This window comes from Tepidibacillus infernus, from assembly GCF_048898065.1.
GTDB lineage: Bacteria > Bacillota > Bacilli > Tepidibacillales > Tepidibacillaceae > Tepidibacillus_B > Tepidibacillus_B infernus.
Genome location: NZ_JBLWFI010000003.1, coordinates 1 through 57671, shown reverse-complemented (window position 1 = coordinate 57671; position 57671 = coordinate 1). Strand labels below are relative to the sequence as shown.

Below are 57671 nucleotides of genomic sequence, written 5' to 3'. Positions count from 1 at the left end.
ATTTAAGAAAATATGAAAAGAAAGCTTATCAACTGGGAGGTGGGGGATATAAAGCCCCTGCGCAAAAGGTTGACGATTTTCTTGATGGGGTTGCTTCAAATGACCTTGAGAATATCCCCTTTCGTCCTACATATCGACCAGGGATCACTCCTACAGATTTGCATTTAACATTACCTGATTTTGTTAGTGAGTCTTTAGAAAAGGCAATCGTTGAATTTGGCAAAAAGCTGAAAGGATATGATACGAGAAATGCCTTGTTAACAGGGATTGAAACAAGAACATCTGCACCTGTAAGGATACCTAGGAAAGAAGATTTTCAATCAGAAAATATTGAAGGACTTTATCCAGCTGGAGAAGGTGCAGGTTATGCTGGGGGAATTGTCAGTGCAGCAGTTGACGGGATTCGCGTTGCTGAACATTTGATACAAACTTATCAACGTCCAAGAGAAGAAGTAGAGGAGGAACTCTTTAAATGGGAAAATATTTCGGAACAGACGGAGTAAGGGGTGTGGCTAATCAGGAGTTAACGCCTGAGTTTGCTTTTAAATTAGGGCGTACAGGAGCATATGTCCTAACAAAAGAGACTAAACAACCTACAATTGTTGTGGGAAGGGATACAAGAATATCTGGAGAAATGTTAGAAAGTGCTTTGGTTTCTGGAATGCTCTCCATTGGAGCCAATGTGATCCGTCTTGGTGTGATTACTACCCCAGGGGTTGCTTATTTAACAAGGAAGCTAAAGGCGGATGCAGGCGTGATGATCTCTGCCTCCCATAACCCTGTAGAAGATAATGGCATTAAGTTTTTTGGAGCTGATGGTTTTAAGTTGTTAGATGAAACAGAGTTGGAAATTGAAGCATTGCTTGATCAAAAAATAGACCAATTACCAAGACCCATCGGTGGTGATATCGGCAAAGTTGTAACGAATATTGAAACGAAGAAGCAATATATGGAATATCTCAAAACAACGATCAACCACAGGTTTGATGGTCTTAAAATCGTACTAGATACAGCAAATGGCGCCTCTTATGAAATTGCCCCAACCCTTTTTCGAGAACTTGGAGCAGACGTCATTTCTTTATATTCTGAACCAAATGGGGTTAATATCAATAGACATTGTGGCTCCACTCATCCTGAATCCGTAGCAAAAGCAGTACTTGAACATCAGGCTGATCTAGGCCTTGCTTTCGATGGAGATGCAGACCGCTTAATTGCTGTTGATGAAAAAGGGAATATCATTGATGGCGATTTTATCATGATGATTTGTGGCCTTGCTTTCTCAGAAAATGGGAAATTAAAAGAAAAAACCGTCGTTAGTACAGTGATGAGTAACATTGGCTTTTATAAAGCGATTGAAAAGCATGGATTAAAAAGCATTCAAACCAAAGTTGGCGATCGCTATGTAATGGAAGAAATGAGAAAAGGCGGCTATAATCTTGGTGGTGAACAATCAGGCCATATTATCTTTTTAGACTATAATACAACAGGTGATGGTGTTTTAACTGCCTTACAATTAGTCAATGTGATGAAAGGGAGAGACTTACCGTTATCTCGATTAGCTGGTCAAATGAAGAAATACCCACAAATTCTTGAAAACGTTCGTGTGGCAGACAAAAGTAACTATGAAAATAACCCAGCCATTGTAGAAGTGATTAAGCATATAGAAGCAAAGCTAGGAAATGATGGTCGTGTCCTTGTCCGTCCTTCTGGTACCGAACCTTTGATTCGTGTGATGGCAGAAGGACCGGATGAAGAATTACTTAAAGCATATGTAAAGGAAATAATAGATGTAGTCAAAAAAGAATTATCATGATATGATAAAATATGTTTTGTGGGGAGCAAAATGCTCCCTACAAAAATATGATATATCAATCTTACTTTGTAAAGGAGGGTAGAGGTTTACAAGGAAATAAAAGCGCCTGAACTACTACTGAGTAAGTAGTTGACGAGGAGAAGGTTTATCGAGCTTTCGGCGGGTACCTTCCGGTAGACATGAATACCGTTAATATAAGTGTTGAAAAAGAAGGGGTGACCCTTCTGACAAAGCCTTATAGTCATGTTTATCTTGTAAGGAAAGACTTCTATAGAAGTGTGTTTTACAATCGTGTATATGTAGTAATACGAAGGAATTACAATGGAATGTCGGGGGCAAATCCCCTGATATCAGTGTGTTTTGCCTCCGAACAACGAAGGAGGACTACAACAATGTGTGGTATTGTAGGATATATTGGAAATAGAGATGCACAACCTATTTTAATAAATGGTTTAAAAAAATTAGAGTATCGTGGTTATGATTCCGCTGGAATTGCGGTCTATGAAAATGGCGTGATTGATCTAAAGAAAACGGTTGGACGTCTAAGCAATTTAGAAGAACAAATAGAAAAAAGTCCACTTCATGGCCACTTAGGTATTGGCCATACAAGATGGGCTACACATGGCCGTCCATCAGATCATAATTCCCATCCACATATGGATGAGAAGCATCAATTTGCGATTGTTCACAATGGAATCATTGAAAACTTCCAAGAAATCAAAGAAGAATTGATCAACAAGGGAGTTACCTTCATTTCGGAAACTGATACAGAAGTGATTGCCCATTTACTCGCAGATTTATATGATGGGGATTTAGTTACAACGGTACAAAAAGCAGTTGCTAAAATGGAAGGAGCCTATGCATTAGGCATTATCAATAAATATGAGCCAGACAAAATGGTTGCTGTTCGCCTTTCTAGTCCATTGATTGTAGGGCTAGGGGAAAATGAAAACTTTATTGCTTCAGATATTCCAGCTTTAATTGAGCATACACGTGATATTTATATTTTAAATGATGGCGAGATGGCTGTGATCACAAAGGATAAAGTTGAATTGATGACAACAAAAGGTGAAGTGATCGAACGCACACCATTCCGTGTTGAATGGGATATTGAAACAGCTGAAAAAGATGGTTTTGACCATTACATGTTAAAAGAAATCTATGAACAGCCACGTGCCTATCGTGAAACCTTGCAAAATCGCATTGATCATGAGAACAATAAAGTGGATTTAAGCAAAGAAATCAGTTTAACTCCTGAAGAAATCCGTTCTTTGGATAAAATCCATATTGTGGCTTGTGGTACAGCATACCATGCTGGATTAGTTGGTAAATATGTGATTGAAAACTTGGTACGAGTTCCTGTAGAAGTGGATGTGGCCTCTGAATATCGTTATCGCAATCCAATTATTACCGATAAGACATTAGTTATGGTCATCAGCCAATCTGGAGAAACTGCAGATACATTAGCAGCTTTAAGAGAAGCACAAAAACGAGATGCAAAGGTACTAGCGATTACCAACGTAAATGGTAGCTCTGTCGCTCGTGATGCTGATGAAGTACTACTTACCCATGCTGGTCCTGAGATTGCTGTGGCCTCAACTAAGGCTTATACTTCACAATTGATTGCAATTTATCTCTTGGGATTGTATCTTGCCCAAATTCGTGGTACACAAGAGGACACAGTGATTGCGAACTACCTTCAAGCGATCAAGGAACTCCCTGCTCAAGCGGATAAACTTTTAGAGTTCGCACCAACAATGAAACAATTTGCTGAGCGCTATGCTCATTATGAAGATCTGTTCTTCATTGGTAGAAGCCTTGACTATGCCGTATCTCTAGAAGGATCATTAAAGCTAAAAGAGATTTCCTATGTTCACTCTGAAGCATATCCTGCTGGAGAATTAAAGCATGGAACCCTTGCTTTGATTACCGATGGCGTTCCAGTCATCGCACTAGCTACCCAAGAAGATATCTATGACAAAATGGTAAGTAATATTAAAGAAGTAAAAGCACGTGATGCTTACGTCTTAGGAATTGGGTTAGAAGGAGATCAAGAACTTGCCAAATCCGTAGACGAAGTAATCGCTATTCCAAAAACATTACCATTATTAACACCCGCATTATCCGTCATTCCATTACAACTATTAGCTTACTACGCAGCCCTAGCTAGAGGTAACGACGTGGATAAACCACGCAACCTTGCTAAGAGCGTGACTGTGGAGTAAGGGAGTAGAAGATTAAACTGTTATTGTGTAAAAAGCAATCAAATTCATCTCAAAGCCTAAATAGTCGCACCAAAGCCTAAAAAGTCATGTTACGAGCCGAGCGAAATTCAGGGATCCACTCCCGTTTTTCCTCGGCTTTTTTCTCCGATTCACCAGGTTTGCAAAACGCGAAACTCCCTGATAAATTAGGCATTTCCCCGATTTTTTTACTCTAAGATCTTTTCCCAAGTCCCATTCTTTCCCTATATTTTCTCCTTGCCTGCCTCACGACTTTAATTGCTGTTTTTGCCCCGTTTTTTCACGTCCTCACTTCTGTTTTTCCATGAACCGTATCACGACTATAATTTCTATGGAATTTTTTTGGGAAATGGTGTAAAAAGGTTGAAAAGCCTTGTGGCTTTAAGAGCGAGAGGGGATTGGGGAAGGTGAGACGGGTGATACCACTTTATTTGCGAGGCACAGTAGCTCGTTCCTCTTCCAAAAAATCCCCTATGATTTTCCCATCCAATGATGTCAGCATGTGGCATATATTATATATGGTCTTTCCAAAGTATTACTCCTTTCTATAATGCTTAGGATTGATATAAAAAAAGCCCTGTTTAGCAGGGCAATTCTTATCATCAGCCATTATTTCAACTTGTTATATTCTTCATTTGATACTGGTTCCAACCATTCCGGTGTACCTGCAGTAATGGCAATGTGTTCAAACCAGCTATCTTTCGTTGCACCATGCCAGTGTTTCACACCATCGTGAGTAACAATAACATCGCCAGCTTTTAAAAATTGAGCAGGTTTTCCTTCTTCTTGGTACCAACCTTCTCCGCCAGTTACTAATAAAATTTGAAATCCATCACGATGAATATGCCAGTTATTTCTGCAACCTGGTTCAAAGGTCACATTCCCAACACCAACACTTACTTTAGGATCAGCAACTAATGTTTTAAGATAACTTTGTCCCACAAAAAATTGTGCATATGCTTCATTTTTTTCGCCCACTGGGAAAATAACGCCGTTTTTTACCTCTTCATGTCTTGACATATTTAATTCCTCCATATTTCCTGTTTATTTTAATTTCCCGCCAAATACCGGGAAGAAGCTATGCTCGCCATAATCCCGGATTCGCTCGACATTCTTCAAAGTCTCCATATCTTCATCGCTGATAACAAAATCAAGCTCTGCATTGTTTCTCATATGATCTGGATTTGCCGTCTTGGGAATGACGACAAGACCAAGCTGAAGATCATAACGCAGGCAAAGCTGAGCAACCGATACTCCATACTTATCAGCGATTGCCTTAATCTCTGCATTGTCAAGAATTGCACCATGTGCAATGGGGGAATAGGCCTCTACCAGGATATCATTCTTCTGGCAGAATTCAATCAGTTCGAAAGGAGTATTGCTCACGTGTGCCAATATCTGGTTTACCATAGGCTTGATCTCACAGCTAGCAATAATATTCTCGATATCATCCTCAAGGAAGTTAGAAAGACCGATCGCCTTTACCTTGCCTGCCTTATAAGCATCCTCCATTGCTTTCCATACTTCTTTGTTTTCCTCGAAGTAACGGTTTTCCCCACGGAACTTCTTCCAAGGCTGGGGGCTGTGGATAATCAGAAGATCAATGTACTCCAGTCCAATTTTTGCTAAAGACTCATCAATGGACTGCGTAACGGCATCGTAGTTCTTTAATTCTGCAGCAACCTTTGTCGTTATGAAAAGTTCTTCTCTTGCGACACCGCAGGAACGAATTCCTTTGCCTACACCAGCTTCATTCATATAAGCCTGAGCAGTATCAATATGGCGATATCCGATCGATACCGCATCACGAACTGCCTGTGCTGCCTGTGCATCGTCAAGCAGCCAGGTACCAAGACCTAATTTTGGAATTTCTACACCATTGGATAATTTGAAAGTTTCGTTAAACATGCTTTTGTCTCCTTAACATGGTTTCAAAAAATCAATATTGATTGATTTATCAACACTTGTTTATAATTATAAAAAGAAACAGGATGCTTTCAATGGTTAAATGAACGCAATTTGTTGACTATTCAACAAATCAATTAAAATTGTTGATTATCGATAGAAAGATTGGTGAATGAAATTGTCTAAAGTAGATCGAAGAATAGCCAAAAGCCAAGAAGCGATAAAAATGCCGTAATTGAACTGATGTCTGAAAAAAATTTTGACGACATTACGATTCAGGATATTGCCGACAGAGCAAATGTAAATCGAGGAACCATCTATCTCCATTACACGGATAAATATGATCTGCTGGATAAGATGATTGAAGAACACATCAACAATCTCCGAGAACTTTGCCGATCCGCTTCTGAAATGACGTTTCAAGAAGGAAATTACGTATGGTTCGAATACTTTGAACGTCATTATGTATTCTTTTCAACCATGTTGGCAAGTAAAGGGGCTCCTTCTTTTCGCAGTCGGTTTCTTGATTTAGTCATTGAGGAGTTTAAAGCTGAGGTGGATGTAACAAAAGGAAAAAAAGTCGGTTTTCATGAAGATGTGATTCTCCAATTTTTTGGTTCGGCGATCGTAGGTGCAGTGGAATGGTGGTTTAAAAATGGAATGCCTTTGCCGGCTCGTGTTATAGCAGAACAAACGGGGGCATTGTTAGATCGGAATTTGGAGTAAAAGAAATGATTGCCTTAGATTGCGAAAAGACTTCATTGGAGTTTTGAAGACCCTGCAAAGCTTCGGGAACGAAGGAGGAAATTAAAGAGAAATTGCGTGAGGTTCGAGATGCGATTGCCAGGAAAGTGAGTTCCTTCATTGATGAAATTTAATTCTGGAAAAGTTGTGGGGCTGTCCCAATAAGCAAAGACTAAGGGATCGCCCCTTTTCTTTTCGAGCTAACAATTGACCATGTACTATGGTACAGGGTTTATAATGAGAATGGGTGATCACATGATGTATCGAATTAGTCAATTGGCGAAAGCGTGCAATGTCAATAAAGAAACCATTCGTTATTACGAAAGGTTGGGGTTGATTCCCGAACCGACTCGTACGGATTCAGGATACCGTATGTATCCAGAGGATATGGTGCAACGGATCGGTTTTATTAAACGCATGCAAGACTTGGGGTTTACACTTCAAGAAATTGATAAGTTGTTGGGTGTTGTAGATCGGGATGAAGTCAAATGCAAGGACATGTACGATTTTACTGTTTTAAAACTTCGGGAGATTCAAAGTAAAATTCAAGATCTCCGAAAAATTGAACGAATGCTCATTAGCTTAAAGGAAAAGTGTCCTGAAAACAAAGAGATGTTTGAATGTCCGATCATTGAAACGTTAATGGAAAAATAGAGGTGATGATGATAAGAGAGACAATGAAAGGTGTCGGCTGGTTTTTTGTAGCTTTGGTAACCTGTCCTTGCCATTTGGTTTTACGGGAAAAAACCGACCATTGTTGTGATGTAAAGGGGAAAGATTCATAAAGGGGGACTTCGCTTGAAAAGGTATCGACTAATCGTTCGAGGCATGACGTGTACGGGATGCGAAGAACATATTGCCACCGCATTAGAGAACATAGGAGCAGTCAATATTGACGCAAGTTACCGACACGGGGAGGCAACATTTGAACTTCCAGATGACGTTGATGTAAGAAAAGCACAAGAAGCGATTCGTGAAGCAAAGTATCAGCCTGGAGAAGTACAAGAAATCCAGCCGCCGCGAAATGGGGTTGCAGGGGATGAAGGCGAATACGATTACCTGATTATTGGGTCAGGAGGGGCGGCTTTTGCTTCGGCGATTAAAGCGGTCGAATATGGTGCAAAAGTCGCCATGATTGAACGCGGAACCGTTGGCGGAACCTGTGTCAATATTGGCTGTGTCCCATCGAAAACACTTTTGAGGGCGGGGGAAATTCATCACCTGGCGAAAACAAATCCTTTTATCGGGATACATACATCTGCTGGTGATGTGGATTTGGCTTCGTTAATCAAGCACAAAAATGAACTTGTCAGCCAACTTCGTGAGCAAAAATATGTAGATCTCATTGATGACTATGGTTTTGACTTCATTCGTGGCGAGGCAAAGTTTATCGATGAGAAAACCGTAGAGGTCGGTGGTCGCCGACTAACCGCAAAACGCTTTCTGATTGCTACAGGAGCATCTCCTGACATACCTGATATTCCAGGGTTAAAGGATGTTGACTATGTAACAAGCACCACATTGCTTGAACGAAAGAGGCTTCCGAAGCGTCTTGTCGTGATTGGTGCAGGTTTTGTTGGACTGGAATTAGGAACGCTTTTTAACAACTTGGGAACGGAAGTAACCATTCTCCAAAGAGGAGATACCTTTTTACGCAAGTATGATCTCGAAATTGCAGATGTGGTCAAACAAGCATTAACAGAACAAGGCATCAACCTTGTGACAGGAGCGACATACGAACGTATTGAACAACATGGAGACATCAAACAAGTTTATGTTACGGTAAACGGAAAACAAAAGGTGATTGAAGCTGATGAATTACTTATTGCAACGGGGCGAAAGCCAAATACCGAAGCTCTCCATCTTGAAGCGGCTGGTATTCAGGTGGGTTCTCGTGGTGAAATTGTCGTTGATGAATATTTGCGTACAAGCCATCCAAGCGTTTATGCCGCAGGAGATGTTACGTTAGGTCCACAATTTGTTTATGTCGCCGCTTATGAAGGCGGGATTGCGGCAGATAACGCCATCGGAGGAGCTAACCGAAAGGCAAACCTTGAAGCTGTTCCAGGTGTAACCTTTACAAATCCTTCGATTGCAACCGTAGGTCTTACCGAAAAACAGGCAAAAGAAAAAGGGTTGGAGGTAAGAACATCGGTTCTGCCTTTAAGTGCTGTGCCAAGAGCCATCGTAAATCGGGAAACCACGGGTATTTTTAAACTGGTTGCTGATGCCAATACCTTTAAAGTTTTAGGGGTTCATGTGGTTGCTGAAAATGCTGGTGAAGTCATTTACGCAGGCACATTGGCCGTGAAATTTGGATTAACCAATGAAGATTTAAGAGACAGTCTTGCCCCGTATTTGACCATGGCGGAAGGGTTAAAATTGGCGGCGTTAACTTTTGATAAAGACGTATCTAAATTATCCTGCTGTGCAGGGTAAACTTTATAGAACCATATTAAGCGTGAATGTACAGGAGAAGTGATGCGTTGTGTTTAATAGGGTTTGTTTGATGAGAGAAATGTTAATGACAATGTGTGCAAGATTAGCGAAATAGATTCATGGGGCGGAGTGTAAGCTTCCGCCTCATTTTTGTTTTCTGCCTCCACAAGTCTACTTGCTAACAATGGTTTTCACTGATCTTTCCAGTCCAGCAATAGATCCAGCAAGTTCAGGACGATTTTCTGATCTTTGATGTTTCGTGTTTGTAAGCGGGTGATGATTTGGGATAGTGTGTATTCTTGAGAATCTGGATTAGGGTGGATCGACCGAAAGAGGTCTTCTAATGAAATCTCCAGAGCGTTGGCCACCTTTTCGATGCTTTCCAGTGTCGCATTTTTCTCGCCTCTTTCCAATTGTCCAATGTATGTAGTGTGGAGATTGGCTATATCTGCTAATTCTTCTTGGCTCAATCCCTTTTCTTTACGGAAATTTCGAATCCGCTCTCCGATAACTTTTGGCAAATCACTCATTTAACCACCTCTTATGTAACTTTAGCTTTAATCTTTAAGCTTCCCCAAGAGACAATAGATATTCAAAATCAATAATGATATACTATAAGTATTATTTTTCAAGAAGTGACGAGATGTTGTCTTATGCGCAAACCATGTATAAAAAATCGAATCTCGTTATGTTATAGAAATAAATACCCATGTTACTTGTTCTGAAGACCTCGAAAATGATGGGTGGTTTAAGGGAGAAGATAGGGAGTTTTTTAATGTATATCCTTCCACCATAGTTCATCCTTCTTTTCCTGATTTTTTGGGAAAACTCAAGAGTATTCGCTTCTCTAATCGAAACATTGTGTTTGAAATCAACGAAGCAGAAAAAATATCGGACATGGGTTTGTTCAAAAGAGCGGTTCATTATTTGAAAGATAAAGGGTATGCCATTGCACTTGATGATTACGGCAAAGGGGAATCATCTTCACGCAAAATTTAATTGTTTAGGAAAGGGGGCTGAAATTGTGAAAATTTGTCGAATACTTCCATTTAAGGCGAAAGCTACAATCACTGGACAAAAGGAAAAAAAACGAATGATGAACCGAAAGCTGATGTATGTATTTATCCTGGCGTCTTTAGCAATGGTGGTAGTTGTTAATTATTATTCGCCTTTAGAATCACTATGGATGCTTCTCTTGATACCTGCTATTGCAACAGTGGTCTTATTCCCAACGTGGAAAGCAACAATCACTGTTGGATTGTCAGGCTTCATTCTTATGGTTATTACGGAATTTGTGTTTCGTCAGGAACAAATTCAATATCAGGATGGGATTCATCTAATTATTACAGGAGCAGTGGAATGGGTCGTATTCACAATGATTTCTTCTTTTCGAATCAAGGTTGCAAGGTTGATAACGGAATTAGAACATCTTGCTTTGACTGACCCGCTCACTAAAATCTATAACCGCAGATACCTGGATTTGTATATGGAAAAAGCCATTCCTTTATCTCAAAGAAGAGAACATCCGATGACACTGATCATGTTTGATATTGACCATTTCAAAACCATCAACGATACATATGGTCACAACGCTGGGGATATGGCCTTGAAAAAAGTAACCAGAGTTATAGAGGGGATCATTCGTGATTCTGATGTATTCGTTAGAACAGGCGGAGAAGAGTTTATGATTGTTTTGCCGAATGCTTCTTTAGAACAAGGAATTAAATTCGCAGAGCGAATCCGAAAGACAGTGGAAGGAACCAAGTTTGTTTATAAAGGAAAACGGATATTGGTCACCATAAGTTTAGGGATAACAGAATATATCAAAGGGCAAGATCTGAGCCAGTTTATTGAGAAAGCAGATCAAGGATTGTATCGGGCAAAAGAAACGGGACGTAACAGAATTGTTGCTATATAACCATCAATATGTCATAAGTAAAATGGAAGTGTAAGTTATGCTTGACAGCATACACCAAGATTATATTTTTTTGCCAGGTACGCTTAAAATAATTAATCTTGTTTCTTCATTTCGATCATTAAAACATGTGAAGTTTCTTTTGTCTTTATTAAAATGTCTTCCTCTACAATTTCCAGTCCGTCCCGATTAGATAGTTCAACCATATTAATTGTAGAAATCCCTTCTATCTGAACTAAATAGGCCTGTCTTCCTTCCTTAACTGGAAAGCTAATCTCTTTTCCTTGTTCAAGTTCTAAGGAGTAAATATTCGCATCCTGATTTATTTTGATTGGCGCATTTCCTTCTTTACTTGAAACCATATGAAGCCATTTATTTTTTCGATCATCCCAATTAAATTTATAGTCTCCATAGTTAGGTGTATATCCTTGTTTATCTGGGAAAATCCAGATCTGCAAAAGTCTTAATATGTTTTTTCCGAAATTATGCTCACTATGATATACACCGGTCCCTGCACTCATGTATTGAACATGGCCACGACCTAACGTATTTTTATTACCCATATTATCTTCATGAGTAAGTTCTCCATCTACTACGTAGGATATGATCTCCATATCTCGATGAGGATGAAGATCAAATCCTGTATTAGGTTCAACTAAATCATCATTGATTACTCTTAAAACCCCAAAATTAATATTATCTGGATTGTAATACTCTGCAAAGGAAAAGTGGAATTTACTTTTTAGCCAGCCAAGATTGCTACTCCCCATATTTTCACTTTCTATTTTTCTGAACATGTTACACACCTTCTTTTGTTTATTTATAATGCATTTTTGAAATATACGAATATAATAACTTACTTTATGTAAGTAATATAATTTAAGTTACTTACTTTTGTCAAGTAAATATGACTTTCAGCATCTTTATAAACCTAGTATTACGATATACATGTAAGTAGTAATACGTAATACGCGATACTAGTAATACGATATAGAAGTACATCTACCTAATGACATTATGTGGTACATTATAGCTAAGGAACATATGATAAAGCAAAGAGGTTTACATTTCACTGAAAGGGAGAGTAAAAAGATGCGTAGTATCACCTACGGGGAAGTCTCCTTTGAAAGAATGTGCCAAATCATAAGCAACTATATTTCTAAGGATAAAGGTCAACAGTATAAAATTTCGGTTGGAACTGATTCACAAAATTTTGATTTGACAAAGACTGTGATTGTCGTTGCCGTGTGGAACGTTGGGAATGGTGGGATCTTTTTTTATGATATTAAAAGAGTACGTAAAATAACCAATATAAGGCAGAAAATATTTTATGAGACAAGTCTAAGCCTAGAAATGGCAAGTAAATTAGCCATGTATCTAGAACAAGAAGGTCACTTACATGATATTGGGATTCATGTGGATGCAGGAGAGGACGGCCCAACTTCAAAAATGATCCCCGAAATCGTTAGCTGGGTAAATGCTTGCGGTTTTCAATGTAAGACAAAACCGTATTCCTATGCAGCATCTTCGATCGCTAACAAACTTTCAAAATAGAGCCATTATTATGATATCTAACATAATGAGTTGATTGAGAATAGGTTATTAAACTTATTTTCCGAATACTCTTAACTGTAGAAATATAAAGTAAAAGGTTGTAAATAATCCTAAAAATCTTTATAATAATACATGTTTTGTCAAAAGGATCAGTTCAAATTGTGGCCGCAATTTTCAAACAAATTAGAATCCTTTTGGAATTAACATTTTATATATAGGAGAGAAGGCAGAATGGCGAAAAGCGACAGCAGTACAAAGGAATTTAAACCTTTTATTTCTGCAGATAGAGTATTACCTGAGTTTACCAAAACTTCATTTATTCTAGGTATTTTATTGGCTGTTATATTTGGGGCTGCAAATGCTTATCTAGGTCTAAAAGTCGGAATGACAATTAGTGCATCAATTCCTGCAGCTGTTATTTCTATGGGTATTATTCGTGGATTATTCAAAAAAGAATCTATTTTAGAAAACAACTTGGTACAAACGATTGGTTCTGCAGGAGAATCGGTTGCAGCTGGGGCAATCTTTACATTACCTGCCCTTTACATTTGGTCTACCGAGTGGAATATGGGGGCTCCAAGTTTATTTACAATTACGGTTATCGCCATTATTGGGGGAACATTAGGTGTTCTATTTATGATTCCGTTAAGAAAGGCGCTAATCGTAAAAGAACATGGTATTTTACCATATCCAGAGGGTACTGCATGTGCCGAAGTATTGTTAGCAGGTGAAGAAGGTGGCCAAAAAGCGAAGACAACTTTCTTAGGTTTAGGTATTGGAGCGATCTACAAATTTATTGCTGATGGGTTCAAGCTATTCCCTAGTGAAATCGAAACAGCCATTCCTGGTTATAAGGGAGCTGCTATTGGTGCCGATGTTCTACCAGCGCTTTTAGGTGTAGGCTTTATCATTGGGCCTCAGATCTCTGCATATATGTTAGCAGGTGCAGTAATTGGTTGGTTTGGACTTATTCCTTTAATCGACTATATTGGTAATATGGGTGAAATTATTATGTACCCAGCAACTGTTCCAATTAGTGAATTAGGATATTGGGGAATTTGGGATAGCTATATCCGTTATGTGGGTGCTGGAGCCGTTGCATTTGGTGGTATTTTTAGCTTAATTAAATCACTTCCATTGATCATTCAAACCTTTAAGGATGCGATGAAAGACTATTCTGGTGGTGTGGGTGAGCAAACGAATAAAAGAACAGATCAAGACCTTTCCTTGAAACTTGTTTTAATCGCGGTACTTGTAATTGTCCTTGCGATGATGATGTTACCCATCATTCCTGTAGGTTTTGTTGGAGCATTATTAATTGCGATTTTTGGTTTCTTCTTTGCAACAGTATCTTCAAGAATCGTTGGTCTTGTAGGGAGTTCATCTAACCCTGTTTCTGGTATGACCATCGCTACTCTAATCATCACAGCGATCATCTTTAAAGCAACAGGTAATGATGGACAAGCAGGCATGATTGCAACCTTAACTGTAGGTTCGATAATAGCAATTATCGCAGCGATTTCAGGAGATACTTCTCAAGACTTAAAAACAGGTTTTCTTGTTGGGGCAACACCAAAGAAACAGCAAATTGGCGAAATTGTTGGTGTAGTTGCTTCTGCATTAGTGATTGGGTTAGTTCTAACTTTACTAAATGAAGCATGGGGATTTGGTTCTAATGAACTACCTGCGCCTCAGGCAACCTTGATGAGATTAGTTATTGAAGGTGTAATGGGTGGTAACTTACCATGGACATTGATTTTTGTAGGAATTGGAGTCGGGGTGGCCATTGAATTATTAGGTTTACCTGTATTACCAATTGCGATTGGTTTATATTTGCCAATCCACTTAAGTACACCAATTATGGTGGGTGGAATTGTTCGAGGAATCTTAAATAGAAAACTAAACAAAAATGGTGAAGAAGATCAAAAAGTGAGCCAAAAAATCGACTCTGGTATTCTATTTGCTTCAGGATTAATTGCTGGAGAAGGTCTAATTGGGATCTTGTTAGCCGTATTTGCAGTTCTTGGTGTAGACCTTGTCCTTGGTATTGATTTAGGGCAAATCGGTTCCTTGATTTTCTTTGGAATATTAACTTATTTGTTAATGAAATTCTCCGTATTTAAAAAGGTAGATTAACCAAGCTAGAAAAAGAGGATATTTTCTATCCTCTTTTTCACTTTTGTGAACAATTTTAATAGCAAAGAAAGGATATTAGAGGTAAAATAATGGCGAATAAAATTTCAAAAAAGGATAATTTTTTAGAATTGATTCCTCTAAAAACAAATAAATATCAATCGATCATGACTGAAAAGGGAATCATTCAGATTATTATTCCCAGAAACAGTATGTTAGATCGAATCGTTAGAGTCTTTAAGAAAACACCTAAATTAATGAGAATAGATTTAGATACATATGGAACTTATATTTGGAATTTAATTGATGGGAAAAGAAATGTTAGTGAAATCGGAAGGCTATTGAAATTAGAGTTTGGAGAAGAGATTGAGCCTCTCTATGAAAGGCTAATTACATATATCAATGTTTTAAGGAATAATCAATTTATCACGCTTAAGAAGAATGAAAAAACTGAGAACATGTATGATAATCATTAGAAAGGGGCTAAATATATGAACAATCGTTTAGAAGGCCTTCAACCAGAATCCGTATTTAAACATTTTGAAGCGATTAGTAGAATTCCTAGAGAGTCAGGAAATGAGAAACAAATTAGTGATTATTTGGTCCAATTCGGGAAAAACCTTGGGCTTGAGGTTATTCAAGAGGAATCTGGAAATGTAATTATCAAAAAACCGGGAACAAAAGGCTATGAACAGTCTCCTATTGTAATCCTTCAAGGCCACATGGATATGGTCTGTGTTAAAAAAAAAGATTATCCTTTTGATTTTTCGAAAGATCCGATACCTTTAGTCGTCGAGGGGGACTTGGTCAAAACAGAGGGAACGACACTGGGGGCAGATAACGGAACTGCAGTAGCTATGATGATGGCCATTTTAGAATCAAAGGAATTAGAACACCCGCCAATTGAATGTTTGTTTACTGTAGCAGAAGAAACCGGGATGGATGGAGTACTCAATCTTCAACCTGAACACTTGACCGGAAAGATTCTGATCAATATTGATTCTGAAGAAGAGGGTATTATGCTTGCTTCTTGCGCTGGTGGGGTGAGAAATGTTGTTTCGATTCCAATTGAGTGGACAGAGGTCGATTTAGAGAAACAAGCTTATACTCTAACGATTAAGGGATTACGGGGTGGGCATTCAGGCATTGAAATTGATAAAAATCGAGCTAGTGCGATCAAGTTATTAGGTAGAGTATTGAGGGGTATCGAAAAATCTATAGAGCTTGATATTGCAGCAGTAAGTGGTGGAGAAAAAATGAACGCCATCCCTAAAATGGCTTCTGCCACAATTTTGCTTGATGAAGCGTATATTAAAGAATTAGAAAAAATCGTTGATCAATATCAAAACTTTTTCCAAAAGGAATTTGAGGCATCAGATCCTAATATTCAGGTTCAATTGAATCAAGTAGAACAAGTGAAACAGGTATTCCAAGATAAAACTAAAAAGCACCTCATTCATGCTCTCCGTTTAATTCCTGCAGGAGTACAAACGATGAGTGCAAATATTAAAGGTTTAGTGGAAAGTTCCAATAATATAGGAACACTGGAAACAAAAGAAGAAGAAATCATTTTAAGTAGTGCAGTAAGAAGTTCGGTGAAATCCTTAAAAGATGAGATCAATGACCGAATTGCAAGTATTTGCGATTTGATTGGTGCGAAGATGGAGTTGTTCTCCGATTATCCTGCATGGGAATATGAACCGAATTCAAGGATTAGAGATATCATGAATGAGGTATATAAAGAATTGAATCATACTGAAATGAAAGTGGATGCGATTCATGCAGGACTAGAGTGTGGATTCTTACAGGAAAAGCTTGGTAAAATCGATATGGTATCGATTGGACCAAATATCTATCATGCTCATACCCCTGAAGAATCTTTAAGCATTTCTTCTACCCAAAGGGTTTATGAGTTCTTAACTGAGGTATTAAAGAACATAAAATAAACAATATCCAAAAAATGGGGGATCTTTTATGTCAAATGTGGTTGAACGCTTTTTAAAGTATGTGAAGTATGATACTCGTTCAGATGATGAATCTAATACTGTCCCAACTACACCAGGGCAAATGGTATTAGCTAAAGCGATTGCAGAAGAACTAAAAGAGATTGGTTTAGAAGAGGTCACCCTCAATGAAAAAGGCTATATTTATGCAACTTTACCTGCAAATATAGATAGAGAGGTGCCAACGATCGGTTTTATTGCCCACATGGATACAAGCCCAGATATGACAGGTACCAATGTCAATCCAAAGATTGTGGAAAATTATGATGGGGAAGACATTGTTTTAAATGAAGAAAAAAATATTATTTTATCAGTAAAACAATTTCCTGAACTGAAAAATTACATAGGAAAAACATTGATCACAACAGATGGGACAACGCTTTTAGGAGCAGACGATAAGGCAGGTGTGTCCGAAATTATCACTGCTGTAGAATATCTCAAGAATCATCCGGAAATTCCCCATGGCAAAATCCGAATTGGTTTTACCCCTGATGAAGAAGTAGGAAGAGGGGCAGATCATTTTGATGTCAAATTTTTTGGTGCAGATTTTGCCTATACGATGGATGGTGGTCCTATAGGTGAACTAGAATATGAAAACTTTAATGCTGCAGGGGCCAAGATTATCATAAAAGGACGAAATGTCCATCCAGGGACAGCAAAAGATAAAATGATCAACTCGATTTTAATTGCAAATGAATATATCGCTTTATTACCTAAAGAAGAAACCCCTGCCCATACAGAAGGATATGAAGGATTTTATCATCTAAACAATATAAAAGGTGACGTAGAGACAACGATCCTTTCTTACATTATCCGTGACTTTGATAAAGCAACTTTTGAAAAAAGAAAAGAAACCATGCAAGAATTTGCCCAACAGCTTAACCAAAAATATGGAGAAGGCACAGTAACGGCTGAAATCAAAGATCAATACTATAACATGAAAGAAAAGGTTGAACCTGTAAAACATATTGTTGACACAGCGTTTAAGGCAATGGAAGAAGTAGGTGTCACACCGATCGTCAAGCCGATTCGTGGTGGAACAGATGGAGCAAGACTCTCTTACATGGGCTTGCCGACCCCAAATATTTTTGGAGGTGGTCATAACTTCCATGGAAGATATGAATTCATCCCTACTTATGCAATGGAGAAAGCAGTGGATGTGATTTTAAAAATTGTAGAGCTTTACACAAAAAGATAATATACGCAAAATTTAACTATCCATCTATATGAGGATTTTGTCGAAAGAAGATGTTTTAAGGAAGAACCTTAATTTCTTTGCCGAATCAAAACTAGTTTTGTCAACCGTGCAGGTGCTTAAAGAGAAATGAAGAATAGTAATAGCAAAGGAAGGAATGGAGGAATTAAGGTGGAGCATTTAATAAAAGAAGATCATGCAAATTTAAATCATCTCTTTCGCAAGATGGATGAGCTAGAACGGAAATTAGAACAAAAGGCAGACCGAGTAGTTTCAGTTCAAGTATTACATCATCGAAATGAAATTGATGAATTGATAGAAAAAATCAATACATTAGAACAAAAGCTTGAATCCTTAAAAGGATTGATGACAACGATTGAAAAGAGTGAAACAGAAGCGGAAATAAAGGAGATAGACAAATCTAGAGTAAAGAAGAGCTGGCTTGTAAGCATGCTTAGTATGTTTGGCATGTAAAAGAAATGTGGAAAACGCCCCCGAACCGGAGTCAAGATGAAGGGATGAAAGATATGACAAACACTCAATCTCTTACAAAAAGTAGGCGATTTCAGATTCTTAGCGCCGTTGCGATTGGTACCTTTATGGGACCACTAGATTCAAGCGTGGTCAATATAGCCTTACCTAACATTCGAGAATATTTTCAGACGTCTCTTGGTACGGTCGAATGGGTGGTCATGTCTTATTTGTTGGTGATTAGTAGCCTCTTACTGACTTATGGCCGGTTAGGGGATATGTTTGGGCATAAGAAAATCTATATGATTGGCTTCATTTTATTTACGATTGGTTCACTCCTTAGTGCAATCTCTCCATCGATTTTGGCCTTGATCCTTTTTCGAGCTTTTCAAGCGATTGGAGCAGGGATGATGATGGCGATGGGGCCTGCGATCGTAACAGATATTGCACCTCCAAAAGAACGGGGGAAATTTATGGGAATCATTGCGATCTCTGTTTCCATTGCATTAACGACAGGACCTGTTTTAGGGGGCTTTTTAACTACTCATTTTGGCTGGCAAAGTATCTTTTATATCAATTTACCGATCGGAATCATTGGCTATTGGTGGGCAAAAAAAGTGATACCAGAATCAAATCACTCTGGTGAACAGCATTTTGATATTAAAGGAGCAGTCGTACTCTTCTTATCTTTAACCAGTCTCTTATTCTCTTTAAGTTATACGGAGAAGGTCGGATGGAGTAATCCATACATTATAGGTTTATTGGTTGCTGGGCTATTCCTTTTAGTACTTTTTATCTACATAGAAAAAAGAGTAGATCATCCTATGGTCGATCTTTCGATTTTTAATAATCGGTTATTTTCCATGGGGAACTTATCTTCATTATTAAGCTTTGTTGCCCAGTTTTCTGTCATTCTTCTCATGCCTTTTTACTTGCAGCAATTATTAAAGCTACAACCTTCTGAAGCAGGCTTGTTGTTTATTCCCATGCCATTAACCATGTTGTTGGTTGCACCGATTAGTGGTGTCATTTCTGATCGAATCGATTCTCGTTATATTAGCTCATTTGGAATGGTGATTACAGCATTGGGGATGTGGCAATTAAGTTTGTTACATATAGAGTCAACACGTTTGTCCATGATCTTAGGAATGATTACAGTTGGTTTAGGCATAGGAATGTTCCAGACGCCAAATAATAGTGCTGTAATGGGAAGTGTTCCCAAAAATAGATTGGGTATTGCTTCAAGTATGTTGGCTACGATGCGTAATATGGGGATGGTGTTAGGAGTAGCTATTTCTGGAGCCATTTTTACTAGTCAGCAAAATCATCTTACAAACGTATTATCTGCAAAAGGTCTAACAGGAGCTGAATTAAAAATAGAGGCCTTTACAGGAGCCTTTCACCTTACTTTTCTTGTAGCAGCTCTATTAGCAGTCATTGCGGTATTCACTTCTTTGGTACGTGGACCATTACACAAAAAATAGGTTGGCCTAAAACCAACCTTTATGTTTAAACCAGAAATACATGCTTAACGCAATGATGCCCATGAATCCTAAGGTAATAAAATAACCATAATGCCAGTTTAATTCAGGCATATATTTAAAATTCATTCCATAGACTCCTGCAATAAATGTAAGAGGCATAAAGATCGTTGTGATGACGGTAAGAGTCATCATGATCGTATTCATTCGGTTTGAACTTAAGGAAAGATAACTATCGCGAATATCTGAGGTAACCTCTCGATTTGATTCAATCATCTCGGTCAATTTTAGAAGATGATCATAGATGTCGGTAAAATAAATATGTTGTTCTTTTACGATTTCAAGGCGTTCAGAGTTGATGATTCGATAAAGGAGATCTCGCATCGGGAAAATCGTATGACGAATGGTTAGTAATTGGCTTCTTAAATCGAAAACTTCATCCATTAACATATGAATCGGTCTTATGCTATTATCGATTTCATTGATTCGATCTTCAATTTTATAGATGGTTGGAAAATAATAATCTACAATTTTATCAATAATTCGGTACATGATATGAAAAGGACCTTTTTCTAAAGAAAGTGGATCAGAAATCAATTCTTGACGAACCAGTTCAATTTCACTGGATTGGAACAACTGAAAAGAGACAATAAATTGACTACTTACAAATAGGTCTACTTCTTCAGCTAGTAAAGTATCTTGATTAAGAGAATGAAGCACAAAAAAGTTATAACCATCGTAATAATCAAGTTTGGGCCTTTGTAAGAATTGCAAACAATCCTCAATCGCTAAGGGATGAAAATGAAAATAGCTTTCCAGTAACTTTTTTTCCTCTTCTGTGGGGGATTCAAAGTCTACCCAGTACCAGTCAATTTGGGAGGTTTTTAACTCCTCAAGTGGCAATCCTTCGATTAGTTGACGATTTTTTGTCACAGCAATGGTTCGAATCATGATTGGGCTGCTCCTTTTAGTTTTTACTTTTATTTTTGAATTTAATATACCATTTTTTCCAGCTTACACAAAATGCTCGGTTTAATCCGGGCATATTTTAATTAGAAAGTTTAATTTTCTTTTCTTAAAAAGATGAACTTTTTTAATTGAATAAAAGTCTTTTTTAATAAAACGATAAAAGAGAGATATATATTCTTTTCTTCTAGGGTACCAGGTAATGAATTGGGGTTGATATCGTTTGGAGCAAGATCTTTATCAAATCATACGGGATGCAAAGCGAGGGAAAAAAGAAGCATTTGAACAACTTGTTTCGAGATTTAAGGGCCAAGTCATAAGACAAGCCTATGCAATGCTAGGTGACCAGATGGAAGCAGAAGACGTTGCACAGGAAGCCTTCCTTAAAGCTTATTATGCATTTAATCAATTAGAGAGTGAATATGCTTTTTCTTCTTGGCTTGCACGAATTGTCGCGAATTTATGTTATGACCGGATGCAGAAGAAAAAGAGGGAAAAAGAGCTCTTTCAAGAGGGAATGGAGAATCGAGCAAATCAACAAATAAACAGAAATAACAATATTGAAGGAATCGATCTGAAAATGACAATTCAAGATGCGATGCAGCAACTTTCATTAGAGCATCGGGCAGTCTTAATTTATAGAGATATTCAAGGTTTTTCCTATGATGAAATTGCAGAGATCATGAAGATTCCTGAGGGAACAGTTAAATCTCGTATTCATATTGCACGGAACGCCTTGAAAAAGGCACTAACGAGTCAAGAGGAAGGGGTGTAAAAATGGAAAAACATCCAGATGAATTGCTTTCCGCTTATCTAGATCACGAGTTAACTTATGATGAACAGTTAGCTGTAGAGGATCATTTATCTACTTGTATTCATTGTCAAACATTATTAGAAGAATTGTCTTCGATAAAAAAACAATTATTTAGCGCGTATCAGACATTGGAGATCCCAAATGATTTCGAGGAAAAGCTCATGTTAACGATTGAGAAAAGGGAAGTTGCAAAAATAGTGTCTGAGAAAAAAATCTGGATAGGCATTGTTATTGGAATATTATTAGGATCAATGTTACTCATCCTATTGCCTTATACTTCATTTAGCTTTAATTTACTAACTTCGATTATTAAAGTACTATTTAGCGTGATTCAAACACTACCAACGATCTTTAGTTTCATTCCGTTCTTAGTTGAAGGATTCTTAGTATTTGCCACAATATTAGTAGCAATCTCTATATGGTCATTAAGAAAACTTTTACAAACAAAAGCGTTAGGATAAAGAAGGTGAACCAGATGAAAAATCAATGGAAAAGAAGATTCATCCTTTTTAGTTTAATTTTTATTTTTATTCTCAATATAAGCACACCTGTTTCTGCAGAGAATTTGTATTCGCAAAAGGATACGGTTATTCCAAAAGGACAAACCGTGGAAAATGTTTTCGTTTTAGGCGGGGATGCTACGATTTCGGGTACAGTTAAGGACGCGGTCGTGATCGTTAATGGTGATCTTAATATTAAGGGATCTGCTCGAATAGAGGGATTAGTCCTTGTCATTGGTGGGGAGATCAATCAAGAACAAGGGGCTCACATTTCAGAGCATGTACTTAATCTCTCGTTTAATTCAATGACAGCAAATAGTTTTCTACTTGGAGGAGCACTATTACTTGGAATTTGGTTCCTTCGCCTAATAACTAGTCTGTTACTTATTATCCTCTCTACCGCTACTGTCGCAATAGCCAAAGAACGATTACAGCCCTTTAAAGAGATGATAATAGAAAACCCATTACGACTCGTGACAGTAGGGATTGTTACAAGCTTATTGTTTTTAGCCTTAAGTGGTCTATTATCCATTACGATCGTCGGAATTCCAATTGTCCTTGTCTTATTAGTTGTTTTGTTTATTTTCTTATTGATTACTTTTTCATCTATTAGCTTGATCATTGGTGAGTGGTTACCTGGAAGTATCAACAGAGCACGATGGATGATAGCACTTGGTGGGGCCATCCTCGTTACAGCTGGAATCAATCTTCCGCTATTAGGATGGCTTTTATTTTTAGGCGTAATATGGATGACTTTTGGATTAATGACAATGTGGCTATGGCAGAAAAGAATGCAAAGAAAAGTGTGATTAGAAAATTTTTGAACACTTTATGAAATTCAATGATTTAAGGAGATATGTAAAATGTCGGGGAAACGCATTTTAATTTTATCTGAATCATTTGGTGCTGGTCATACAAGAGCTGCTGAGGCCATAAAAGAGGGAATATTATCCTATCATCCTGACTGGCAAATTCATGTTCTTGAACTTGGAACCTGGTTACGCCCTACACTAAGTCATTGGATAACAGGAATATACCTAAAAACATTACGTTTTTCTCCAAAAATATGGGGGATGATTTATCGAAGGGTACAAAATCGTACAGTGAAGCCCCAATTTGAATTCTTCTTACATCGAATGATCTATGCTCATATTTTGCAGTTGTTTCATGAATATAAGCCGGATTTGATCGTGACAACTCATCCTTTTCCTAGTGCTGTCGTCTCTAGATTAAAACGAATGGGCTTAAATATTCCCTTGCATACGGTGATAACCGATTATCATGTTCATGGATCATGGATCAATACGGGTGTAGATTATTACTATTTACCTAATCATGAAGCTAAACTACAAATGCAACAGCTTGGAGTATCAGAGAAGCGCCTTTATATTACAGGAATTCCTACCCACCCGAATTTTTGGAACAAAACGGATAAAAGAAAGATAAGAAAAAAATTAGGACTTTCTGATCGGCCAACACTATTATATATGGGAGGAGGACTAGGAATCGGTTTGTCTCCAGATATGCTAAGTACCATTCATCAATATCGGGATGAGATGCAAATATTGATTGTAACAGGAAGGAATCGTACTCTATATCGTTCTTTAAAACTTGATCCTTCATTTAATCATCCGCATATTCATATCTATCCTTTTGTAAAAAATATTGATGAGTTAATGGATGCAGCAGATTTGCTTCTTACTAAACCAGGGGGTGTGACCGTTGCAGAAGCGATGGCGAAGGGAGTACCAATGATTATGTTAAATCCAATACCAGGACAGGAAGAAGAAAACTATGAATACATTCTTCAGAATCAACTTGGTATTTCTGTAAAAGATATGGAAGAGCTGAATAACCTTCTTGAGCAATTTATTAAAGAGCCATACATGATCTCAAAATATTTTAAAAGTCTTTCAAAAACATATAATGGACGAAACGCAGTAGAACAAATCATCAAAAATGCCTAGTATTCGCTAGGCATTTTTTAAATGGTGTGCTCTGAATAAGAGGAAGTGTGACATTTACGACGAAAAGGAAGGGTTTCCCGCGAAAATATATGTATAGAACTGGAAATAGCCTTATATCTGAGCCAAAAAGCAAAATTTGTTACTTGAAAACTTAACTTATTTATTATACTGTTCTATTGTTACAGAAATATTACAATGAGATTACAAAAAGACAAAGGGAGAAACCAGGAGGGTTTTCATTGATTGTGAATATAGGATTGGCTATGGTTGTTTATTCGCCTTATTTAGCCTTTTTACCAATGATCTATCTCCTCTATTATTTAATACGCAAGGGGAAGTTGTCACTTAAAAATCCATGGAATATCGGAATAGCCCTTTTATTCTTTTGGTCATTCATTGTTGGGATCATCAATGAGAATGAAATGTCTACTCTAGCATCTCTTGTCATTTTAGGACTATTATTAGTAAGTGTCTACTTTCAAGATAAATATCAATCAGTCACTGATGTAGAACGACTATTTTTTTCAATCTTTTTGTTTTCTATTGGGTCTGCTTTGATGGGAATTTTGGAACATTTTAATATCATTACCTATTCCCCAACGTGGTGGAAATACTTACTTGGTACTCGTTCTATTGACGATATTACCGAAAGCTATAGAATATCTGGGACTTTTAACAATCCAAACTTAGCAGGGACTTGGTATGCGATCATGATCCTTTTTGGGGTTTATTTCTTTAAAAAGTCAGAGGGGATACATAAAGTTTGGTTTGCAGTTGGTACAGCGTTATTTGTCACTGTTTTAATGATGACAGGTTCAAGAGGAGCTGTAATTGGACTTTTCTTTGGCTTTGTTATTTATAGTTATTTTTCTGGTCATAAGAAAAAGATGCTTTTCTTAATGTTCACTTTATTATCAGGTATTACCTTGATGCTTAATTTTCCAGAGTGGTTCCCACGAGGGGAAATCCTATTTTCCTCTATTCGTGATCGACAAGCAATTTGGGAAAATGCATTATATATGTTTATGATGAAGCCAGTGACAGGGTGGGGTTTACTGGGAATTTATTATGCGGATAGTTCAATTTATCATTATTTAAGAGTCTTTCATGCCCATAACACCCTTCTAACTATAGCAACTACGCTTGGTGTTGTTGGCTTATCGATTTTTCTTTGGATGGAATGGTCATTATTACAAGAAATTCGCTTACTTTATCAAAAAAAATGTAGAATTACTCCATTACTAGGAGGAATTCAGGCGATTGTTTTAGGCCAAGGGTTATTTGATTTTACCATAATGAGTCCACAAGTGGCTCTCCTGTTTGTTGTCAGTTCAACCTTAATTGGGAGCTTAGCTTATTCTTATATTCCACAAACCATCCCAACCTATCCCCTTACTTTGCGTTATAAAAAGTCTTGGAAAAAAGCATAATTAGAACAAAAATGCACCCATATGATTGGGTGCATTCTAACCTAATTTTTCATTCAAAGAAATTCACGGACAACGGAGTGCGTTAGAATATATAAACATCTTTTATTGATGCCGTTCAAGGAAATCTAAGATCAATCGATTCACTTTGATTTCATTTTCCTTTTTAGAGAATCCATGTCCTTCATCTTCTAAAACTAGATACTCCACTTCTACTCCTTTTTCCCTCAAGGATGCAACAATTTGATCAGATTCAGCTTTAACGACTCGAGGATCATTTGCACCTTGGATAACAAGCATGGGTTTGGTCATTTGGTTAAGATAGGTGATCGGGGAATCCTTTGTTAATCGTTCTTTATCAACTTCAGGATCTCCTAACCAACGAGTCATAATTGGTTTCCAATGCTCAGGAACAGAATCAATAAAGGTAAATAAATTACTTGGCCCAAAGATATCGACTGCCGCTCTGAAATATTCTGGATGACGCCCTGCTAATAGTAAGGTCATATAACCACCATAGCTACCACCAACAACAAATAACTTATCTCGTGCTGAGATACCCTGATCAAATAACCACTCAATACCAGCAACGCAATCTAAACGAGGGCCTTCCCCCCAATCGCCTTCTACTAGCTTTGTAAAGCTTGCTCCATAACCGGTACTTCCTCTAAAGTTGGGGGCAAATATCGTGTAGCCTCGGCCTAATAGGAATTGAAATAATCCTCGGAAAAATTTACGTTCAGCAGCTTGTGGACCTCCATGTGGCCAAAAGATCGTATATCCATTTGCAACCTCTGGCTTTGCTTTAAATAATAAGGCCTCGATTTCCAATCCATCAAAGGAAGGATAACGTACAACTTCAGGATCAACCATGTCTGATTCAGGAACACCTAAAACTCGATTGTCAGTAAGAGGATGCCATTCTCCATTTTCTTCTCTTTTAAAAATATTAAATGGTCTTGTTGCACTACGCCCTAATAGATAAAGGTTGCCGCTATCAGCCACAGTAAACTGCTGGATATTGTCTACAGGCGTGTTAATCGGCGTTAGAATTTTATTGTCGATCTGATAAGCATAGAATTGGTCTGTAACGCCTTTTTCCGTTACGATGTATAAAGTTCTGGTTTTTTCATGCCATTTGATTCCGGTAACATCCTCTTTCTTCAACTTCAAAATAGTGGCAAATTCTTTCGTTTCTAGATTAAAGGACGCTACATAAGAAAACTCTTCTTCAAAATTTGTTACGAAATAAATGGTTGACTCATCGATATAAAGAGCATCTGTTGCTGTATGAACTTTTTCTGGGGATGGAGTTAAACAAAAGACTTCATCACCAACTTTTACATATGCAACAACATAAGTGTTTGCATACATTTTGATATAAACATAGCTTTTCTCCTCAGGACTGGTTGTCACTAAATAGGTTGTTGTTTCATCCCCTTGAAATAATAATTGATCCTCTTTTGTTACTAGGTTGTAAAGCCGAGCATCAAGGAAGTTGGGGTTTTCCTTGTTTGTCATATAATAGAGCCGTTCTCCATCTTTAGATAGTTCAGCAAAGAAATATTTTTCCTTTCTATCACCTGTTAGTATTGGGAAAGGTTTTCCTCCCTCTATAGGTAAGGCATAAATTTGATAATTTTCATCGCCATCATGGTCAAAACCCGTAAGGAAAAAACGATTTTTTGGATCGATCTTAATAAAGCTGCTATTTTGATCATGATAAGTAAGTGGATATGGATAGGTTTGAGGCAAATCCATTGCCCATAAATTAAATTTCCCATTCATGTTGGTACTAAAGATCAATTTACTTTCATCTTTACTTATTGCAAACTGAGAAATGACATAAGTTCGAAAGAATTGTTCTACATCTGGTTTAGGAAATGAAATCATTTATAATCCCCTTTCAGAAATTAGATATTTTTGTGAAAAACCTTAAACAATATATTCTTCATTAGGGGAATTATTCCTCTATTTCGTGGAGCATCATAGGATGAATAAATCTAGAGATAAAAGGAAAAATTTATCTATGTGACATGAACAACTAAATGAGGAGGATAAAAAAGTGAGCGAATATCATTACACAGTTTCAACAAATAAGACTGTAGAGCAAACCATTCAGGATTTAGAAAACGTCTTAAAAGAAGATAAGTTCGGTATCCTATGGAAGTTCGAAATCCATAAAAAATTAGCTGAGAAGGGGTTAAATGCCTCTAAAAATATTACTGTTCTTGAAGTATGCAACCCTGAAGAGGCACATGGGATGTTAGAAAAAGACCCAATGGCTAGTTATTTTCTCCCTTGTAAAATGGTAGTTACTGAAGAAGGGGATCACACGAAGGTGGGTTTAGTACGGCCAACCACGTTAATTGGTCTCATGGAGCAAGAAGGATTAAATCAAGTCGCCAAAAATATAGAAGATCGTTTAATTCACTCGATCGATAAAGCAATTTAAAGATTTTGAAAACAACAACAATTAAAATAGATAAAAAGAATGGCGTGTGATGAACAGATTGCACGTCATTTTTGTTTATCAAGGGATAAACTGCTATAATATGTTTGTTACTTAGTTTGAAAGGAGACAAAACAATGAATATCAAACAATACGCAAATGCACCAGAGATGCAAATCGATCCTGATAAGGAATATGTAGCAACCATACATACAAATAAAGGAGATATTAAGATCAAGTTATTTGCAAATGGAGTCCCAAAAACAGTAAATAATTTTGTTTTTTTGGCGAAAGATGGTTATTATGATGGGGTAAAATTTCACCGTGTCATTGAAACCTTTATGATTCAAACTGGTGATCCACTTGGTAATGGAATGGGAGGTCCGGGGTATTCCTTTGAAGACGAATTACCACCAGTTAAAGCCTATGAGCCAGGAATCGTTGCGATGGCAAATGCCGGCCCTAACACCAATGGCAGTCAATTCTTTATTTGTAGTGGTCCAGATAGTACCTTTCTTAACCAGCATCCTAACTACACCGTTTTTGGTGAAGTGATTGAAGGAATGGATACGGTAAATGCCATCGCTAGTGTACCAGTTGGGCCTTCTTTTGGTGGTGAAATGAGTAGCCCTAAAGAAGCGGTATATATGAAAAATGTAAAAATAGAGGAAATGTAAATAAACTTATAAGCTTAACAAAAAGATAAACATCCATTATGCTTATGTAAAAGAGAAAAAAACAACAATCGAGGTGACTGTCATGTCATTGTCAGATGAATTATTAAATATTGCACCTATTGAATTTTCAGGGATAGAAGATGAGAATCTTAAACAACAGATCATTGAAGCATTGATGGAGGTTAATGACCCTGAAATTCATATTGATATTGTAAATCTTGGTTTAGTTTATGGTGTTCATTTGGATGAAGAAAAAAATGTTGTCGTTAGAATGACACTTACAGCAATGGGCTGCCCATTAGCGGGTTCTATTTCAATAGATGTCCAAAATGCATTAGCCGGGATTGAAGGAATAAATAAGATCGCTGTAGATATCGTTTGGAATCCTCCTTGGGATAAAGATCGTATGTCAAAATATGCAAAGATGGCATTAGGTATCAGATAAAATGTGGAATCAATGAAAACCTAGTAGGCCATGGTACTAATTGACAAATCCCTATATCCGTGTTATTTTTACTATAAAGGGGAGTAGCTAATAAGCAACAAAGTCGTCAAGACAGGAAATTTTTCCTCGGCTTTGTTCACAACTTCATTTATGTTGTTAGCAAGACCTTTATCTAAGAAGATAGAGGTCTTTTTACATGTTTTTATCTTTTTAGGTAATGATAAAAAGTGGGGGTGTACAGATAGATGGACGTAACAGGGATACAGTTCTTAAGTAGCTTACTTAGTATTATTATGATTGATATCGTTTTAGGAGGAGACAATGCAATATTAATTGCCTTAGCCACCCGAAAGTTACCTAAAGGTCAACGAAAAAAAGCTATTTTTTGGGGAGTTATTGGGGCAATCGCCATCCGTGCAGGGTTAACTGCTATAGCAGTTTATATACTAGAAGTTCCCTTTATTAAATTAATCGGTGGGGTTTTACTTATCTGGATTGCATACAAATTATTGGTTGATGAAGATCAACATGAAGATGTTCAATCAGGAAATAATGTTTGGGAAGCAGTAAAAACCATTATTATTGCAGACTTATTGATGGGGATCGATAATGTATTAGCGGTTGCTGGAGCTGCACATGGCCATCCAGTGTTAGTGGTTCTAGGTTTATTAATTAGTGTTCCTATTATCGTTTGGGGAAGCACTATTATCTTACACTTTATTGAAAAGTATCCTATTATCGTTTTCATTGGGTCTGCAGTCATTGCTTGGACATCCGGTACAATGATTGTTGAAGATCGGTTGGTTCATGAAAACCTGATTCAAAAGCTTCCATATCTTGAATATATTATTCCGATTCTGATTATCTCATTCGTTATTGGAATGGGATATTGGAAAAGAAAAAAGGATGAATCCTACAATCGTGTATAAATGATGATCGTTAAGACTGTTTATTTGATAAACGGTCTTTTTTTCTTTATTTCACTCAGGTATGATATGGAAAAAGACAAAAGGTAAAAGGTGATAAGGGATGATCATTGGCATCGGAATTGACTTGGTTGAAATACCTAGAATCAAAGGAATCATTGAAAATAAAGGAAGTCACTTTCTTCAAAAGGTTTTTACCCAAAAAGAATTAGCAGGAGCCCCTTTAAATCCACAAAGAAAAATAGAGTATTTAGCAGGAAGATTTGCAGGAAAAGAGGCAGTAGCCAAAGCCTTTGGTACGGGGATTGGAAAACAATTAAATTGGAAGGATATTGAAATCAGTTCATTAGATTCAGGAAAACCAATCGTAGTGATCAAATCGACGGAAGTAGAGAAAGAAAATCTTACCATACATATCAGTATTTCTCATACAAAAACAATAGCAATCGCAAAAGTTATTATAGAACAAATATAGACAGCCTGCATATCTGTCCAAATTCGGACATACATATATAACGCAGTGAAAAAAGGAGGAGGAAAAGTGTTTCTGGTAACTGCAGAAGAAATGCGTGAAATTGACAGGAAGACGATTGAAGAAATTGGTATTCCAAGTATCGTTTTAATGGAAAACGCCGGAAGTCAAGTAGCGAGAGAAATGATGCAATTTATTTTCAAACCGGCAAAGATTGTGATTCTTTCCGGTCATGGGAATAATGGAGGGGACGGTTTTGTTACAGCTAGGCATTTGGGGAATCATGGTTATGACGTTCAAACTTGGTTAATTGGCAGTCCTAAAAAATTCACACCTGAAACGACGATTCATTTTAATGCACTTATTCAATCTGGATATAAAGTAAACATATTTAGCCAAGACAATGAACTGGAATTAAAGGAAAGTTTGATCAAAGCAGACATCATTGTAGATGCCTTATTGGGGACAGGTGCAACAGGAGGACTCAGGGAGCCATATAAATCAATCATCCAATTTGTAAATCAGACGAATGCAACGAAAGTGGCCATTGATATTCCCACGGGAGTGAATAGCAATACAGGAGAAGTGGTTGAACTTGCCTTAATTGCCGATTATACCATTACCTTTGCCTTACCTAAGATTGGGCAATATCTCTATCCGGGTACAGAGTATATAGGGAAACTAAAGGTAGTAGATATTTCAATCCCTTCTATTGTGATTAAGGAAGTTGACCCAAGAATCAGCCTTTTATCTCAGAACGACCTTCGTACACGTTTACCCATCCGCAAAAGAAATAGTCATAAAGGGATTTATGGTCATGCTTTTATCATAGGTGGCTCTAAAAATATGCCAGGTGCTATTACACTTGCAACAATGGCCGCTTTACGTACTGGTGCTGGGTTAACTACCTCAGCTGTACCAGCTTCAATCCAACCCATGGTGTTCTCTAGAGTCCCTGAAGCCATTTGTATTGCAATGGATGAAGATTCGACAGGACATTTTGCACTAAATAGTATAGAAGCTCTCCGATTAGAAGAAAAAAATTATACAGCGATCGGCATTGGCCCAGGAATTGGCCAATGGGAATTAGGGCTGGAATGGTTTAAAAAACTCCTTTTATCCATCAATCTTCCAATGATCATCGATGCAGATGGATTAAACCTCCTATCAAAGGAGATAGGTCTACTCGATCAACGAAAAAGTGAAACGATTCTTACCCCCCATCCAGGAGAGATGGCACGACTTATCAAACGAGATGTTGCCTATGTAGAAAAAAATCGAATCAAGGTTGCTAAAGAATTCGCATCTCAATATGGGGTTTATCTGCTGTTGAAAGGGGCGCATTCCCTAATCGCAACTCCAAATGGAGATTTATATCTCAATCCAACTGGGGGGCCTGAACTAGCCAAGGGTGGTTCAGGTGATGTTCTAACAGGAATGATAACAGGATTCGTTGCTCAAAAATTACCGATCCTAGATGCAGTGATGTTAGCCGTCTATCTTCATGGGATTGCTGGAAATCTTGCTAGTAAACCTTCTAATTATAGTACAATCGCTACAGATGTAATCGACAAAATAGGTTTTGCCATGTCTACTTTGTCAAATCACGTCGATGCGTTACCGACACATTTCCCAGGAAATTGACAAGTTATTTGAATTTGTCGAATTAGAGGGGGAATATATAAAATGCGTCGAGCTAAATGGTTATTTGCTTTAGTTATCATTTTGCTTCTCTTCTCATCTGGTTGTGGACAAAAAAGTGCTGATGATATCGTTGGAGATTTAGAAGACACCTTAGATTCTTTAAATAGCTATAAGGCGATTGGAACAATGAATATAAAAACAGGCGAAACGACTCAAGAATACTCGGTAGAGGTTTGGTATAAACAGCCTAATTATTACCGAATTGCACTAAGTAATGCAAATTCTCAAGTAACACAAATCGTTCTAAAAAATGATGAAGGTGTCTTTGTCTTAGATCCTTCTTTAAACAAAAGCTTTCGCTTTAAAAGTGATTGGCCAGAATCAAATGGTCAAGTTTACTTATTTCAATCTCTAGCTAAAAGTGTAATTGAGGATGGAGAGCGTGTTTTTTCTGAAGAAGAAGATCATTATGTTTTCCAAATAAAAGGGAACTATCAAAATCAAACACTAAGCCAACAAAAGGTTTGGTTTGATAAAGATCTTCGCCCAATTAAAGTTGAAATTTTTGATCCTAATCAGACACAACTTGTGACCATGGAATTTACACACTTTGAATTCGATGTTGAATTTGAAGATGATGCGTTTGATATGCAACGTAATTTGACAGGATGGGATCTAAGCTCTATGCCAACATTAGCCAATACAGACAATAGTAAGAGTTTTGGTATTATTGAACCAAGTTATATACCTTCTGGGGTAACAAAACAGGCTCCTCAAGTCATCAATCAAGGCGAAGATAGAAAAGTGGTTATTAAATATAAAGGTGAATTTAATTACAATCTCACAGAGTCAAGACCAAAAGCAATCAGCGCTTCAGCACCAGATTCTGCAAAAGCAGATATTATCGATCTTGGATATGGATTAGGTATCCTAACAGACATGGATGAAATAAGAACCCTTTCCTGGACATACGATGGTGTTGAATTTAAATTAACAGGTGATTTGCCTGCAGAAGAAATGGTTTCTGTTGCACAATCAGTATTTGAGCAATCAGGTAAATAATCAAAGTTCATAAAAAATATTTTTGGGCGGAAGAACCGCCCTTATTTTTTTCCAATTTTCCCATTTAAAAGAGATGCACGGACAACGGAGAACGTTGGAATATACAAATCTTAAGAAGACGAATGTTGACAAAAGAGCAAAGAAAAGACTAAGATTGGCGATAGAAGTAAATGAGATGGGTGTGAAGATTGTGGAAGAGATTCGACAAGAAAAACCAAGTTATCTGACATTATTTTTACGAAAGTCTCCAAGAGTAAAAATTGTAGAATCTTTAGTTTTTGTTTTTTATATATTAACTTTAATTGTAATCGTAGGATATAATCATCCTTCATTTAAAATCTACGCTATTATCGGTGCCGTCTTTATTCTGCTGATCCAGCCATTTTTTTATCAATTGCTTTATCGACCACTATATATTTTAACGAATGTTGACTTAAGAATTAGAAAGGGGAATCATCAAACCATCATTCCTTTGGTGCAAATTGAACCTGCTTATGATTTACGTCATTTTTACAAAATCAAAGGAAAAAAAACAGCGTTAGCCGTTTCTGATGAGTTTTTAAAAACGTTAGAAGAGCAAATTGCAAAAGCTAAAAGATAGAAGGTGCATAAGGTGGAACACTCTTTTTATCGTCCAACTATTGCTGAGATTGATTTAGATGCTGTAACCCATAATGTCCATTTTTTCAAAGAACGGATTCCTCATTCAATGACAATACTTGCAATCGTTAAGGCTGATGCTTATGGCCATGGTGCGGTACCTATTGTTAAGCATTTGCAATCGATTGGAATACATTATTTTGCGGTTGCTTTTATAGATGAAGCCATCGAATTAAGAAAGGCAGGCATCATGGATCCCATTCTTATCTTAGGACATACCTCGATATCTGCTGTTGAAAAAGCCTTTGAATATGATATAACCCTTACAGTTTTTACTAAAGAAATAATCAAGCAGATCCATCTTGTGGGAGAGAAACAAAAAAAGAAATTGAAAGTTCATATAAAGGTAGATACCGGAATGGGGAGAATTGGGGTTTTCCCTGAAGAAGTACTAACCTTTTTTCATGAATTAAGAAAATCTCCTTGGATTGAGATTGAAGGGGTCTTTACTCATTTTGCCACAGCAGATGAGGAAGATAAAACATTTACGCAAAAGCAATATAAGACATTTATGACTGTTGCAGAAGAAATGAAATCAATCCAAGATATACGTTTTGTCCATGCTTCTAATAGTGCTGCGATGATTGATATGCCTAATCTACAACAAACAATGACACGGCTAGGAATTAGCTTGTATGGATTACTTCCTTCAAAGAATGTAAAGATTTCAAATCATCATTTAAAGCCAGTAATGTCGATCAAATCCAAAGTAGTGTATTTAAAAAAGGTTTTTAAAGGACAATCGGTTAGTTATGGTGCTACATTTGTAGCTCCAAGAGATACAATGGTTGCAACGATTCCAATCGGATATGCAGATGGCTTTTCAAGGGGGTTATCCAATAAAGGATTTGTTCTAATTCGTGGAGAAAAAGCTCCTGTGATTGGCCGTGTTTGTATGGATCAAATCATGATTGATGTAACCGATATTCCATTGGTTCAAGTGGATGATGAAGTAGTCATTTATGGCACGCAAAATGGACTGTCGATTCAAATGGATGATCATGCAGAACAATTAGGTACGATTAACTATGAGTTAGCTACACTCGTAGGAAAGAGGATCCCGCGAATTTATTTAAAGGATGGCCAAATTGATGCTGTGATCAACAACTTATGGAGATAGGTGATGTAATGAAGGCCAAGATCCCATATTTTGTTGCTTTAATACCGATTGTATTAACGGTTGCCTTTCTCATGATCACTGTATTTCTTTTAGATATTCCCTTATTTATTCCATTACTATTTGGCTATTTTTTAACGGTTCTTATTGCCATGATTTATCACATAAAGGTTCAATCTCTATGGATAGCTTCAATTAGCGGAATTCGCTCTATCTCGATGATAATTGTCATCCTTGTTTTAATTGGTATCTTAATTGCAATCTGGTCTAGTAGTGGTACAATCGATGCTCTTGTCTATTATGGTTTAGCTCTAATTCATCCAAACTATTTGGTCTTCATTAGTTTTATTGTGAGCTCTTTGATCTCCATGCTTTTAGGAACTTCTGTGGGAACCTCTAGTACAGTAGGCGTTGCTTTTATGGGGATGGCACACCATTTGGGGATTTCTCCTTCTCTTGTTGCAGGGGCTTTGGTGTCCGGAGCATTTGTTGGGGATCGGACCTCCCCCTTATCTTCAGCAGCACAAATGAACTCACTAGTTACGGATACCAACTACTATGAAAATATCAAGGAACTGCTAAAAACACTGATTCCAGCAATGATGATTACCTCAATTTTCTATTTATTTATAGAAAGTGGGATAGATAGCATTGGTGGAGGGGCAGATTTTGTTGTTGGACAAGCAAGGAGAGAAATAGTTAGTTTATATGGCACATTATCCCTTTGGTTACTTTTGCCCCCTTTAGTTATCATGATTTTAGCTTTTTTTAAAATTTCAACACGATTAAATTTGTTAGCAGGTATTCTGATTGGGGCTGTCTTAGCATATATATTTCAAGGAAGGGATGTCTTAGAATTAGGCCAATATGCTCTCTTCGGATTTAATCATCCAAATGGGAAATTATTTGGCGGAGGATGGAATATGTTTAACCAAATCCTTCTTATTGTTGTTGCTGGTGCCTTTTACGGGGTTTTAGATTCATCAGGCATTTTATCAATCATTTTAGATAAAATGACAAAATCGATGAAAAATGAATTATCAGTTGTTCAAAAAACAATGGGAATCAGTATTGCATCAGCTGCCCTATCTTCTACCCAGGTGATGGGTATCATTATTCCTGGAAAAGTCATGTCAAATATCTATAAAAAAATGGATATGAAGCTTACCTTATTAAATCGGATGATTTCAGATTCTGGAATGATGGTTGCAGGATTAATTCCTTGGAATTTGAATGCGATTCTTTTAGGAATAGCGTTAAATATATCTGTATTAGATTATTTACCCTATGCCTTCCTTTTAGTTGTATTGCCAATCTATAGCTATTTGCACTATTGGTGGGGTTTTGCTAAAAAGGAAAAAACTACTGGCAGGAAAATTGCAAAAAATATCGAATAATAGTGTATAATAGTATTTTGTATAGTATTGTTTTCCTACTGCTTTTTATCAAGTATATTTTTGCATGAAATTCGACATAATGGTATTATTAAAAAGAAATGATTATTGTTATCTTGTTCTCGTGATATTTGTTGGGGGTGCTTAGACTGTGGCCAGTACAAAACGTATTATGATCACCTTACCTCAAAATCTTTTACAAGAGGTAGATGGAGTAGTGAGAAAGGAAAATTTAAATCGTAGCGAATTGATACGGGAAGCAATGAAATTGTATCTCCAAGAGAGAAGAAAAAGATCCATTCGTGAAAGTATGCAAAAAGGTTATATGGAAATGGCTAATATTAACCTTAACCTTGCCTCTGAATCTTTTGTTTTAGAGGATGAGGCTGATACAGCTTTGGACCGCTTAGTAAGCGGGGTGTAAGTCTTGATTGTTAAACGTGGCGATGTTTTTTTTGCGGATCTTTCCCCTGTGGTTGGATCAGAACAAGGGGGAATTCGCCCTGTTTTAATCATACAAAATGATATAGGGAATCGCTTCAGTCCGACCGTCATCGTCGCAGCTATTACAGCACAGATTCAAAAGGCAAAATTACCTACACATGTCGAGATTGATGCGAAGACATATGGGTTTGATCGTGATTCTGTTATTTTATTAGAACAGATTCGAACCATTGATAAGCAAAGATTAACAGATAAGATCACACATCTAGATGAAGAAATGATGTTAAAAATCAATGATGCTTTGCAAATTAGTTTAGGAATGATAGACTTTTAAAGAGGGTTAAACCCTCTTTTTTTAATGAGAATAAAGGGAGAAATGTAAATGGAATCATTACAATTTATGACACGTCAAATTGGGGAAGAAATGCATTTAAAAGAAGAACAAATAAAGCAGGTCATATCTTTATTGGATGATGGCAATACCATTCCTTTTATTGCGAGATATCGAAAAGAAATAACTGGGCAATTGGATGAAACCCAATTAAGGGAAATTGCTGAGAGAATTACTTATTTAAGGACATTATATGATCGAAAACTAGAGGTTATACGTCTTATTGATGAACAAGGGAAGTTAACGGAAGAATTGCGAATACAGATTGAACAAGCCACCAAATTACAACAAATAGAGGACCTATATCGTCCTTATAAGCCTAAACGAAGAACGAGAGCGAGTATTGCTAAAGAAAAAGGATTGGAACCATTTGCTTCTATTTTGTTGGATCCAAGCAAAGTGGACCAAATTGAAGAGATAGCACTTCAGTTTATCAATCCAAATCAAGAAGTAGGCTCAATCGAAGACGTGATACAAGGTGGACAAGATATTATTGCAGAAATGATTTCAGACGATCCTTCAGTTAGACAATGGATCAGAGAAGAAACTTTAAAACATGGGGTACTCATCGTACAAGCAAAAGATAAACAACAAGAAAGCGTCTACGAAATGTATTACGATTATCAAGAACCAGTAAAAAGCATCAGAAGTCACCGAATATTAGCCATCAATCGTGGAGAAAAAGAGGATTTTATAAAAGTTAAAATACATATGGAAGAAGAGTCTATTTACAAACACATACAAAAAAAGTTTACTCCACTAACAAATTTTAAGAACTTACCTGAAAGGCTTCTTCTGGTTATTGAAGATAGCTATAAACGATTGATTGCACCTTCAATAGAAAGGGAAGTTAGACAAATTTTAACGGAAAAAGCAGAGGAACAAGCAATACATATTTTTTCAGCTAACCTTAGACAGCTTTTATTACAACCTCCGATTAAAGGGAAAATGGTTCTTGGGGTGGATCCAGCTTATCGAACTGGTTGTAAGCTTGCAGTCATCGATCCAACCGGTAAAGTAGAGGATATAAGAGTGATTTATCCAACTCCACCACAAAATAAAATAGTGGAGTCTAAAAAGCAACTAAAGGAGTTGGTCGATCGATTTCAGATCGAATTAATTGTAATTGGCAATGGGACGGCTTCGAGAGAAACAGAACAATTTATTGCTGATTTTATTCGAGAAATGGAGCAAGATATCTTTTATTTGATTGTCAATGAAGCTGGAGCAAGTGTATATTCAGCTTCTGAATTAGCAAGAGAAGAATTCCCTGAGTTGGATGTATCAGAGCGTAGCGCGATCTCGATTGCTAGAAGAATACAAGATCCATTAGCAGAGCTTGTAAAAATCGATCCCAAATCAGTTGGTGTTGGTCAATATCAGCATGATGTATCTCAAAAGAGATTAGAAGAAAGTTTGAAACAAGTGGTCGAATCCGTAGTAAACTACGTGGGAGTAGATGCAAATACCGCTTCAGTTTCTCTCTTACAATATATCTCAGGTATGAATAAGACAGTAGCCAAAAATTTGGTAGCCTACCGTGAAGAATATGGGAAATTTAATTCTCGTGAGGAATTGAAAAATATCCCTAGATTCGGAGCCAAAACGTATGAGCAAGCAATTGGGTTTTTAAGAATTGATGGAGACAATCCATTAGATAAAACCTCTATTCATCCTGAATCTTATCAAGTTGCCTACGATTTACTTGACTATATAGGGTATCCTGTTCATGACATCGGTAGCGAAAAAATAAAAGAAAAACTAAAGGAAATACAAGTAGATGTATTAAGTCAACATTTACAAATTGGAATACCCACTTTGAAGGATATCATAGAGAGTTTAATTCGCCCTTTTAGAGACCCGCGAGACGAATTACCAAAACCGATCCTGCTAAAAGATATTTTAAAAATTGAAGATTTAAAACCAGGAATGCATTTACAAGGTACTGTTCGTAATGTTGTCGATTTTGGGGCATTTATAGATATTGGTGTGAAAGAAGATGGGCTAGTTCATATTTCGGAATTAAGCGATCATTATGTGAAACACCCATTAGATGTTGTTTCTGTTGGAGATATCGTCGATGTTAGGGTTCTTCAAATCGATGTTTCGAAAAAGAGAATCAGCCTTACGATGAAAAATCAAGGGAAATAGTTGCTGATATGGGAAATGAAAGAAGCGGCCTATGAAGGTCGCTTCTGTTCCAATTGTTCTTTTTTTATATAGGAGAGCCAAAATTCATTCAAAAGTTTGATCCTGTACTTATCTTTATAATAAAAAGCTTGGGTAAATTGACGACGTAACCAATCTGGCACAGAATCGCCCCTTTCCATTTTCGAATTATATGTTATCCTATGTAGATGAATGAAAATTGGTTCGAAACTCAATCTATGTAGGTGATTTGAATGGAAAATGATGAGCTACAACGATTAGTCGAGGAAATATCCTTACACTTCTTTTCAATGCCATTCCTACACAAGGCTATCTTTAATTCTCGTTTAAAAACAACTGGTGGAAGATATCTGACCAAAACACATCATCTTGAATTTAACCCAAAGTCTTATGAACAGTATGGTTTGGATGAACTAATTGGCATCATCAAACATGAATTATGTCATTACCATATGCATCTTCAGGGGAAAGGATATAAACATAAAGACCAAGATTTTAAACAGTGTTTGAAAAAAATAGGTGGTAGCCGTTTTGCGAAACAGCTAAGCAAGCAAAAAGAACAACCTTATCGGTTTCTTCTTGAATGTAGAACATGTGGACAGCAATATTTTAGAAAAAAGAAAATGAATCCTGATCGTTATCGTTGTAGAAAATGTGGCGGAAAATTAAAAGGAATTGAGATCGATTATCAAAAATGATGTTGACAAAGGATAGGCTAGTATGATAAATTATAAAAGTCACTGTTAGATGATCCTCGTTAGCTCAGTTGGTAGAGCACTCGGCTGTTAACCGAGTTGTCGCAGGTTCGAGTCCTGCACGAGGAGCCATATGGAGAGATACTCAAGAGGCCGAAGAGGACGGTTTGCTAAACCGTTAGATCGAGCAATCGGTGCGAGGGTTCGAATCCCTCTCTCTCCGCCATTCTATGAAGTAATAAATATGGCCCGTTGGTCAAGTGGTTAAGACACCGCCCTTTCACGGCGGTAACAGGGGTTCGAATCCCCTACGGGTCACCAAAACAGATGTCAGTTTTCAGAAGTCAGAGGTCGGAAATAAATACATTAAAAAAAATTTAAGTTCTAGTACCCGTTTAGTTTGCGAAAGCAAGCTATTTTAATTTTAATGAAAATATAACTTTCTTCTATCTTAATTTTTATTATGGCGGCCATGGCGAAGTGGTTAACGCACCGGATTGTGGCTCCGGCATCCGTGGGTTCGATCCCCACTGGTCGCCCCATTAGATTAGGCTTTAATTAGTCTCTTATGAGCCATTAGCTCAGCAGGTAGAGCACCTGACTTTTAATCAGGGTGTCACAGGTTCGAATCCTGTATGGCTCACCAGCTTCGTTTGACGATTTGTCGTTTTCATGATAAAATATTATATGTTTAAATTTATTTTATATGCGGTCGTGGTGGAATCGGCAGACACGCTATCTTGAGGGGGTAGTGGTCCTTGACCGTGCGAGTTCAAGTCTCGCCGACCGCACCATTAAACTTCTGAGCCTTACGTCGGATATTCTTCCTTTTATTTCTATTTTGCTTATTCCGACCATATATAAGATCATGCGGGTGTAGTTCAATGGTAGAACTCCAGCCTTCCAAGCTGGTAGCGTGGGTTCGATTCCCATCACCCGCTCCATTAAAAATGAGCGTGACAACGTTGATTAATCTTCTGAGTAAGCGAAGATTGTTGTGCCCGAAGGGTACTCCATTAAACTACATAAGATAAAAAAGTGTACCCATAGGGTACTTTTTTTGTACAAACATTTCTACTTTTGTATAATAGATATTAACAAGGAGTGATCAAATTGAATAACTTTACATTTTTAAATCCTACGAAGCTTTTATTTGGAGAAGGCCAAGTTGCAAATGTAGGTAGAGAAGCTGCAGTATTTGGTAAAAAGGTTTTAATTGTTACTGGTGGGGGTAGTGTAAAGAGATCAGGATTATTTGATCAAGTGATGGATCATTTAAAAAGTGAGCGTTTAGCTGTATATGAACTAGCTGGCGTCGAGCCAAATCCACGTTTAACAACGATACATAAAGGGATTGAAATTTGTAAGACTGAAGGAATTGATTTAGTATTAGCTGTGGGTGGAGGAAGTGTTATTGATGCTTCAAAGGCAATCTGCGCTGGAGCAAAGTATGATGGAGACGTCTGGGATTTCTATATAGGAAAGGCTGTTGTTGAAAAGGCATTACCTCTAGGTGTGATTTTGACATTAGCTGCAACTGGATCAGAAATGAATGGTGGATCTGTTGTAACCAATTGGGAAACACAACAAAAATTATCAACTGGAAGCATTCATTTGTATCCCAAATTCTCCATTTTGGACCCTACATTAACTTACACTGTACCTAAAGATCAAACTGTTTATGGAATTGTGGATATGATGGCTCATGTATTTGAACAATATTTTAGCCATACTGAAAATACACCCTTACAAGATCGATTATGTGAATCTGTATTAAATACGGTTATAGAAAATGCTGAACCTGTTCTTAAAAACCCTGAGGATTATGAAGCTCGTTCAAATCTTTTGTTAGGTGGGACAATGGCTTTAAATGGAATGATCAGTATGGGTATGGAAGGCGATTGGGCCACTCATGGAATTGAACATGAAGTAAGTGCAATCTATGATATCCCTCATGGTGGTGGTCTAGCGATTCTCTTCCCAAACTGGATGAAATATGTCGTTGATGAACGAGTAGAAAAATTTAAGCAGTTTGCGATACGCGTATGGAATGTGAACCCTTCAGGAAAAACTGATAAAGAAATCGCTCTTGAAGGAATTGAGAAAGTAAGGGAATTTTTCAACCAAATCGGTGCCCCATCCCGATTAAAAGATTATGATATCGACGATCTAAATCTTGATCTGATGGCAGAGAAGGCAGTTGAACGGGAAGGAACGATTGGTCGCTTTAAAAAATTAACTAAGGAAGACGTAAAAAATATTCTTACCATGAGTCTATAATGATCCCAAATAAAACAACTCGTAGCTGTGTAGCTACGAGTTGTTGCTCTTTTAAACCACTTTCAATTATGATAATGTATAATGATGGATCATTCATGCAGTTTGTAAGTAGAAAATATATGAAAATAGGAAAAGCTAAACATAGATGATAAATGTTAAGGAGATTTTTATGTCCAAACCCTATGTTTTTTTTACTAATGATGTTTTTGAAACACAACAATTGGCTAGTAAATTGGCCAAATATTTACATCCTGGAGATGTTATCACCTTAGAAGGCGATTTAGGAGCGGGTAAAACTAGCTTTACTCAAGGTATTGCGAAAGGCTTAGAGATTTCACAGGTTGTCAATAGCCCAACCTTTACGATTATAAAGGAGTATTACGGTCGTATTCCATTGTATCACATGGACGTATACCGATTAGAAGATGGTGCTGAAGATCTGGGTTTTGAGGAGTATTTCTATGGTGAAGGGGTTACCATGATTGAATGGGCTTCGATGATCCATGAGTTCTTACCGGAGGAGTTACTTAACATTAAGATAGAAAAAATAAGTAATGATCAGCGAAAGATTACTTTTGAACCTAAAGGAGAAAGGTATATCCAATTATGTGAGGAGTTTTCAAGGAATGAAGATTTTAGCGATTGATACATCTACAGCGGTTATGGGGGTTGCTTTATTAGACGAAAAAAAGATCTATGCAGAGATGACAACGAACCTCAGAAAAAATCATTCTATTCGTTTAATGCCAACTGTCGCCCAACTTTTTGATGAGGTAAAATGGAGTCCTAATGAAATTGATCTTGTTGCAGTAGCAAAAGGACCTGGGTCCTATACCGGTGTTCGTATTGGCGTAACAACTGCAAAAACCTTTGCTTGGGCTCAAAATATACCGATTGTAGGAGTGTCTACATTAGAAACCATGGCGTATCAACAACATTCATTTCCAGGAGTGATTTCACCTCTTATCGATGCTCGTAGGGGACAAGCTTATGTTGGCCTTTACCAACAAAGAAATGACAGCTGGAGCAACCTTGAATATGACCGGATTATTTTACTTTCTGACTGGCTACAAATTCTTAAAAAAAGAGAAGAGCAAGTCCTATTTGTCGGAGATGATGTTTCCCTACATCAAACACAAATCGATGAATTTTTAGGCGAATATGCAACATATTCATCTTCTCCTTTTAATCTACCTCGGCCTAGTGTGATAGGGTGGCTTGCCTATCAGCAGTATCTGACAGGTACGGTAGACAACACCTTTGATTTCGCCCCAGCGTACTTACAGTTAGCTGAAGCAGAAGTAAAATGGTTAGAAAAACAAAAACTTGCTAAAGGTTAGGTGTTTTGTTTGGGGAAAAAACAACTTAATATTAGAAAAGCAAATATTGAAGATGTAGAGCAAATGTGGAATGTGGAGCAAGCCTCATTTTCCAAACCATGGTCGAAGGAAGCCTTTGTTAGTGAGATGACGACGAATCGATTTGCCCAATATTATGTTCTAGAAATAGAAGGAGATATTGTTGGCTATGCAGGAATGTGGATTATTCTAGACGAAGCACATGTAACAAATATTGCGATTCATCCCCATGCTAGAGGACAAAAATTAGGAGAATTGATGATGAGGCATTTAATGGCCATAGCAAAAATGTTTGGGGCCAAAAGCATGACGTTAGAGGTTCGGGTTTCTAATCAGATTGCTCAAAATTTATACCGGAAACTAGGCTTTAAAGAAGAAGGATTACGTAAAAATTATTATGCAGATACAATGGAAGATGCAATAATCATGTGGGTGAATTTGGAATGACTTATATTTTAGCGATTGAGACAAGTTGTGATGAAACTTCTGTGGCTGTGGTTAAAGATGGCCAAACCATTTTATCCAATATCGTTTCCTCCCAGATTGACGTTCATAAGAGGTTTGGTGGGGTTGTTCCCGAAGTAGCATCAAGGAAACATGTAGAAGGGATTAATTTTATTTTAGATGAGGCACTAAGAGAAGCGAATCTAACCTTAGATGATATTTCTGCTGTAGCTGTAACTTACGGGCCAGGTCTGATTGGAGCATTATTGGTGGGAATTGCTGCAGCCAAAGCTATTGCTTTCGCCAAAGAAATTCCTCTAATTGGTGTTCATCATATTGCTGGTCACATCTATGCAAACCATTTAGTTAAACCTCTTCAATTCCCATTGATTGCATTGGTGGTCTCTGGAGGACATACTGAATTGGTCTATATGAAGGATCATCTTCAATTTGAAATCCTTGGTCAAACAAGAGATGATGCGGCTGGTGAAGCTTACGATAAAGTTGCAAGGGTATTAAAGTTACCTTATCCAGGCGGTCCCCATATTGATCGTCTAGCTAAAGAGGGAAAGCCTGTAATTCCACTACCAAGGGCATTAATGGATGATAGTTATGATTTTAGCTTTAGTGGTTTGAAATCAGCAGTGATAAACACAATGCATCATGCTGAACAAAAAGGCACCAAGATTTCACAAGAAGATATGGCGGCTAGTTTCCAAGAGGCTGTAGTAGAGGTATTAGTTGAAAAAACAATGAGAGCGATTAAGGAAAAACAGGTAAAACACCTTATTTTAGCTGGAGGAGTTGCAGCAAACCAAGGTTTACGTTCAAACTTGCAACATGTCTGCAAGCAACTTGATGTTGAGTTAACCATTCCTCCATTAGCTTTATGTACAGATAATGCGGCGATGATTGCAAGTGCTGGATACTTCTATCATATTAAAAGGAAATGGAGTACATTAGACTTAAATGGTGTGGCTGGATTGGCATTAACTACAGTTTAATAGTTACATGCAAAAAAAGATTTACTTCACAAGTAAGTCTTTTTTAAAAGATAATAAAGTATAAGTTTCTTCCACTTGTCATTTAGGGGTTTGTATATTCCATAAGCTGCGACATAGCGTGACTAGCAGCTTTAGCTGTGTAGCACGACTTGTACACTTTGTGTGCCTTCAGAAGTGCCCTTCTCTCCTTAATCTTTATTCATAGAAGGGCACGGATGACGGAGCGCGATGGAATATACAAACCTTTTCTTATGCATTGTGGATATAATTTATCCACAGTATTGTGGATATGTGGATAGATATTGGTATGCAAGGTACCATCAGGGATGAAAAATTAATGGGTTATGGACAATTTTTTAACCAGAAATTGTGAATTATGTTGATAAGTAGGGTCAAAATAGAATTAAAGCAGGATCAGAATGTGAATAATATTGTGGATATGTGGATATTTGAAAATTTCACAATTTTTCAGACAGGATTTCTAGCAAAAATATAGAAATGATGGAGGGAATAGTGAGGTAGCTATTTGAAAGGGGTTCATCATTTGTGAAAGATTGGTCTAGTCATCATTATTTAAAAGTTTTTATCTTTATTTTAGTCCCTATGCTCCTGTTAATCGATAAAAATGAATCTTATGATTTACAGAATCAATTAAGTCCTTATCTATTTTGGGGAATGCTGTTATTCTCTATATTATTAGCGGTTATGGTTGCAAAGTCGGTAGAAAAAAGAACACAAATGCGCTTACGACAATTAAAAGAAGAGTTAGATTCTTTAAGAAATACAGGAAAACCATTATCAGTGGCTGATGATCATTTTGGTGAAATCGCCCAATCAGTAAATGATATAAACGAAAATTTATCAAACAAACAAAGGATAAATAAAGCAATTTTAGATAGTATTCCATTAGGCATTATATTCTACGATGACCAAGGCAAAGTGATGTATGTAAATCAAAAAGCATATGAAATTACAGGTTATACTAAAGAAGAAATTGAACGATTTACTGTAAAAGGTAATATTCTGAATCATAGTGAATATGTATTTTGGAAAACCTTACATTCTGGGGAATCTTTTTTTGGTTTTGAAAGCTTCTGCCCAACAAAAGATGGTCGGGAGATCCCGGTGATGACCTCAACAAAACCGTTATATGATTCTGAATCAAAACAGATGATTGGGATTATTAGTACATTTATAGATATCTCAGAGCAAAATCGACTACGAAAAGTAGAACAACATGCCAAAGTGATGTTGGATCATATCTCAGATGGTGTGATTACTGTGGATAACTTTGGCGTGATCAACGGTTTTAATCGTGGTGCAGAGGAAATGACTGGATTTAAAACAGAAGAGGTACTTGGCAAGTATTATGATGATGTCTTTATAAAACGGAAAACCATTTTTACTAAATTGACTCAGACCTTGCGTTCAGGAAGAGAATATAGCAATTATAAGAAAGAAATGATTGATGTATCCGGTGAAAAGGTTTTTCTGATGATTACAACTCGTATCCTAAGGAATGAGCAGGGAAAACAAATCGGTGCGATGGGGATTTATAAAGATATTACGCTGATGGTTGAACTAGAACAACAAATCCAAAGGGCAGAAAAGCTTGCCGTAGTTGGTGAATTGGCTGCAGGAACCGCCCATGAAATTAGAAATCCTCTTACCACCATTAAAGGGTTTATACAGGTATTTGAAAATGAATTAAAGGATAATGATAAGAAACAATACATTCATCTTGTTTTAGATGAAATTAATCGTATTAATGAAATTATTAAAGAAATGTTGTTACTAGCTAATCCTAGTGATTCATTTAAGAAGTGGATGCAAATTAATCAGATTATTAAAGAAACCATTACTTTTATGAGTGCAGAAGGGGCAATGTATAATGTTGAATTAGTAACGGATTTGCAAGAGGAACTCCCCCTTGTTTTTATTGACGAAGGGCAAATCAAACAAGTTTTTGTTAATATGATTCGAAATGCAATTCAAGCCATGAAGAAAGGTGGCATCATGGAGATAGCTTCTTTGTATAATCCTATACAGCAAAGAATTGAAGTAATCTTTACTGACCATGGGGAAGGTATTCCAGAGGAACAGTTACCAAGGGTATATGAACCTTTCTACACAACAAAGCATGATGGGACAGGGTTAGGCATTCCAGTATCTTTCCGAATTATGAAGAACCATGATGGCGATTTGCAAATCTTTAGTACCCAAGGTGAGGGAACAAAGGTAGTTTTATTTTTCCCAATACAGACGGATGATTCTTTTATTGACGGGCAAGAATAGGTAATGATGTCTTGTCTAGGAGGATGTAATCACGATGGCCAAGCTAAACCGTTGGTTTGTAATCCTTTTATTGACGATCTTTTTGATAGGATCGTCTTTTTCATATACCCTTGGTAAAAATAAAGACCAAATTGTGTTAATCATCATAAATCAACTTTCTTTTTATGATCAAACTAAATATAAAAATATAGATGGATTTAAGCAATTAGAGCAAGATGGGATAAAAGGTGCAATGAACCTTAATTCAGCTAGCAGTAGAAGTGATGCTAATAGCTATTTAACGATTGGAGCAGGGAGTAGAGGTATCGGTGTCAGTGATATGGGGAATTCGTATCAATCTTATGAAAGCATTGCAAAGTACAAAGGAATGAATGCGTTAGAAGTATATGAACAACAAACAGGATCAGAAGTAGCAGAAAGGGATGATCTGATTCTCTTTCTGCCCATTGAAAAATTACGAGATCAGGTACAAAAATTTCCATTTCACATTGGAGCCTTAGGTGAATCATTAAAACAGGCAGGCCTGACGGTAAAGGTTTACGGAAACAATGATACATTTGAGAGGATAAGATATGCACCATTGATTACAATGGATCAAACTGGGTTAAGTTATGGAGATGTAAGTGAAAATACCTTAATCAAGGATCGAAAAAGACCTTATGGAGTAAAAACAAACTATCTCTACTTGTTGGAAAAATGGAGAGAAAATCGTGAATTAACTGATTTGCTTATTTTTGATTTAGGAGATTTATATCGGCTTGAACAATTTAGAGACCAGATGAACAACGACTATGAAGAGCAACTTAGAAATGTCATTTATCAGGAGATAGGCCAATTTATTCAAACGATCATCAACCAACTGAATCAAAACCAAACATTGATTGTATTATCCCCAATGGTAGGCCAACAAGCAGTAAAAGAGGATATGCTTTTATCTCCAGTCTGGGTCTATCATGGACAAGAACAAGGGAATTTCCTCATTTCTGGTACCACGAAACGACCAGGAATTGTGGCGAATATTGATATCGCGCCGACAATTCTTGAAAAGTTAGAAGTTAAACAGCCTTCATACATGTTGGGCCAAAAAATCAAGAGCATCGATGAGAACCTTAGTTTAGAGGAAGAAATACAGCAGATTTCTACCACATATAGAACAAGAGCTACGGTTTTATATACTTATGTCGGATGGCAAATCTTTATTCTTATTTTATCGATTTGGGTTTGGTTAAGAAATTACAAAAGAAGCTTTTCTTGGATTCAAATAGGTTTATTAAGTATGTTATTTATGCCGTTTCTTCTATTAGTCACAGCTGATTGGATCTCCAATTACGCCTACCTTTATCTAGGTACTTTGATTGGAATTAGTTTAGTTTTAGCATGGTTGGCCCAACAATTAAAACCCATTAAAATCTTTTTTCTAGTGGGTATATTGATTTTTTTAGCCATAACTTTAGATACCTTCATGGGTGGGCCACTGATGAAAAGATCCTACCTTGGGTATGATCCGATCATTGGTGCTAGATATTATGGGATTGGTAATGAATTTATGGGCGTTTATATTGGCGCAACCTTATTATTTATCTCTCACTTTCTGCAAATGAAAAAGAATGGGGTTACTTTTTTTATTACCTTATTTGTTTTTGCAGGGATTAGTTTTATTCTTTTATATCCTACGCTTGGAACGAATGCGGGGGGAGCAATATCTGCGATTGTAGGTACGGGAATAGCTACAATAAGGTTTGCTGGCTTAACCTTTAACAAAAAAGGGATTATCTGGATGTTAATCATATTGGTTTTTGGATTAGGTATGCTATTGTTTATAAACAGTATCGTTCCAATAGAAAGCAAATCACATATTGGTAGAGCATTATCCAAACTTTATCAAGGAGATTTCACTACGATCTTTCAAACGATTGAAAGGAAGTTAGCCATGAATTTTAAACTGATACAAGTTTCTTCATGGAGTAAGGTAATGGTGACTTCTATTTTTGCAATGGCAATCATTTTTCTAAAACCAAAAGGAACATTGAAACGAGTGATGGAGCATTACCCTGATGTTTTTCATGGTTTTTTTGGTATCGTTGCTGCTTCGATCACCGCCTTATTTGTAAATGATTCAGGTGTTGTGGCTGCATCAACGATGATCATCTTTGCAGCAGTTCCTATGTTATTTTTAGCTATTAATGAAGAAAGGAGCTAGATTGTTTCTAGCTCCTCCTGAATTTCTTCCCATTGTAACATCAGATGATCTAGTTGGACTTTCATTTGTTGAAGCTCATCATTCTTAGCATAAGAAAGTTGATGGTCAGAATAAACCTCTGGCTGAAGAAGTTCTGTTTCAATTTTTCTTATTTCTTCTTCCAATCTCTCTATCTCTGCTTCAATACTTTCAATTTTTCTTTTCAATGATCTTTCTATTTTTTGCCTTTCTTTCTCTTCTATATATTGTTGTTTCGTCGCCTTTTGCTCAATTTGTGTAGATTGAACTTGTGTTTGTTCCTCTAGTTCAGCTTTTTTTTCTAAGTAATAGCTATAATTCCCCAAATAATTAGTTGCCCCTTCTGTTGTTAGCTCGATCGTCCTTGTTGCAATTCGATTTAAAAAGTAACGATCATGAGAAATGAAGAGGATTGTTCCAGGATAATCGATCAGTGCATTTTCTAATACTTCACGACTAAAAATATCTAGGTGGTTGGTAGGCTCGTCCAACAATAAAAAATTTGCTTTTTGTAGCAATAATTTTGCCAAGGAAACTCTAGCTTTCTCCCCACCACTTAAATCTTTTATCTTCTTAAAAACATCATCCCCAATAAAGAGAAAGTTTCCTAATAAGGTACGAATTTCACTTTCTAACATCGTTGGATGCTCATCCCATATTTCATCAATCACTCTTTTTTCTAAATGCAAGCGATCCTGCTCTTGGTCATAATACCCGATCATTACATTAGAGCCGTATTGAATTATCCCATCGACCTGAATCTCTGCAATAGGATTTCCAGAAATGGATTTAAATAATGTAGATTTACCAATCCCGTTTGGCCCGATGAGGGCAACGCGTTCCCCTCTTGTAATATCAAAGGAAACATTTTCGAATAGATGGCGAGCCCCAATCCCGATGGAAAGGTCTTTTACAGACAGAACTTGAGTACCACTCTGTTTCTCGATATCAAAGGTAAAGTAAGCCTTTTTTTGTTCTAGTACAGGCCGATCTATTTTTTCGATTTTCTCTAGGGCCTTTCTTCTACTTTGTGCCCTTCTAGTGGTTGAGGCTCTTGCAATATTTTTTTGAATGAAATCTTCTAACTTGGCAATCTCTGCTTGTTGTTTTTCATATTTTTTCAATGTTAATTCTAATTGCTGTGCCTTTTGCTCAATATATTGACTGTAATTCCCTACGTAAAGAGTTGCCTTTGTTCTTTCAATTTCATAAATCACTGTGACCAAGGCATCCAAGAAATAACGATCATGCGAAACAACTAAGATGGCACCAGAATAGGATTTTAAATAAGCTTCAAGCCAAGTCAAGGTTTCAATATCCAAATAATTGGTTGGTTCATCTAATATAAGAAGATCAGGCGAAATTAATAAGAGCTTTGCTAGAGCAAGTCTTGTTTTTTGACCACCGCTTAAGGTGTGAATAAAGGTTTCTTCATAAGGAAAAGAGTGGAATCCTAAGCCGTGTAAAACACCCCTAATTTGTGATTCATATTCGTATCCACCTTGATCTTTAAACCGTTCCATCGATTCTGAGTATTCTTTTAATAATTTTTCATACATGGTCGCGTTTTCGAGATAGGTTGGGTCAGACATTTTTTCTTCTAAACGACGAAGGGATTGTTCTTGTTTAATCAGGTCTATAAAAACAAGCTTCATTTCCTCCCAAATGGTTAATTCTGTATCAAGTCCACTATCTTGAGCTAAATAGCCAACAGTTGCACTTTTGGCAAGATGAATCTCCCCAGAATCAGGGAGCATTTCGCCTGCAATGATTTTAAGCAAAGTTGATTTTCCGGCTCCATTTACACCAACAAGTCCTACACGTTCATTGGATTGGATTTGTATATCAATATCCGATAGAATAGGTTCTACGATAAAAGATTTTGAAAGTCGGTTCGTTTGTAGTAATATCAATAGTAAATCACCTCTTTTCATAAGTGTAACGTAGATACTATTTATCAATCAAGTGGAAGACTCACTTCCTTTGCAATGCACAATTTCTAGAAGAAGGTATGAAGAATGTGTGATAAAAATCCTTTTCCTTCTTAGTCGTTTGAGTTAGTATTAATGAAAGATAACTTTGCTCAAGATTGAGCAATTTCGTAAAAAATATTGTAAAATAGTAGAGATGGTGAAAAAAGCCATGGGCTTCACTTCTATATTGTTAGCTGGCGGACAAAATAAAAGAATGAATGGGCTTCCAAAATGGGAATTGCGAATAGGAAAGGAAATAATGATCGACCGGTCGATTCGGCGGTTAAAAACAGTATCTAAACAAATCATCATTGTTTCTGGCGGGACTTATCAGTTTTCCTTTTTGGAGAAAGAGGAAGAATTCATTAAACTTGTTTACGACCAGACACCATTCTTAGGACCGTTAAATGGAATACGAACTGGACTCACTCATAGCACAGATCTATATCATTTTGTCGTTGCTGCGGATATGCCCTTTTTTTCCGTTGATTTGGCTCTATGGATGTACCAATTAGCAACTACGAATCAAATGGATATTGTCATTCCTAAGTGGAAAGATAAATTGCAACCCTTACATGCGATTTATTCAAAAAGTTTGATAGATGCGATGTCCAAAGATATAGAAGAAGGGAAAAACAGTTTAGTAAAATGGATTCTGGATCAAAAGAGACTTCTTATTGTAGAGGAACTAGACGTACAAGAATTTAACCAGAGTGGAAAAATATTTTTCAATATGAATGATCCTGAACAATATATGGAAGCATTAAGCTGGATGATTGAGGAGGAAAAAGAGTGAAGTCTTCTATGCTTATAGAGATAAAAGTGGAAGATGCAATTGGATATGCTCTAGCTCACGATTTAACTAAAATTGTTCCTGGAGAATTTAAAGGAAGAGCATTTAAAAAAGGGCATATCATTACAGAAGAAGATATTCCTGAATTATTAAAAATCGGAAAAGAACATATTTATGTAATGGTGTTAGAAAAAGGTTATTTACATGAAAATGAGGCTGCCATTCGTATGGCAAAAGCGATTACTGGTCAACATGTGCTTACAAACGAACCACATGAAGGGAAAGTGACACTTACTTCCGAAATATATGGATTAGCAAAAGTAAATGAAGAAATCGTTCATCAAATCAATGCAATCCCTGATCTTGCTCTTGCTACTGTGCTCAATAATAAAATCGTGCAGCCTGGAGCGAAGTTGGCAGGAACTAGAGCACTTCCTCTTATTGTTGAAGAAAGATACATTGAACAAGTTGAAGCGATTACCAAAGGGAAAACTGTGATTGGGGTTAAACCATTTAAGCCTTTCAAAACAGGATTAGTCACAACCGGAAGTGAAGTATTTAAAGGCAGGATTAAAGACCGTTTTGGCCCGATTGTAGAAAAGAAATTAAAAGCATTTGGCTCTGAGTTGGTTGAACAGCGTTTTGCTCCAGATGATGTCGAGCAAATTAAAGCTGAAATCAAATATTTCCTTGATAAAAAAGTAGATATGGTTCTTCTTTCTGGTGGAATGTCTGTCGATCCTGATGATCGTACCCCTTTTGCGATTCGAGAAATGGCTACAGAAGTAATTACTCAAGGGACACCCATGCTACCTGGTTCGATGCTGATGGTCGCCTACTCAGAAAATACACCAATTCTCGGGTTGCCTGGAGGAGTATTACATGATCCTTTTACTGCCTTTGATGTCGTATTGCCAAGAATTCTTGTAGGTGAAAAAGTAACAAAAGAGGAAATCATACGTTTAGGTTATGGGGGGTATTATGGTTGCTAAATGAACGCAAAATTCCCATTGCTAGCTTTGTTGGCTATTCCGGTAGTGGGAAGACCACCTTGATGGCGAAGGTCATTCACGCATTTAAACAACAAGGATATCGTGTTGCAGCCATTAAACATGATGCCCATCGTTTTGAAATGGATCATGAAGGGAAAGATACTTGGAAATTTGCCCAAGCTGGTTCTGATGTTGTACTGATAAACTCACAAGAAAAATTGGCCATGATCGAGAAGGTGGAGAGATCGCTTTCATTTGAGGAAGTGATTTCCTATGTGAAGGATGTAGACATTATCTTGGTGGAGGGGTATAAACATGAAGCCCCATCTAAAATTTTAGTCGTTCGTAGAGAAGAAGATCTAACCCTACTTTCAAGTCTTAAAGATGTGATTGCAATTGCAACTTCGTTACCACTTGATGAAAAGCAGATCCCTATTTATGATTTAGACGATGTTGAAGGGATTGTAGAATTGATTCAATCAAATATATTGGGGGAGATAAAAGATGGCTCAAGATCATAAGATACCACAGGTCACAGCCAAGAGATTACCTTTATATTATCGTTACTTAGAAAAGTTACATCTCATGGGAAAACAGCGTGTTTCATCAGCCCAATTAAGCAAAGAGTTATTGATCGATCCAGCAACCATTAGAAGAGACTTCTCGTATTTGGGGGAATTAGGGAAAAAAGGATATGGTTATAATGTAAGCTACTTGTTGCAGTTTTTACGAGACTTTTTAAAACAAGATGAAGTAACCAATGTTGTTCTCATTGGGGTTGGTAATCTAGGTACAGCTTTACTGCATTACAATTTCTATAAGAATCGCAATATCAAAATTGTGGCTGCCTTTGATAGCAATCCGAACAAGTTTAATCGTGAAATTGATGGTATTCCCGTTTATGGGATTGATAGCTTAAAGGAAGTGGTTCAATTATTCCGGGTTGAAGTTGCGATCCTAACCGTACCTGTTCATGTGGCCCAAGAAATAACAGATAAATTAGTAGATGCAGGAGTTAGAGGAATCCTCAACTTTACTCCTTCAAGGCTAACAGTGCCAGCTGGTACATTGGTACACCATATTGACTTAACGACTGAATTACAAACATTGGTCTATTTCCTGAAGAATTTTCCAGAAGATGAGCTAATGGAACAAGACCAAGAGCTAGAGAATGAAGATGAATAGGAGAGGGATCTCATATGGTGGATCAAGATAAATCAATGACTTTAGTCAGTCATTTAGAAGAGTTAAGAAAAAGAATTATCTGGATTATCTTGTTTTTTGTCGTTGCCTTGGTGGTCGGTTTTATGTTAACAGACCCAGTTATTCGCTATTTTACTGATGAGCTCAAAGCAAAAGGGGTTACCTTTAACGTTTTTCGTTTATCTGATGCACTAAGAGTCTACATGCAATTTGCTTTTGCGATTGGGATTACCCTTTCCCTTCCTTTTGCGTTATATCAAATTTGGCGATTTGTTGCACCAGGCTTAACAAAAAGGGAAAGAAAGGCAACCATATGGTTTATTCCCTTTGCCTTTATTCTATTTTTACTAGGGGTATCATTTGCTTATTTTATTCTATTTCCAATGGTCGTTACCTTCCTATCCAATATCTCTAAACAGTTAGGTGTTGTTGAAGTATACGGGATTGCTCAGTATTTTAGCTTTATGCTGAACATCGTGATTCCGTTTGGTATTGTGTTTGAGCTTCCAGTTGTCGTAGTCTTTTTAACCCGTCTTGGTATCATTACACCTAAATTATTAATTAAAATTCGGAAGCTGGCCTATTTTGTATTAATTATTGTGGCCGTCACCATTACACCACCTGAGCCGATGTCAGATATTCTTGTCTCTGTTCCACTCATTTTGTTATATGAGATTAGTATCATGCTATCCAAAGTGGCCTCAAAAAAACGCCAACAAGCATTAGAAGAAATTTAATCTGAACAACAAAGAGCACGTCAACCTTGAAGAAGGAAGCGTGCTTTTTGTTTGTTTATTTTTCTGTATTGATATTACATCGTGTCAGGCGTAATGCTTTGAAGGCCAGGCCAATATACCTCATCGGCATATTGTGTGGTATCTCCTTTATTTACATCCCCAAAATAATTGATTCCCACAAAAGCGAATACTAGAACAAAAACGAATAATATTTTTTTAATCTTATCCAAAATAATGTCCTCCTTTTAATAGATTCCCTTTTCTCAAAATTTTACTTTTTTGTTATCACTATAATAATATACGTTTTAATAAGCAATATAAAGTATTTATATAGCGCAAATGGAATAATATTACTATAAATAAATGAGATAATCCTTTTGTAATCAAAAAGAATTACTTTATATTCTCAATTTCTCGTTTGTAGACAAGAACCGTTGTGTTTTACTGTTGATAAAAAGCTATAAAAGCCAGAATTCTTAATTTTTCCCTATTTTAAAGGAAAATTGAAATAATAAAGAATTAAAATAAGTAGATTAGTACTAATCAGAAAAAATAAAAGGAGGTGTAAAAATTGAACAACTCACAAGTATTAGAGTTATTAGAATCATTAGGTGTGCAGTTATCTAAGGAACAAATTGATAGAAAAAAACAATGTATGGAAGAATTGTCTAATTTCAACGGATTTATTGAAGAAATTTTTATACCCGAACTAAAGAAATTTGTAAATATATAATTATAAAATTTGATAATTTGGAGAAGAAAATATGAATTTATCATTACTGACAACTAATAAAAACTTTAAATATTATTTTTATGGGCAGGCTATATCAAGATTTGGGGATTCCCTGTTTATGTTTGCTATAGTATGGTTCGTTTTGCAAATATCAAATAATTCAGCACTTCTTTTTGCTTTAGCTATGATCAGTATGAGCCTACCAGAAATACTTTTTTCAGTATTTGGAGGTACTCTAGGTGATAAGTTTAATAAAAAGAACATATTAATTATAATCGATATATTATCTATAATTATAAATATCATTGTGATAATTTTGACTATTGTTCAATCTTCTATTCTATTATTTTATCTAATATTTTTTATTCATGGTATGTTACAGGCCATTTGGGTTCCTAATTATTATTCATTTATTCCGACGATTGTAGATAAAAAGGATTTAACAAACGCGAATGGATTTATGGAGTTGGTAGATCAGGTGAATTTCGTAATTGGGCCTATTTTAGCTGGTTTCCTAGTCAAATTTACAGGTCTTGAGACTATATATGTGATAAATACTTTAACATTTATAATTTCTATTTCACTTATGCTCCGTATTATTTATAACCCTTCAACTCTTGATAAAAATGGAAAAAGAGAAGCCTCTAAAATTTTTGACTTAAGTGAAGTAAAAGAAGGTTTATCATATATAAAAGGTAATAAAATCATACTTCGGTTAATGCTAATTTATAGTCTTTCTAATTTTGTAAGTGAACCCTTTTTTAGCTTACTCATCGTATTGGTAAAAGATAGCTTTGAAAACCCTTTATATATAGGGATTCTTAATTCTTCATTATCTATAGGATTGATTATTGGTTCATTAGTAAGTTTTAAAATAAAAATTTCTCATATGAAATTAATTATATTGAGTGAAATTCTAATGGGAATTTTAATGATCATTTTTATAATGGCCTTCCCCCACATCTCAACTTTTCTTATTTATATCCTAATCGGCGTAATATTAAGTGTTGAACAAATTAATGTTAATACTCTCTATCAATTGTACACTAAAGAAGAGGTCATGGGGAAAATTATGGGTATCCGAGTTTTTTCAACACAATCACTTAGGCCAATTTCGAAAGGAATAGGTGGCTATATTGCTGACCGAATAGGTGTTAAGTACATTATGTTGATTTCGGGATTGTTAGTCTTCTTAAATGGATTAATTTTTTATAGCAATCACTTATCTAATAAAATTCAAATAAAGGAAGAACAAGTTGAAAACTGACGATAATAACTATTCATTATTTATATAGATCACTTACAGCATCCAACGCAATTTTATAATATTGGGATGCCGGTTTATACTTTTTTGACTCTTTATAGAAATTACCCAATTCCTCAGAAATCGGTAATAAATGCTTCCACATTTTATTTTTATAATAATATTCTATAGCTTCTTTCATCAACAATTCGTACTCTGCCAATTGATTTTGCTTTAAGAGTAATTTAGCCTCCCTAATTTTGTTCATCAACAATTCGTA

At 36.7% G+C, this 57671-nt stretch carries 57 protein-coding genes, 7 tRNA genes and 1 pseudogene (1 of these 65 running past the window's edge); 55 read left to right on the top strand and 10 right to left on the bottom strand.

The window, feature by feature from the left end; translation table 11 throughout:
- The 3 genes from TEPIDINF_RS13915 to glmS form a co-directional block, all read left to right on the top strand.
- Nucleotides 1-503: the 3' portion of an NAD(P)/FAD-dependent oxidoreductase gene (locus tag TEPIDINF_RS13915; protein ID WP_068727743.1), read on the top strand. It extends 1174 nt beyond the left edge of the window; 503 of the gene's 1677 nt are visible here — the last part of the coding sequence; its start codon lies off the left edge, out of view; the stop codon is at nt 501-503.
- Nucleotides 473-1813, top strand: coding sequence for a phosphoglucosamine mutase (gene glmM, locus TEPIDINF_RS13910; protein ID WP_068727745.1), 1341 nt, complete (start codon nt 473-475; stop codon nt 1811-1813). The genes TEPIDINF_RS13915 and glmM overlap by 31 nt, the downstream gene beginning before the upstream one ends.
- A gap of 392 nt (nt 1814-2205) precedes the next feature.
- A complete protein-coding gene (glmS, locus tag TEPIDINF_RS13905; RefSeq protein ID WP_068727746.1) occupies nt 2206-4038 on the top strand; it encodes a glutamine--fructose-6-phosphate transaminase (isomerizing) in 1833 nt (610 codons plus the stop codon).
- 627 nt (nt 4039-4665) lie between these two features.
- Here glmS and TEPIDINF_RS13900 read toward each other — a convergent pair.
- Nucleotides 4666-5076, bottom strand: a complete 411-nt coding sequence (locus TEPIDINF_RS13900; RefSeq protein WP_068727748.1) for a cupin domain-containing protein — start codon at nt 5074-5076, stop codon at nt 4666-4668.
- Between the two features lie 24 nt (nt 5077-5100).
- Complete coding sequence (locus TEPIDINF_RS13895; protein ID WP_421692357.1) at nt 5101-5964, bottom strand: aldo/keto reductase; 864 nt, start codon at nt 5962-5964, stop codon at nt 5101-5103.
- Nucleotides 5965-6139: 175 nt separating this feature from the next.
- On the opposite strand from TEPIDINF_RS13895, the pseudogene TEPIDINF_RS13890 reads away from it, so the two are divergent.
- The 3 genes and pseudogenes from TEPIDINF_RS13890 to merA all read left to right on the top strand — a co-directional run bounded on the left by TEPIDINF_RS13890 (nt 6140) and on the right by merA (nt 9144).
- Nucleotides 6140-6687 (top strand): annotated as a pseudogene (locus TEPIDINF_RS13890) (TetR/AcrR family transcriptional regulator).
- A 273-nt stretch (nt 6688-6960) separates the two neighbouring features.
- Nucleotides 6961-7359, top strand: coding sequence for an Hg(II)-responsive transcriptional regulator (gene merR / locus TEPIDINF_RS13885; RefSeq protein ID WP_068727884.1), 399 nt, complete (start codon nt 6961-6963; stop codon nt 7357-7359).
- 144 nt (nt 7360-7503) lie between these two features.
- Entirely contained in the window at nt 7504-9144 is a 1641-nt protein-coding gene (gene merA, locus TEPIDINF_RS13880; protein WP_421692356.1) for a mercury(II) reductase, read from the top strand.
- Nucleotides 9145-9335: 191 nt separating this feature from the next.
- On the opposite strand, the gene TEPIDINF_RS13875 is transcribed toward merA, so the two are convergent.
- A complete protein-coding gene (locus TEPIDINF_RS13875; protein WP_068727754.1) occupies nt 9336-9674 on the bottom strand; it encodes a helix-turn-helix domain-containing protein in 339 nt (112 codons plus the stop codon).
- A 145-nt stretch (nt 9675-9819) separates the two neighbouring features.
- Here TEPIDINF_RS13875 and TEPIDINF_RS13870 point away from each other — a divergent pair, with 145 nt between their 5' ends.
- Both TEPIDINF_RS13870 and TEPIDINF_RS13865 read left to right on the top strand, forming a co-directional pair.
- Nucleotides 9820-10143: an EAL domain-containing protein gene (locus tag TEPIDINF_RS13870; RefSeq protein ID WP_421692360.1), complete on the top strand. Its 324-nt coding sequence runs from the start codon at nt 9820-9822 to the stop codon at nt 10141-10143.
- A gap of 25 nt (nt 10144-10168) precedes the next feature.
- A complete protein-coding gene (locus TEPIDINF_RS13865) occupies nt 10169-11062 on the top strand; it encodes a GGDEF domain-containing protein (protein WP_421692355.1) in 894 nt (297 codons plus the stop codon).
- A 92-nt stretch (nt 11063-11154) separates the two neighbouring features.
- On the opposite strand, the gene TEPIDINF_RS13860 is transcribed toward TEPIDINF_RS13865, so the two are convergent.
- Nucleotides 11155-11856, bottom strand: a complete 702-nt coding sequence (locus TEPIDINF_RS13860; RefSeq protein WP_421692354.1) for a pirin family protein — start codon at nt 11854-11856, stop codon at nt 11155-11157.
- A 295-nt stretch (nt 11857-12151) separates the two neighbouring features.
- Here TEPIDINF_RS13860 and TEPIDINF_RS13855 point away from each other — a divergent pair, with 295 nt between their 5' ends.
- From TEPIDINF_RS13855 to TEPIDINF_RS13825, 7 genes are all read left to right on the top strand, one after another.
- Nucleotides 12152-12613, top strand: coding sequence for a ribonuclease H-like YkuK family protein (locus tag TEPIDINF_RS13855; protein WP_421692353.1), 462 nt, complete (start codon nt 12152-12154; stop codon nt 12611-12613).
- Between the two features lie 231 nt (nt 12614-12844).
- The gene (locus TEPIDINF_RS13850; protein ID WP_069799836.1) at nt 12845-14749 is read left to right on the top strand and encodes an OPT family oligopeptide transporter; all 1905 of its coding nucleotides are present in this window, start codon (nt 12845-12847) and stop codon (nt 14747-14749) included.
- 89 nt (nt 14750-14838) lie between these two features.
- Entirely contained in the window at nt 14839-15222 is a 384-nt protein-coding gene (locus tag TEPIDINF_RS13845; RefSeq protein WP_068727764.1) for a PqqD family protein, read from the top strand.
- 15 nt (nt 15223-15237) lie between these two features.
- Nucleotides 15238-16692 (top strand): aminoacyl-histidine dipeptidase, encoded by a 1455-nt coding sequence (locus TEPIDINF_RS13840; RefSeq protein WP_421692352.1) that lies wholly within the window; start codon nt 15238-15240, stop codon nt 16690-16692.
- 28 nt (nt 16693-16720) lie between these two features.
- Nucleotides 16721-17947 (top strand): peptidase T, encoded by a 1227-nt coding sequence (gene pepT / locus TEPIDINF_RS13835; protein ID WP_421692351.1) that lies wholly within the window; start codon nt 16721-16723, stop codon nt 17945-17947.
- 168 nt (nt 17948-18115) lie between these two features.
- The gene (locus tag TEPIDINF_RS13830; protein WP_068727770.1) at nt 18116-18418 is read left to right on the top strand and encodes a DUF1515 family protein; all 303 of its coding nucleotides are present in this window, start codon (nt 18116-18118) and stop codon (nt 18416-18418) included.
- Nucleotides 18419-18471: 53 nt separating this feature from the next.
- Entirely contained in the window at nt 18472-19899 is a 1428-nt protein-coding gene (locus tag TEPIDINF_RS13825; RefSeq protein ID WP_068727772.1) for an MFS transporter, read from the top strand.
- A gap of 6 nt (nt 19900-19905) precedes the next feature.
- Here the strand turns inward: TEPIDINF_RS13825 and corA are convergent, their stop codons facing one another.
- Nucleotides 19906-20847 (bottom strand): magnesium/cobalt transporter CorA, encoded by a 942-nt coding sequence (corA, locus tag TEPIDINF_RS13820; protein WP_068727774.1) that lies wholly within the window; start codon nt 20845-20847, stop codon nt 19906-19908.
- A 238-nt stretch (nt 20848-21085) separates the two neighbouring features.
- Here corA and TEPIDINF_RS13815 point away from each other — a divergent pair, with 238 nt between their 5' ends.
- The 5 genes from TEPIDINF_RS13815 to TEPIDINF_RS13795 all read left to right on the top strand — a co-directional run bounded on the left by TEPIDINF_RS13815 (nt 21086) and on the right by TEPIDINF_RS13795 (nt 25573).
- The gene (locus TEPIDINF_RS13815; RefSeq protein WP_068727776.1) at nt 21086-21637 is read left to right on the top strand and encodes an RNA polymerase sigma factor; all 552 of its coding nucleotides are present in this window, start codon (nt 21086-21088) and stop codon (nt 21635-21637) included.
- Nucleotides 21638-21639: 2 nt separating this feature from the next.
- Entirely contained in the window at nt 21640-22137 is a 498-nt protein-coding gene (locus TEPIDINF_RS13810) for an anti-sigma factor family protein (protein WP_421692350.1), read from the top strand.
- 14 nt (nt 22138-22151) lie between these two features.
- Nucleotides 22152-22985, top strand: a complete 834-nt coding sequence (locus tag TEPIDINF_RS13805) for a hypothetical protein (RefSeq protein ID WP_068727780.1) — start codon at nt 22152-22154, stop codon at nt 22983-22985.
- A gap of 54 nt (nt 22986-23039) precedes the next feature.
- Nucleotides 23040-24143: an MGDG synthase family glycosyltransferase gene (locus tag TEPIDINF_RS13800; protein ID WP_068727781.1), complete on the top strand. Its 1104-nt coding sequence runs from the start codon at nt 23040-23042 to the stop codon at nt 24141-24143.
- A 245-nt stretch (nt 24144-24388) separates the two neighbouring features.
- Nucleotides 24389-25573, top strand: a complete 1185-nt coding sequence (locus TEPIDINF_RS13795) for an O-antigen ligase family protein (protein ID WP_235589166.1) — start codon at nt 24389-24391, stop codon at nt 25571-25573.
- Between the two features lie 102 nt (nt 25574-25675).
- On the opposite strand, the gene TEPIDINF_RS13790 is transcribed toward TEPIDINF_RS13795, so the two are convergent.
- A complete protein-coding gene (locus TEPIDINF_RS13790; protein ID WP_421692349.1) occupies nt 25676-27463 on the bottom strand; it encodes a S9 family peptidase in 1788 nt (595 codons plus the stop codon).
- A gap of 172 nt (nt 27464-27635) precedes the next feature.
- Here TEPIDINF_RS13790 and TEPIDINF_RS13785 point away from each other — a divergent pair, with 172 nt between their 5' ends.
- From TEPIDINF_RS13785 to TEPIDINF_RS13725, 13 genes are all read left to right on the top strand, one after another.
- On the top strand, nt 27636-28025 hold the full coding sequence (locus TEPIDINF_RS13785; RefSeq protein WP_421692348.1) for a DUF302 domain-containing protein: 390 nt from the start codon (nt 27636-27638) through the stop codon (nt 28023-28025).
- 134 nt (nt 28026-28159) lie between these two features.
- A complete protein-coding gene (locus TEPIDINF_RS13780) occupies nt 28160-28699 on the top strand; it encodes a peptidylprolyl isomerase (RefSeq protein ID WP_201024228.1) in 540 nt (179 codons plus the stop codon).
- A gap of 82 nt (nt 28700-28781) precedes the next feature.
- Entirely contained in the window at nt 28782-29144 is a 363-nt protein-coding gene (locus TEPIDINF_RS13775; RefSeq protein WP_068727790.1) for a metal-sulfur cluster assembly factor, read from the top strand.
- Nucleotides 29145-29389: 245 nt separating this feature from the next.
- On the top strand, nt 29390-30073 hold the full coding sequence (locus TEPIDINF_RS13770) for a TerC family protein (protein WP_068727792.1): 684 nt from the start codon (nt 29390-29392) through the stop codon (nt 30071-30073).
- A 100-nt stretch (nt 30074-30173) separates the two neighbouring features.
- Nucleotides 30174-30545: a holo-ACP synthase gene (gene acpS, locus TEPIDINF_RS13765; protein ID WP_068727793.1), complete on the top strand. Its 372-nt coding sequence runs from the start codon at nt 30174-30176 to the stop codon at nt 30543-30545.
- Between the two features lie 66 nt (nt 30546-30611).
- Entirely contained in the window at nt 30612-32186 is a 1575-nt protein-coding gene (locus TEPIDINF_RS13760; protein ID WP_421692347.1) for an NAD(P)H-hydrate dehydratase, read from the top strand.
- Between the two features lie 42 nt (nt 32187-32228).
- The gene (locus TEPIDINF_RS13755; protein WP_421692346.1) at nt 32229-33248 is read left to right on the top strand and encodes an outer membrane lipoprotein-sorting protein; all 1020 of its coding nucleotides are present in this window, start codon (nt 32229-32231) and stop codon (nt 33246-33248) included.
- Between the two features lie 94 nt (nt 33249-33342).
- Nucleotides 33343-33849 carry a hypothetical protein gene (locus tag TEPIDINF_RS13750; protein ID WP_421692345.1) on the top strand — a complete coding sequence of 169 codons (507 nt, stop codon included), beginning with the start codon at nt 33343-33345 and terminating at the stop codon, nt 33847-33849.
- Between the two features lie 12 nt (nt 33850-33861).
- Complete coding sequence (gene alr, locus TEPIDINF_RS13745; protein WP_421692344.1) at nt 33862-35028, top strand: alanine racemase; 1167 nt, start codon at nt 33862-33864, stop codon at nt 35026-35028.
- 8 nt (nt 35029-35036) lie between these two features.
- Nucleotides 35037-36422, top strand: a complete 1386-nt coding sequence (locus TEPIDINF_RS13740; RefSeq protein WP_161937338.1) for a Na+/H+ antiporter NhaC family protein — start codon at nt 35037-35039, stop codon at nt 36420-36422.
- A 169-nt stretch (nt 36423-36591) separates the two neighbouring features.
- Nucleotides 36592-36843 carry a CopG family ribbon-helix-helix protein gene (locus TEPIDINF_RS13735; protein ID WP_068727888.1) on the top strand — a complete coding sequence of 84 codons (252 nt, stop codon included), beginning with the start codon at nt 36592-36594 and terminating at the stop codon, nt 36841-36843.
- A 3-nt stretch (nt 36844-36846) separates the two neighbouring features.
- A complete protein-coding gene (locus TEPIDINF_RS13730) occupies nt 36847-37197 on the top strand; it encodes a type II toxin-antitoxin system PemK/MazF family toxin (protein WP_069799862.1) in 351 nt (116 codons plus the stop codon).
- Between the two features lie 48 nt (nt 37198-37245).
- Nucleotides 37246-39405, top strand: a complete 2160-nt coding sequence (locus tag TEPIDINF_RS13725; RefSeq protein ID WP_421692343.1) for a Tex family protein — start codon at nt 37246-37248, stop codon at nt 39403-39405.
- Between the two features lie 29 nt (nt 39406-39434).
- On the opposite strand, the gene cmpA is transcribed toward TEPIDINF_RS13725, so the two are convergent.
- A complete protein-coding gene (gene cmpA / locus TEPIDINF_RS13720) occupies nt 39435-39584 on the bottom strand; it encodes a cortex morphogenetic protein CmpA (RefSeq protein ID WP_399168315.1) in 150 nt (49 codons plus the stop codon).
- Between the two features lie 72 nt (nt 39585-39656).
- On the opposite strand from cmpA, the gene TEPIDINF_RS13715 reads away from it, so the two are divergent.
- The 15 genes from TEPIDINF_RS13715 (at nt 39657) to TEPIDINF_RS13645 (ending at nt 49699) form a co-directional block, all read left to right on the top strand.
- On the top strand, nt 39657-40121 hold the full coding sequence (locus TEPIDINF_RS13715) for a SprT family protein (RefSeq protein WP_421692342.1): 465 nt from the start codon (nt 39657-39659) through the stop codon (nt 40119-40121).
- A gap of 53 nt (nt 40122-40174) precedes the next feature.
- Nucleotides 40175-40250 (top strand) — tRNA-Asn (locus TEPIDINF_RS13710).
- Nucleotides 40251-40253: 3 nt separating this feature from the next.
- Nucleotides 40254-40344 (top strand) — tRNA-Ser (locus TEPIDINF_RS13705).
- Between the two features lie 20 nt (nt 40345-40364).
- A tRNA-Glu gene (locus TEPIDINF_RS13700) sits at nt 40365-40439 on the top strand.
- Nucleotides 40440-40584: 145 nt separating this feature from the next.
- A tRNA-His gene (locus tag TEPIDINF_RS13695) sits at nt 40585-40660 on the top strand.
- Nucleotides 40661-40688: 28 nt separating this feature from the next.
- Nucleotides 40689-40764 (top strand) — tRNA-Lys (locus TEPIDINF_RS13690).
- Nucleotides 40765-40826: 62 nt separating this feature from the next.
- Nucleotides 40827-40912: transfer RNA gene (locus tag TEPIDINF_RS13685), tRNA-Leu, on the top strand.
- 76 nt (nt 40913-40988) lie between these two features.
- A tRNA-Gly gene (locus TEPIDINF_RS13680) sits at nt 40989-41062 on the top strand.
- Nucleotides 41063-41231: 169 nt separating this feature from the next.
- Complete coding sequence (locus TEPIDINF_RS13675; protein WP_421692341.1) at nt 41232-42398, top strand: iron-containing alcohol dehydrogenase; 1167 nt, start codon at nt 41232-41234, stop codon at nt 42396-42398.
- 169 nt (nt 42399-42567) lie between these two features.
- Complete coding sequence (gene tsaE / locus TEPIDINF_RS13670) at nt 42568-43044, top strand: tRNA (adenosine(37)-N6)-threonylcarbamoyltransferase complex ATPase subunit type 1 TsaE (protein ID WP_068727810.1); 477 nt, start codon at nt 42568-42570, stop codon at nt 43042-43044.
- A complete protein-coding gene (tsaB, locus tag TEPIDINF_RS13665) occupies nt 43025-43738 on the top strand; it encodes a tRNA (adenosine(37)-N6)-threonylcarbamoyltransferase complex dimerization subunit type 1 TsaB (RefSeq protein ID WP_421692340.1) in 714 nt (237 codons plus the stop codon). Before tsaE ends, tsaB begins: the two co-directional genes overlap by 20 nt.
- A 9-nt stretch (nt 43739-43747) precedes the next feature.
- Complete coding sequence (gene rimI, locus TEPIDINF_RS13660) at nt 43748-44203, top strand: ribosomal protein S18-alanine N-acetyltransferase (protein ID WP_082732604.1); 456 nt, start codon at nt 43748-43750, stop codon at nt 44201-44203.
- Nucleotides 44200-45204, top strand: coding sequence for a tRNA (adenosine(37)-N6)-threonylcarbamoyltransferase complex transferase subunit TsaD (gene tsaD / locus TEPIDINF_RS13655; protein WP_421692339.1), 1005 nt, complete (start codon nt 44200-44202; stop codon nt 45202-45204). The genes rimI and tsaD overlap by 4 nt, the downstream gene beginning before the upstream one ends.
- A 546-nt stretch (nt 45205-45750) precedes the next feature.
- Complete coding sequence (locus tag TEPIDINF_RS13650) at nt 45751-47499, top strand: PAS domain S-box protein (RefSeq protein WP_068727816.1); 1749 nt, start codon at nt 45751-45753, stop codon at nt 47497-47499.
- Nucleotides 47500-47533: 34 nt separating this feature from the next.
- The gene (locus TEPIDINF_RS13645; protein ID WP_068727818.1) at nt 47534-49699 is read left to right on the top strand and encodes a hypothetical protein; all 2166 of its coding nucleotides are present in this window, start codon (nt 47534-47536) and stop codon (nt 49697-49699) included.
- Here the strand turns inward: TEPIDINF_RS13645 and TEPIDINF_RS13640 are convergent.
- Nucleotides 49696-51630: an ABC transporter ATP-binding protein gene (locus TEPIDINF_RS13640; RefSeq protein WP_421692338.1), complete on the bottom strand. Its 1935-nt coding sequence runs from the start codon at nt 51628-51630 to the stop codon at nt 49696-49698. The genes TEPIDINF_RS13645 and TEPIDINF_RS13640 overlap by 4 nt on opposite strands.
- Before the next feature lie 229 nt (nt 51631-51859).
- Between TEPIDINF_RS13640 and TEPIDINF_RS13635 the strand changes: the two genes are divergently transcribed.
- Genes TEPIDINF_RS13635 through tatC form a run of 5 tightly spaced genes read left to right on the top strand, consistent with a single transcriptional unit; the run spans nt 51860 to nt 55415 of the window.
- On the top strand, nt 51860-52486 hold the full coding sequence (locus TEPIDINF_RS13635; RefSeq protein ID WP_421692337.1) for a molybdenum cofactor guanylyltransferase: 627 nt from the start codon (nt 51860-51862) through the stop codon (nt 52484-52486).
- A gap of 8 nt (nt 52487-52494) precedes the next feature.
- The gene (locus TEPIDINF_RS13630; RefSeq protein ID WP_421692359.1) at nt 52495-53475 is read left to right on the top strand and encodes a molybdopterin-binding protein; all 981 of its coding nucleotides are present in this window, start codon (nt 52495-52497) and stop codon (nt 53473-53475) included.
- Nucleotides 53469-53996 carry a molybdopterin-guanine dinucleotide biosynthesis protein B gene (mobB, locus tag TEPIDINF_RS13625; RefSeq protein ID WP_220126424.1) on the top strand — a complete coding sequence of 176 codons (528 nt, stop codon included), beginning with the start codon at nt 53469-53471 and terminating at the stop codon, nt 53994-53996. The genes TEPIDINF_RS13630 and mobB overlap by 7 nt, the downstream gene beginning before the upstream one ends.
- Complete coding sequence (locus TEPIDINF_RS13620; protein ID WP_069799885.1) at nt 53980-54660, top strand: redox-sensing transcriptional repressor Rex; 681 nt, start codon at nt 53980-53982, stop codon at nt 54658-54660. The genes mobB and TEPIDINF_RS13620 overlap by 17 nt, the downstream gene beginning before the upstream one ends.
- Nucleotides 54661-54674: 14 nt before the next feature.
- Nucleotides 54675-55415 carry a twin-arginine translocase subunit TatC gene (gene tatC / locus TEPIDINF_RS13615; RefSeq protein WP_068727826.1) on the top strand — a complete coding sequence of 247 codons (741 nt, stop codon included), beginning with the start codon at nt 54675-54677 and terminating at the stop codon, nt 55413-55415.
- 74 nt (nt 55416-55489) lie between these two features.
- Here tatC and TEPIDINF_RS13610 read toward each other — a convergent pair whose 3' ends face one another.
- Nucleotides 55490-55645 carry a hypothetical protein gene (locus TEPIDINF_RS13610; protein WP_421692336.1) on the bottom strand — a complete coding sequence of 52 codons (156 nt, stop codon included), beginning with the start codon at nt 55643-55645 and terminating at the stop codon, nt 55490-55492.
- 341 nt (nt 55646-55986) lie between these two features.
- On the opposite strand from TEPIDINF_RS13610, the gene TEPIDINF_RS13605 reads away from it, so the two are divergent.
- Together TEPIDINF_RS13605 and TEPIDINF_RS13600 are read left to right on the top strand one after the other, a co-directional pair.
- Complete coding sequence (locus TEPIDINF_RS13605) at nt 55987-56148, top strand: hypothetical protein (RefSeq protein ID WP_421692335.1); 162 nt, start codon at nt 55987-55989, stop codon at nt 56146-56148.
- A 31-nt stretch (nt 56149-56179) separates the two neighbouring features.
- Nucleotides 56180-57415, top strand: coding sequence for an MFS transporter (locus TEPIDINF_RS13600; RefSeq protein WP_132770092.1), 1236 nt, complete (start codon nt 56180-56182; stop codon nt 57413-57415).
- 16 nt (nt 57416-57431) lie between these two features.
- On the opposite strand, the gene TEPIDINF_RS13595 is transcribed toward TEPIDINF_RS13600, so the two are convergent.
- A partial coding sequence (locus TEPIDINF_RS13595; RefSeq protein ID WP_421692334.1) for a hypothetical protein occupies nt 57432-57671 on the bottom strand: 240 nt, incomplete at its 5' end.

What these genes read in the sequence shown, in the direction of transcription:
- glmM (WP_068727745.1), top strand. Translation starts at nt 473, where the DNA reads ATGGGAAAATATTTCGGAACAGACGGAGTAAGGGGTGTGGCTAATCAG.
- glmS (WP_068727746.1), top strand. Translation starts at nt 2,206, where the DNA reads ATGTGTGGTATTGTAGGATATATTGGAAATAGAGATGCACAACCTATT.
- TEPIDINF_RS13900 (WP_068727748.1), bottom strand. Translation starts at nt 5,076, where the DNA reads ATGTCAAGACATGAAGAGGTAAAAAACGGCGTTATTTTCCCAGTGGGC.
- TEPIDINF_RS13895 (WP_421692357.1), bottom strand. Translation starts at nt 5,964, where the DNA reads ATGTTTAACGAAACTTTCAAATTATCCAATGGTGTAGAAATTCCAAAA.
- merR (WP_068727884.1), top strand. Translation starts at nt 6,961, where the DNA reads ATGATGTATCGAATTAGTCAATTGGCGAAAGCGTGCAATGTCAATAAA.
- TEPIDINF_RS13875 (WP_068727754.1), bottom strand. Translation starts at nt 9,674, where the DNA reads ATGAGTGATTTGCCAAAAGTTATCGGAGAGCGGATTCGAAATTTCCGT.
- TEPIDINF_RS13860 (WP_421692354.1), bottom strand. Translation starts at nt 11,856, where the DNA reads ATGTTCAGAAAAATAGAAAGTGAAAATATGGGGAGTAGCAATCTTGGC.
- TEPIDINF_RS13855 (WP_421692353.1), top strand. Translation starts at nt 12,152, where the DNA reads ATGCGTAGTATCACCTACGGGGAAGTCTCCTTTGAAAGAATGTGCCAA.
- TEPIDINF_RS13850 (WP_069799836.1), top strand. Translation starts at nt 12,845, where the DNA reads ATGGCGAAAAGCGACAGCAGTACAAAGGAATTTAAACCTTTTATTTCT.
- TEPIDINF_RS13845 (WP_068727764.1), top strand. Translation starts at nt 14,839, where the DNA reads ATGGCGAATAAAATTTCAAAAAAGGATAATTTTTTAGAATTGATTCCT.
- TEPIDINF_RS13840 (WP_421692352.1), top strand. Translation starts at nt 15,238, where the DNA reads ATGAACAATCGTTTAGAAGGCCTTCAACCAGAATCCGTATTTAAACAT.
- pepT (WP_421692351.1), top strand. Translation starts at nt 16,721, where the DNA reads ATGTCAAATGTGGTTGAACGCTTTTTAAAGTATGTGAAGTATGATACT.
- TEPIDINF_RS13825 (WP_068727772.1), top strand. Translation starts at nt 18,472, where the DNA reads ATGACAAACACTCAATCTCTTACAAAAAGTAGGCGATTTCAGATTCTT.
- corA (WP_068727774.1), bottom strand. Translation starts at nt 20,847, where the DNA reads ATGATTCGAACCATTGCTGTGACAAAAAATCGTCAACTAATCGAAGGA.
- TEPIDINF_RS13810 (WP_421692350.1), top strand. Translation starts at nt 21,640, where the DNA reads ATGGAAAAACATCCAGATGAATTGCTTTCCGCTTATCTAGATCACGAG.
- TEPIDINF_RS13805 (WP_068727780.1), top strand. Translation starts at nt 22,152, where the DNA reads ATGAAAAATCAATGGAAAAGAAGATTCATCCTTTTTAGTTTAATTTTT.
- TEPIDINF_RS13800 (WP_068727781.1), top strand. Translation starts at nt 23,040, where the DNA reads ATGTCGGGGAAACGCATTTTAATTTTATCTGAATCATTTGGTGCTGGT.
- TEPIDINF_RS13790 (WP_421692349.1), bottom strand. Translation starts at nt 27,463, where the DNA reads ATGATTTCATTTCCTAAACCAGATGTAGAACAATTCTTTCGAACTTAT.
- TEPIDINF_RS13780 (WP_201024228.1), top strand. Translation starts at nt 28,160, where the DNA reads ATGAATATCAAACAATACGCAAATGCACCAGAGATGCAAATCGATCCT.
- TEPIDINF_RS13775 (WP_068727790.1), top strand. Translation starts at nt 28,782, where the DNA reads ATGTCATTGTCAGATGAATTATTAAATATTGCACCTATTGAATTTTCA.
- TEPIDINF_RS13770 (WP_068727792.1), top strand. Translation starts at nt 29,390, where the DNA reads ATGGACGTAACAGGGATACAGTTCTTAAGTAGCTTACTTAGTATTATT.
- acpS (WP_068727793.1), top strand. Translation starts at nt 30,174, where the DNA reads ATGATCATTGGCATCGGAATTGACTTGGTTGAAATACCTAGAATCAAA.
- TEPIDINF_RS13755 (WP_421692346.1), top strand. Translation starts at nt 32,229, where the DNA reads ATGCGTCGAGCTAAATGGTTATTTGCTTTAGTTATCATTTTGCTTCTC.
- TEPIDINF_RS13740 (WP_161937338.1), top strand. Translation starts at nt 35,037, where the DNA reads ATGAAGGCCAAGATCCCATATTTTGTTGCTTTAATACCGATTGTATTA.
- TEPIDINF_RS13735 (WP_068727888.1), top strand. Translation starts at nt 36,592, where the DNA reads ATGATCACCTTACCTCAAAATCTTTTACAAGAGGTAGATGGAGTAGTG.
- TEPIDINF_RS13725 (WP_421692343.1), top strand. Translation starts at nt 37,246, where the DNA reads ATGGAATCATTACAATTTATGACACGTCAAATTGGGGAAGAAATGCAT.
- cmpA (WP_399168315.1), bottom strand. Translation starts at nt 39,584, where the DNA reads ATGGAAAGGGGCGATTCTGTGCCAGATTGGTTACGTCGTCAATTTACC.
- TEPIDINF_RS13715 (WP_421692342.1), top strand. Translation starts at nt 39,657, where the DNA reads ATGGAAAATGATGAGCTACAACGATTAGTCGAGGAAATATCCTTACAC.
- tsaE (WP_068727810.1), top strand. Translation starts at nt 42,568, where the DNA reads ATGTCCAAACCCTATGTTTTTTTTACTAATGATGTTTTTGAAACACAA.
- tsaB (WP_421692340.1), top strand. Translation starts at nt 43,025, where the DNA reads ATGAAGATTTTAGCGATTGATACATCTACAGCGGTTATGGGGGTTGCT.
- tsaD (WP_421692339.1), top strand. Translation starts at nt 44,200, where the DNA reads ATGACTTATATTTTAGCGATTGAGACAAGTTGTGATGAAACTTCTGTG.
- TEPIDINF_RS13645 (WP_068727818.1), top strand. Translation starts at nt 47,534, where the DNA reads ATGGCCAAGCTAAACCGTTGGTTTGTAATCCTTTTATTGACGATCTTT.
- TEPIDINF_RS13635 (WP_421692337.1), top strand. Translation starts at nt 51,860, where the DNA reads ATGGGCTTCACTTCTATATTGTTAGCTGGCGGACAAAATAAAAGAATG.
- TEPIDINF_RS13630 (WP_421692359.1), top strand. Translation starts at nt 52,495, where the DNA reads ATGCTTATAGAGATAAAAGTGGAAGATGCAATTGGATATGCTCTAGCT.
- TEPIDINF_RS13620 (WP_069799885.1), top strand. Translation starts at nt 53,980, where the DNA reads ATGGCTCAAGATCATAAGATACCACAGGTCACAGCCAAGAGATTACCT.
- tatC (WP_068727826.1), top strand. Translation starts at nt 54,675, where the DNA reads ATGGTGGATCAAGATAAATCAATGACTTTAGTCAGTCATTTAGAAGAG.
- TEPIDINF_RS13600 (WP_132770092.1), top strand. Translation starts at nt 56,180, where the DNA reads ATGAATTTATCATTACTGACAACTAATAAAAACTTTAAATATTATTTT.